Raw genomic sequence first — 56,630 nt, 5'->3', positions numbered from 1 at the left:
ACGAGACCGCGGTGCGCCGGCTGCGGGAGGTCGCCGAGCGGGTCGCCCGCAAGAGCGAGCACGCCGCCCGGCCGGTGCGCGACGTGGTCGACGGCTTCCTGGCGCTGTGCGCCGCCGAGGTGAGCCGCCTCGACGTCAGCGACCCGGAGCTGTGGGCCCGGTCGGTGGCGCAGTGGGACCGGCGCCACCACCCCTATCCGGCGGCCTACTCCCGGCTGCGCCAGGCCGAGGCGCTGCTGGCGCGGCGCAGCCGCAGCGCCACGGCGGGCAAGCTGCTGCGGCAGGCGTACCAGGTGGCGCAGGGGCTCGGCGCCGTGCCGTTGACCTCGGAGATCCGGACCCTCGCGGGCCGGGCGCGGGTGTCGCTGGAGGACCGGCCGGCCGCCGCCGCGCCGGCTGCCGGTCCCGAGGGGGACGAGCTGGCGGTGCTGACCGCCCGGGAGCGGGAGGTGCTCGCCGCCGTCGCCGAGGGTCTGACGAACCGGGAGATCGGCCAGCGGCTGTTCATCAGCGAGCGGACCATCGGCGTGCACGTCTCGCACATCTTCGACAAGCTCCAGGTCCGCACCCGGGTGCAGGCCAGCGCCATCTTCCTGCGTAACCGGCCCGGCTGAGGCGCGCGTACGGATACGTCGTTCTACTGATCCGGCCGCCCGCCGTCGGCTGGCAGAGTGTGCGGCGTCGCCGACGGCACGGGGTGCCCGGACCACTGTGGAGGAGAGATGACGGAACCGGTGTGGGGGCCCGTGCATCGGGACATCGTCGACCTGCTCGGCGACCACCCCGCCGACGTGCCGGCGGTCGTCGACCACCTCACCAAGCTCCAGGACCTGCTGGTCCGGCTGCCTCCGCTGGAGGCGAGCTGCCCGTTGGCCGACTTCAACAAGCTCTACCTGACGATCACCGAGAGCGTGCTGAACGGGCTCTACGACGACCGCTTCTCCGACCCGGTGTTCCTGTCGCGGCTCGACGTGGAGTTCGCCGCCCGCTACTTCGACGCGATGCGGCTGTGGACCGATTCCAGCCCGGGCACGCCGAAGGCGTGGGCGTGCCTGTTCGAGCGGATGCGGGGGCCGGACGCCCGCCCGCTGCCGTCGGCGGCCGCCGGGGTGAACGCGCACATCAACTTCGACCTGCCGTTCGCGCTGGTGACCACGTTCGACAGCCTGGAGTCGGAGCCGGTCGACGGCACCGACCAGCACCGCGACTACCTGGAGATCAACAACATCTTCGCCGACAAGATCCCCGGCCTGCGGCGCGGCTACCTGGAGCGCTGGCAGCTGCTCATCGACATGCTCAACGGCGACATCGACGACTGGTACCAGGGGGAACTGGTCGAGTACACGCGCGACGTCGCGTGGCGCAACGCGCAGAAGATCTGGCGGTGCCGGCACGACCCGGCCGCCCACGAGTGTGAGCGCGCGCGGCTGGACGACACCGCCGCGGCGCTCGGTCGGCTGCTGCTCTCGCCCCTCGGGGCGTTCCTGCAGTAGCCGGGACGGGGGGTCCCCGCGCTCCGCACCGGCAACCAGGCGGAGCGCGGGGACGCGTCCCGGGCCGCCGTCGCCGCGCGGACCCGCCGGCCCGGGGGTGTCGGCACGGCGGCCGGGCTCTGCCTCCGTCTCGCCGAGCCGCTGCTCGCCCTGCTGCCCGGCGGCCGGCTCCGGCACCCGGGTGCGACCGTGACCGTCGCCGACCCGGCGGCCCTGGCCGCGGCGCTGTCCCCGCCGGGGCTGTCGAGCTGAATCGTCTGCGACATCAGCCGCCGCGGCGGAAGGCTTTCCTGCCTGGTGGGTGGGGCACGGGGCACCGGGTTCGCCGTTCCGGCGGGCGGCCGGCGGGGGACCGCCTACGGTCGGGTCAGGGCCGCTAGGTGGTGGGGACGGGGCATGGCTGACGAGCACGGGGCGAGACCGCGGCGCACGCGCGGCCGCCGCCCGCCGCCCGCCGGCCCCGGGCGGGACCTGCGCGCCGCGCGCGACCCCACCCGTCCCGGCGGCCGCAACGGCCGCCCGGTCGCCGTCCCGGAGGTCGTGGCCAGCCCCAGCCGGCCGGCCGCCCCGCTCAGCCCGCTGCGCCGGTGGCTGTTCCTGCACCGGGTGCAGCCGGTGGGCCCGGAGGCGGCGGAGGGCCAGACCCGCTCGCACGCCTGGTGGCAGGTCATGTGCCTGACCGGCGTGGACTACTTCTCCACCCTGTCGTACCTGCCCGGGATCGCGGCGCTGGCGGCCGGGGCGCTCTCCCCGCTGGCCACCCTGCTGATCGTCGCGCTGACCCTGCTCGGGATGCTGCCGATGTACCGGCGGGTGGCCCGGGAGAGCCCGCACGGGCAGGGCTCGGTGGCGATGCTGGAGCGGCTGCTGCCGTTCTGGCGCGGCAAGGTCTTCGTGCTGGTCCTGCTCGGCTTCGTGGCCACCTCCTGGATCATCACGATCACCCTCTCCTCGGCCGACGCCACCGTGCACCTGCTGGAGAACCCGCTGGTGCCCGAGGGCGTCGGCGGCACCGGCGTCGCCGTCGGCGTCACCGTCGTGCTGCTGCTGGTCCTGGGCGGGGTCTTCCTGCTCGGCTTCCGCGAGGCGGTGGCGGTGGCCATCCCGCTCGTCGCCGTCTTCCTGGCGCTGAACGCGGTGATCGTCGCGGTCTCGGTGGCCGAGATCGCGGCGGAGCCGGGGACGCTGGCGGACTGGACCGCCGCGCTGACCGCGGGCGGCGACCCCGGCGACGTGGCGCTGACCGCCGTGCTGGCCTTTCCGCTGCTGGTGCTCGGGCTCTCCGGCTTCGAGACCGGGGTCAGCATGATGCCGCTGGTGGCCGGCAAGGGCGCCGACCGCGAGGCCCGGCTGGCGGCGCGGATCCGCAACACCCGCCGGATGCTGGCCACCGCCGCGCTGGTCATGTCGGTCTACCTGGTCTCGACCTCACTGGTCACCACGGTGCTGATCCCCGCCGGTGAGTTCGCGCCGGGCGGGGAAGCCAACGGCCGGGCGCTGGCGTACCTCGCCCACGAGCACGTCGGCGAGGCATTCGGCACCGTCTACGACGTCAGCAGCGCGCTGATCCTCTGGTTCGCCGGCGCCTCCGCGATGGCCGGCCTGATCAACATCGTGCCCCGCTACCTGCCCACCTACGGCATGGCGCCGGAGTGGGCGCGGGCGGTGCGGCCGGTCGTGATCGTCTACACCCTCGTCAGCGTCGCGATCACCGTGGTCTTCCGGGCCGACGTCAACGACCAGGCCGGCGCGTACGCCACCGGGATCCTCGCCATGATGGTCTCCGCCGCCGTGGCGGTCACCATCTCCGCGATCCGCCGCCGGGAGCGCGCCGCCGCCGTCGGCTTCGCCGTGCTCACCCTCGTCCTGCTGTACGCCCTGGCCGAGAACGTGATCGCCAAGCCGGACGGCATCACCATCTCGGCCCTGTTCATCCTCGGCATCATCGCCGTCTCGCTGATCTCGCGGGTGAGCCGGACCACCGAGCTGCGCGCGGAGCGGATCGAGTTCGACGAGCCGGCGCGGCGGTTCATCGCCGATTCGCTGGCGCACGACGGCCGGCTGCACCTCATCGCCCACAAGCGGGCCCGCGGCGCCGTGAAGGAGTACACGGTCAAGGAGCGGGCGCAGCGGGGGATGAACCCGGTCCCCGGCGAGGGCGACGTCCTCTTCCTGGAGATCGACGTGGTCGACCCGTCGAAGTTCAGTGAGGTGCTACGGGTGCACGGCGTGGAGGTCGGCGGCTTCCGGGTGCTGCGGGCCAGCAGCCCGGCGGCGCCGAACGCGATCGCGGCGATCCTGCTGGCGCTGCGCGACGCCACCGGCGTCCGCCCGCACGCCCACTTCGAGTGGTCCGAGGGGAATCCCCTCGCGCACCTGCTGCGCTACCTCATCCTCGGCCGGGGCGACACGCCGCCGGTGGTCCGGGAGATCCTGCGCAAGTCCGAGCCGGACCCGACCCGCCGGCCGGGCATCCACGTCGGCGGCTGACGCGGCGGCGCGTGCCGGTACGGGGCCGTTCGACCCGGTCTACGCCTTCCTCGAAGGTGAACACTACGTTTCTTCATCTTCGACTGACTTGCCCGAGTTTCGCTCGTATCGTGACCTTCGGAGGCCGACGGGATGTCCGCCACCCCGCGCCCGGATCGGGGCGGTCGTGTCGTGCACGCGAAAGGCAGGGGAAGCCTGATGTCGACGTATCGAGGGAGCCGGCGACCGGCACGAGCCAGGCGGCGGTCCCGGTGGTTCTTAGCCGGTGGGCTCGTCGCGGGCAGCCTGGTGGCCGGGATGGCCGGGACGGCGGGCGCCGCCGCGGTGGCCGCGGACCTGCCCGCCGCCTCGGACGCGCGGTCCCTGGTGCTGCGCGGCGACGACCCCGGCGCGGGGCACCGCGACGACCTCCGCGAGCAGCGCCGCGCCGACCTCGGCCCGTGGCACTCCGGCGACTTCGCCGGCGAGCACCGCGGCGGCGGGGAGGACGGCGACCGGCACCCGGACCGGGGGCCCCGGCCCGGGCACCGCGGGGAGGTCCCGGTGCCGTGCGACCCGGGGAAGCTGATCGCCGCGCTGGTCCGGGCCAACGCCGAGGGCGGCGCCGACCTGCGGCTCGCCCCGAAGTGCCGGTACGAGCTCACGCACGCGTTCCAGCAGCCCGACGACTACGACGGCGGGATCCGGGACGCCCGGGAGGCGGCCGACAGCGCGGAGAACCCGGGCGACGCCGAGGCGCCACCGCGCAACCCGCAGCACGACAAGGCCGGCCTGCCCGTCATCTACCACCCGATCACCATCCGGGGAGAGGGCGCCACCATCGTCCGGGACGCGCACGCCGAGGCGTTCCGGTTCTTCACCGTCCGCGACGGCGGGGAGCTGAACCTCTCCGACGTCGTGCTGCGCAACGGCCTCTCGGCCGCCGAGGGCGGCAGCATCCACGTCGTGCACGGCGCGTCCGCCGTGGTCGAGCGCATCACGGTCGTCGGCAGCACCTCCCTCTCGGCGGAGGGGGGCGGCGGCGGGATCTTCAACGACGGCAACATGGTGGTCGCCGACAGCACGTTCGTCGACAACCACGCCGCCGGCACCGCGGGCAAGGGCGGGGGCCTGCTCAACGGCGGTGTGCTGAGTCTGCGCACGTCGGAGTTCCGGGACAACAGCGCCGTCGCGTACGGCGGGGGCCTCGGGAACTACCGGGGCGCGGCCGAGGTGCACAAGAGCACCTTCGCGCACAACAACGCGGCGCAGGGCGGCGGCATCGCCAGCTTCTCGGCCCGGACCAGGGTGGCCGACACCAAGGTGCTCGGCAACACCGCCCAGACCGGTGGCGGCATCGCCAACTCGGACGCCCTGATCTTCCTGCGCGGCCTGCAGGTGCGCGACAACACCGCCACCGGCAACGGCGGCGGCATCTCCACCTTCCAGGGCCTGCTGCCGCTGGACGACAGCGTCGTGGCGGGCAACACCGCCCGGGGCTCGGGCGGCGGGATCCACGCCGTGAAGTCGAACCTGCTGGTGCGCCGCAGCGACGTCGACCGGAACCACGCGGTCGGCGCCGCGTCGAAGGGCGGCGGCGTGTTCGTGTCGCTGGGCCAGGTCTCGTTCTACGCCAGCCGCGTGGTCGACAACGCCGCCACGGTGAAGCCGGGCGGGCTCTTCGCCGACAAGGCGCGGGTCAAGATCGACGACGAGACCGACATCATCGACAACGAACCCACCAACTGCGAGGGCAGCCGGGTCCCGGTGACCCACTGCTTCCGCTGACGGCCGGTCGCCGGTGGTCGGTCGGGCGCTCGCTCGGCCGACCACCGCCCGTAGGGGGGAGCGCGGCACACCGTCGGCGAGGGGCGCATCCCGTCCCGCCTCCGACGATCCTCGTGATCGTCGCGGCGGGGCGGGGTGCGCCCCTCGACGCGTGCCCGCGTTCCGTCGTCGCCCCGGCGCCCCTTCACGCTCGCCCGACGGCGGCTCAGCCGAGGGCGCGCAGCCGGCCGGCGAGGTCACCGGCGAAGAAGTCGAGGAAGCCGTCCGGGTCGGGGCCGGCGTTCTGCAGCACGATGTGGTCGTAGCCCGCCTCGACGTAGGAGCGGACCTTCGCCACGTGCGCCTCCGGATCCGGGCCGACCGAGAAGAGTTCGCGGATGTGCCGCTCCTCGACGTACGCGCTGGCGGCGTCGAAGTTGACCGGGTTGGGCAGCTCGCTCATCACCTTCCACCCGGTGACCATCCAGCGGCTGGTCTCCAGCACCGCGCGTACCGCCTGCGCGTCGTCGGGGGCCCAGGCCATCGGCACCTCGGCGTAGCGGGGACCGCCGCCGCCCGCCTCGCGGTAGTGCGCGACGATCGACTCCTTCGGCTCGGTGACGAACAGGCCGTCGCCGAGTTCCGCGGCCATCGTCGCCGAGGCCCGCCCGCTGGCCGCCACCGCGATCACCGGCGGGGTGTCCGGCAGGTCGAAGACGCGGGCGTCCTCCAACTGCAGGTGCTTGCCCTCGTACGACTGGTAGCCGCCCTGCCAGAGCAGCCGGATGATCTCCAGCGCCTCGCGCAGCCGCTCGTGCCGGCCCCGCACGCTGGGGAAGCCCTGCCCGACCACGTGCTCGTTGAGTCGTTCGCCGGCTCCGACGCCGAGGGTGAAGCGACCGTCGGAGATCAGCGCCATGGTCGCCGCGGCCTGCGCGATGATCGCCGGGTGGTACCGGACGGTCGGGCAGGTGACCCCGGTGGCGAGGCCGAGGGTGTCGGTCCGCGCCGCGATCGCCGCCAGCACGCTCCAGGCGAACGACGAGTGCCCCTGCACGTCCAGCCACGGGTGGAAGTGGTCGCTCATCTCGACGAAGTCGAAGCCCGCCTGCTCGGCGCGGACCGCCTGGCGGATCATCTCCTGCGGTCCGTACCCCTCCGCGGCCAGCTTGTAGCCGATCTTCATCCCGGTGCTCCCGTCCCGTGCGGCGGTGGAGCAACGCCCGTTCCCGCCGCCCCCGCCGGCAAACGTCGCCCCTGGGCGACCCGCCGTGGCCGCCGGCGCGGCCAACAACCCCAGCCTCCTAGGATGCCCTACGCGTGGTGCGGGCCGTCACCCCCGCCACGCGCGGCGGCGCACGGGAGACCCCGCCGGCCGGGGCGTGCGGCCGGGACTCCGGCGGGAGAGGCCGACGTGCCGAGCGGCGTACGGACACGGATCGGCCCGCGCCGCAGTGGGCGCGGGCCGGGGGAAGCGCGGTCCTACTCGGACGGCTGGGGCAGCTCGCAGTCGACCTTGGGGTTGGCGCCGATGTAGTTCAGCGGCCCGGCGACGATGGTCACCAGGATCGTGCCGGCCTCGGCGCAGTTGGTGTCGTCACCGCTGTAGTAGCCGCGCTGGCCGGCGGCGACCGCGCCGATGATCAGCCAGATGACGACGAGGACTCCGAATATCGACGTGCCGCGCATCGCTGCCTCCGCAAAGGGTGTGGTGGTTCGAGGTGCAGGACGTTGTACCCAGTCGCGATGAACGGCTAACGACGCCGCCGATCGACCACCCCGGATCCGCCGTTCGACAGCCCCCGGAGGGCTGTGCGGGCCGCCCGCCCCTGCCGGTGCGCTATCGGATCGGCGACCGACGGCCCCGCACGGTGGCCCGGCGGGCGTAGAACTGCGTCAGGGCACGGCGCAGGAGGACACCATGGAGGCCCCGCACCTGTACATCGACCGCCTCGAGGACGTCGCCGTGGCGGCCCGCGCGCTGGCCGGGGGCGCGGTGGTCGCGGTGGCCTTCGGCAACTTCTACGCCGTCGTGGCCCGCCCGGACACGGCCACCGTGCGTCGGGTCAACGTCGCGAAGGGCCGCCCCGCCGACCAGATCGGCAGCATCACCACCGCCTTCCGGCGGATCCCGGCGATGTTCGACTGGTCGCGGGTGCCGCGCCGGCTGCCCGAGGGCCGGGTGCGGCAGCTGATGGGCGTCCTCTACGGCGCGGGCCCGTTCGGCTTCCGCGGCCCGGCCGTCGACCGGCTGCCCGCCCACCTCACCCGGCGCGACCGGGGCGTACGCACCACGCAGGTGATCGCGCCGGGGTTGGCCTGCCCGTCGAACGCGTTCTTCGAGCGGGTGGTCGCCGAGACCGGGGTGGACCACCTCTACATCACCTCGGCGAACCGTTCCCGGCACCGCACGGGGGCCGCGGAGGAGCCGGCGCACTGGAAGGCCGAGGGCGTCGCCGAGGACTTCGCCCACCTCGACGACCTGGTGGTGCTCGCGCACCGGGACGAGGCGGCGGCGCGGGCCGCGCACCCCGGGCACCTGCCGACCTCGGTGACGCTGCTGTCGTTCCACGCCCCGGCCGGCGAGCCGGAGGAGCCGCCGGTGCTCACCGTCGACCGGCACGGCTCGCTGCACGTCGACGACGTGCGTCGGGCCGCCGCGCCGCTCGGCCTCCAGGTGCGGCTCGGCCCCGCCGCCGGCCGGCGCCTGGAGGTCCGGACGTACGCGGGAGCGCTGGTGTGACCGGGTCCCGGAGCGGGCCCGTGGTGGCCGGCTCAAGACAGCACCAGTCGTGATCGACGTCCGGGCGACGTGCTCGCGTACGCCTGCCCGGCGGCGGTGAGGGCCGACGTGGCCGGGGCGCACGATCGGGCCGGGGCGCGCCGGCCGGGGGTGCGGCCCGGCGCGCGGGGTTGCGTCGGCTGAGCGGCCGGACGCCCGACGTCGCGGCATCCCGGGGAGCGGGACGCCGCGACGTCGGGGACATCGGGGTCATGTCATGTCATGTCGTGTCGTGGCGCCGTCCCCGGCTCGCGGGGGAGGGCCACCCGGCACCGCCGCCGGCAGGGCGGCGGCCCCTGGGTCAGGCGTCGTCGGCGCCCACGGCGGCCGGCAGGGCGGCGGCCGCCTCCTGCGGGGCGCCGGCGAGCACCTTCGCCTGCTGCGGCCAGGTCGCGAGGCTCGGCGCGGCCCGCAGCCCGGCCCCCCGGATCGTCTCCCGCAGGGCGGCCTCGTCCAGCTCCGCGAGCTGCCGGTACGTACGGATGCCGGCGGCCTGCAGCGCCGCCGCCATCTTCGGGCCGACGCCCTGGATCCGGCGGAAGTCGTCGGGGGTGTCCGCGTCGTCCGTGCTCGGCGCCGGCGGGGCGGCCACCGCGCTGCGCGCCGCGGGCACGACCACCGGCCCGGCGGGCACGTCGGTCGACGCCGGCGCCGACTCCGGCCCGGCCGGGGTGGCCGCGACGGGCTCCGGCTCGGCGGCGACGGGTTCGGGCTCGGCCGGGGTGGCGGCCGCCCGGACCGGCTCCGGCTCGGTGGCCGCGACGGGCTCCGGCTCGGTGGCGGCGACGGGCTGCGGCTCGGTGGCCGCGACGGGCTCCGGCTCGGTAGCCGCGACCGGCTCCGGCTCGGCGGCGGCGACCGGCTCCGCGGCGGTGGCGACCGGCTCCGCGGCGGTGGCCGGCTCCTCGGCCGGGTGGTGGTCGACGGGACCGGTCACGTGGGCCGCGGCCGGCAGCACGACCTCGGCGTCCGGCCGGCGGTCGGTGGCGGTGTCGAGCGGCGCGGCGGTGGTCACGGGGTCGGCGTCGGGCGCCGGCACCGGGTCGCCGGTGAGCGCCATGTCGGCCGGGTCGACCTCGTCGGCGCGCTCGGCGTCGGTCACGACGACGGTGACCGGGGCGGCGTCGGTGTCCGACGGGACGGTGTCGGCGGCGGGAACGGGGTCGGCGACGGCGTCGGGGGCCCGGTCGACGGTCACCTCCGGGCGCGCCTCGTCGGTGGTGGCGGTGGGCGGCGGGTCGACCACCACGGCGGTCATGCCGGCGACCGGGTCACCCTCCACCGTGGGCGCGCCGTGCTCGGCGGCCGCGTCCTGCCGGCCCCGCCAGAACCATCCGCCCGCCAGACCCACCAGCAGGGCCACGATCAGTATCAGCCAGTGCCCGAAAGACCACGCCACGGCAAACCTCCCTCTCGTTCACGTCGAAACTCCGAGAAAAACTCGCCGCAGCTTCGCACACGCTCCGTGCGGGCGACAGGCAGGACCGGTCGCTCGCGGTGTGGTGGGACGGGGGAGCACCGGGAGTTTCCGGCGGGCGACGGACCGTCGCCGCGCGGCGGTCCGGCGCGGCCGGATCGGGGGCGGGCACGCGGCGACCCCGGCGCCGGGCGGGCGCCGGGGTCCGGGTCGGACGGTCAGTCCTCCTCGCCCCGGTAGGTGTAGAAGTCGTTGACGAACTTGCGCGCCAGCCGGGGCACCCGGCTGGTGACGCCGAAGTATCCGCGCGCCCCCAGCAGCGCGAGCCGGCCGACGACCGGCTTGTACATCCGGTCGTCGCCGTTGGTGCCGCTGCGGTTGAGCGAGTCGGCGACGCGGGCGAAGCCGTACGGCACCATCGCGGCCTCGTAGTCGGCCACCGCCTGGAGCAGCGTCTTGTCGCCGGCCGCGGCCAGCCGGAGCTGCCGGCTGAGCAGGGCGGCGTCGCGCAGTGCGGTGTTGGCGCCCACCCCGCGTCCCGGTGTCATGGTGTGGATGGCGTCGCCGAGCAGGGTGACGGTGCTGCTCTTCCACGGCGGCACCGGTTCGCTGGTGGACACCTTGATGGGCAGGGCGCTGCCCGGGTCGCTGTGGGCGAGCAGTTCGCGCAGGTGGGGGTGCCAGTTGCGGGTGAGTCGCAGCGCGAGCATGACCAGGTCCTCGCCGCGCCGTTGCAGGACGTCGGGCGGGAACCGGCGGGCGGTGCTCCAGATGACGAGGTTGATGTTGTCGCGGGTGGGGTCGTGGCGGAGCCCGGGCCAGTCGCGCAGCAGTGCGGCGTCGGCGGGGTCGACGCCGGGTTTCAGCGCGCCGTCGGCGTCCCACTTGAACTCCATGACGTGCAGTACGCCCATCATCCCGCCGGTGCCGAAGATCAGGGAGATGCCCTGCTCGATGCGCGGGGGCAGCAGGCGGCGGGTGTGCGGGGTGAGCGGGATGCGGGTGGCGATGTTGACGGTGCCGGCGTCGCGGGTGACGGCGTGCGGCAGGTACTGGCGGCGTACCGCGGAGTGGGTGCCGTCGGCGGCGACGAGGAGGTCGCCGGTGGCGGTGCTGCCGTCGGCGAAGTGCGCGGTCACGGTGCCGTCGTCGCGTTGCTCGTACCGGGTGAAGGTCTTGTCGAAGTGGACCACGTCCTCCATGTCGGTGAGCAGGACCTGGCGCAGGGTCATCCGGGCCACGGACCGTTCGGTGTCGATTGGGTCGGTGTCGGGCCGCAGGGTGAACGAGGCCGTCTGGCGCATCCGTTGGGTGATGACGTTGAAGTAGCGGGGGGAGCGGGCGCAGGTGGCCAGGTAGGTGTCGAACAGCCGTGGGGGCAGGCATTCGCGCAGGGCGCGGCTGCCGGTGGGGCCGATGCCGACGCGGTAGCCGAGCAGTCCCTCGCCGCGGGTGCGGTAGCGCTCGTAGACGGCGACGCTGATCCCGGCCCGGCGCAGGCCGTGGGCCAGGCACAGGCCGCCGGTGCCGGCCCCGATGATCAGGACGTGGGGTGGTCTGGGTGACATGGCGACCGCCGTTCAGCCGGCCGCGTGCGACGACGGCGCGTCGGCGGCGTCCCAGCGGTAGAAGCAGCCGGCGATCGCGTCGCGTGGTGAGCGCCAGGTCGGCAGGTACGGGGTGGTGTGCGCGGACAGGCGCTCGTTGACCTGGCGGTAGAGCGGGTGGTTGCGGGCGCCGGCGAGGGCGTCCGGGTCCACGTCGGCGGTCTCCATCAGGTGTACGCACAGGTCGTGCAGGCAGTACAGGGACCGGTGCCGGACCCCGGTGAGGGCGGGCAGTTCGGTGGCGTCGGACTCGGCGAAGATCTGTGCCACCCGTCCCTCCGCGCCCGGGATGATCCTGCTGACGATCAGTAGACGGCTCATGGGACCCCTCTCGTCGGTGGTGCTCCGCGAGCACTGCGGAGGCCACGGACTGTTGTGCGGCCCACCCTGCCGGGGCGGCTGTCACCTGCCCGTCACGTGCGTGGTCGCGCCGGTGACGCCGTCCGGGCGGGGGTGGGTCCCGTCGACGTGTCCGTCGTCGGGACGCCTGGTGTCGGCGCATGACCCCCGGTCGTGGCAGGTGCCGTAGCCGGCCCTGCGCGCCAGGTCCGAGTGGCCGGCTCCTGCGCGGTTGGGGTGAGTGTCGACCAGCCGCGGCTGTCTCCAACGGGATGAGGTTCGCCGGGAACCTCGCGTGCGCCTGCGGGGAACAAGGGGCAGGGCGGCAGCTTTTGTCGCCCTGCCCCGCCGGCTGCGGTTTCCGCTGCCCCCGGCCGGGAGTCGTCCCCGACGCGAGGAGAGTTTTTGTGAGGAGACGTGCGCGACATGCCGCGGTGGTGAGAGGGCTCGCCGCCGTGGTCGCGGCGGTTGTCGCGGCTGGTGTCGTCGTCGGACAGTCCGACGCCGGATCGGGGGCGACGCCGGCGGCGGCTCAGGCCGCCGACCGGAGTCCGGGGAAGTGGGTGACCCTGATCACCGGCGACCGGGTCCTGGTGCGAGACGTCGGCGGCCAGACCAAGGTGCTGGTCGAGTCGGCGCCTCGGCCGGGTCTCGCCCAGTTCCAGGAGTTCACCCGGCGCGGCGACCGGTACGTCCTGCCCCATGACGCGGCCGGGCTGGTGCGCGACGGGGTGCTGGACCGGGAGTTGTTCAACGTCACCGGGTTGATCCGCCAGGGCTACGACGATGCAAGTGTGCCCGCCGTCCCGCTGCTGGTGCAGTACGCGGACACCGGGCGGGCCGTTCGACCCGCTCCGCCGGCCGGCGCCGTGGTGCGACGGTCGCTGCCGGGTACGGCGATGGCGGCGCTCGACGCGAGGAAGAGCACCGCGAGGCAGTTCTGGGGTCGGGTGCGTTCGACCGGGCGTGGGTTCGCCGGGGACATCCGGCGGGTGTGGCTCAACGGCAGGGTCCGGACGAACCTGGAGCAGAGTGTGCCGAAGATCGGCGCTCCGGTCGCCTGGGGTCGTGGCCACACGGGGACCGGGGTGACCGTGGCGGTGCTGGACAGCGGTATCGACCTGGAGCATCCGGACTTCGCCGGAAAGGTCGCCACGTCGAGGGACTTCTCCGGCAAGGGCACCGTCGAGGACGGTCACGGTCACGGCACCCACGTCGCATCGATCGTCGCCGGCTCGGGTGCCGCCGCCGACGGCAGGTACAGGGGGGTGGCGCCCGGCGCCACGCTCGCGGTGGGGAAGGTGCTCGACGACTCCGGGTCGGGGACGTTCGACGCCGTCCTCGCCGGAATGCAGTGGGCGGCGGTGGAGGCCCGCGCCCGGGTGGTGAACATGAGTCTGGGGAGCCTGCCCACGGATGGCTCCGATCCCATGTCCGTGGCGCTCAACGAGCTGACCCGCGAGCACGGCACCCTGTTCGTGGTCGCCGCCGGCAACCACGGCGCCGACGAGACGGTTTCCACCCCGGCGGCGGCGGACGCCGCGCTGGCGGTGGGCAGCGTGAGCGTCGGTGACGAGCTCAGCCGGTTCTCCAGCCGTGGTCCCCGCTACGGGGACGGGGCGGCGAAGCCGGATCTGGCCGCGCCCGGTGCGGACATCGTGGCGGCCCGGCCGGCGGACGTCGACCCGCTCGGGGACGCGGTGGGCGACGCGTACCAGCGGATGAGCGGGACGTCGATGGCCGCGCCCCACGTGGCGGGTTCGGCCGCGTTGCTGGCGCAGCAGCATCCCGACTGGAAGGCGACCGACCTGAAGGCGGCGTTGATGAGCACCGCGGCCGAGGTACCCGGCGCCGGCCCGTACGCTGTCGGCACGGGTCGGGTGGACGTGGCGCGGGCCACCGGCCAGCCGGTCACCGCGACTGGCACCACGTCGACGTTGCTGAGCTGGCCGAACCACGGTGTGTCCAAGCGGCAGCACATCACCTGGCGCAACCACGGGGACGCTTCGGTGACGCTGGCCCTGTCGGCGGCGTTGACCGGACGAGACGGGCAGCCGGCCCCGGCCGGGCTGGTCAGGTTCTCGGCGCAGACCGTGACCGTGCCGGCCGGCGGCGCCGTGACGGTGGAGGCCACGGTGACCGCGCAGGACGGCGCCGCGGGCCGTTACAGCGGCCTGCTCACCGGTCGCAGCGCGGACGGCACGGTGACCACGCGCACCGCGCTGTCGGTGTACCAGGAGGAGGAGCGGTACGACCTGAGGGTCAGCCTCGTGGCCCGCGACGGTGCCGCGGCCGTGCCGGTCGACTATCCCAACATTCTGATCATCGACCTGGACGACCCGTCGAACGCCTTCGAGCCGAAGCCCGGGGAGGCGGTGCGGCTACCGCGCGGCCGTTACTCGGTCCGCGGCACGATCGAAACCCACCAGGCGGGCGGGGAGCCGTCGTACACGATGATCACTCATCCCGAGTTGATCGTCGATCGGGACATGGTCCAGACCCTGGATGCCAGGGACGGCAAGCCGGTTTCGGTCACCACCGACTCCCCGACCGCCCGGGGCGGTACGCAGGCGTATGTCGCCATCAGCGCCGTCAGCGGCTGCGGCGGCTGCACGTGGAGCAGTCCCAGCCAGGTGGACCCGCGGTTCCACGAGCTGTACGCGGCGACGGTGCCGGGCACCAGTTCGCCCACCTTCAGCTCGGGGCTGGCTCGACAGGCGCATGAGCCCATCGTGGAACTGTGGGCTGACGGCGCCGTACCGTTCGAGGTTCCGGTCGACTGGCTCCCCGGCTCACCGCAGCCGCCGGCGCAGGCCGCGCTACCCACGGTGCACGGCGGAAGTGGCACGGCGGAGGACCTGGCGAAGATCGACGGTCGGGGCAAGCTGGTGCTGGTCGAGATTCCCGGCGGCACCACCATCGCGGAGGTCCTCCAGCGGACCGCCGCCATCAAGGCGGCCGGAGCGAAGGCGGCGCTGGTCGTGCTGATGGGCGCGCTGGCGGACGGCAAGCCGGGGGAGCCGGTGGCGGCGCTGCCGACGATGTACGGCATGGGCCCGACCACGCAGCGGTTCGCCGCGTTGGCGAAAGCCGGCGAGGTCACGGTGTCGTTCACGAGCCGCCCGTTCCCGAGGCAGCGCTACGAGCTGGCGTACCGGGTGCCGTACAAGCTGGACACGGCACAGCTGCGGCGGGCGCGGACCGCGGATCTGGTCGCGGTGCGCACCGCGTACCACGACAACGCGGTCGGGTCCGAGCACCGCGTCGCGGCGTACGAGAGTTCCGGCGCGAGCGTCGGGACCGGCCGCTTCCTGCCGGTGCGGCCCGGACAGGAACGCGTGGAGTACTTCACCCCCGGCACCTGGGAACTCTTCTGGTCCGCCCGCGACACGCGTGCGTCCGAGGTGCGGATCCTGACGGTCGGGAAGTCGGATCGGGTCGTCTGGAACAAGGCGGTCGCCGGGCCGACGTTCCGCAGCCCCGGCGGGCACGTGCCGCGGCCGTGGGCGTGGCGATCGGACGACACGTTCGACGTGACGCTGCCCATGCACGGCGATTCGGCCGGCCGACCGCGAATGCCCGAGCCGGGTGTCGACAGCGGCTCGGTCAGCCTGTACCGGGACGGGCAGCTGGTGGGCACCAGTCCGGAGCCGGGCTACGGGCGCTTCGACGTGCCCGAGTCGGCGGGCGCGTACCGGTTGACGGCCGAGGTCCACCGGGCAGCCGACTGGTGGCCGCTGTGGACGAAGGTGGCCGCGTCGTGGACGTTCGGGTCCTCGGCCGTCGACGACGGGAAGCCACTGCCGCTGCTCGCCGTGCGGCTCGACCCCGCCGTTGATCTGCGCAACCGTGCCCCGGGCGGACAGTTCAGCCTCCCGGTGTACGTGACCCGGCAGGGCGCCGACGAGGTGCGGATCAGTTCGCTCACCGTGGACGTGTCCTACGACGACGGGCGCACGTGGTCACCGGCCACCGTCACGGCGGCCGGCGACCACTGGAACGTCGGCGTCACGCATCCCACCAGCGGCTACGCCTCGCTGCGGGTCAGGGCGACCGACGCGGCCGGTAACGCCGTCGAGCAGAGTGTGGTGCGCGCGTACGCGATTGGCCGGGAAGTTCAGTAGGCCGTGCGGGAGACAGCGGGAATCAACCTGAAGCCAGAGAGGAAGGCTGCCCGGGTGACCGTGCCCCTGAGGGACAGTCCGGACGCGGATCTGATGACGGGTCCGCCAGAGCGGTTCGGCGAACTGTTCGAGCGGTACTCGGATCAGCTGTACGACTACTGCGCCCGCCGCGTCGGCCGGCAGCTGGCCGAGGATCTCGTTGCCGACACGTTCGCGGCGGCGTTCGCCCACCGCGACCGGTACGACGTCACCGCTCCGAACGCACGACCGTGGCTGTTCGGCATCCTCGCCAATCTGCTGCACAAACACCGTCGGGCTGAGGCCAGGGGCTGGCGGGCGCTGGCCCGCGCGGGCCGGGATCCGCTCGACGGCGCGCGGCCGCTCGACGAGTCGTTCGCCGATGAGGTCGGCGATCGGCTCGACGCGCGGGCGGCCACCCGGTCGCTGGCGAAGGCTCTGGCGGCCATGCCGCACGAACAGCGGGAGGTGCTCCTGCTGCATGTGTGGGCGTGCCTGGACTACCCGGATCTCGCCCTCGCGCTGGCCCTGCCGCCAGGCACGGTTCGGTCCAGGCTGCACCGGGCCAAGGCCAAGCTCCGGCAGGCGCTACCCAGCCACTACGCCCCATCCACCTGACCATCCGCCCGTTGTCTGAGGTTCGGGAGAACGAATTGCCATGGACGAACCAATGAACCGATATACGCCAGCTGATGCTGGCGACCCGGGGCTGCGGATGCTCGCCCGGCTCCGGGCGGACCTCACCGGGGCGCCCGCTGACGCGAAGGATCGCATGCGGCATGCCGTACTCAACAGGACGCTGCACGGTGGTGCCACCGGGCGGCCGGGCCCGGCCGCCCGATGGCACCGGCTCGCGGTGAGCGTTTCGGCGGCGCTGGCACTGGCCGGTCTTGTCGGCGGTGCCGCCGTAGCGACAGGTCTGCTCGATCAGGAAGACCCGCCTCCGGCGCAGACCTCGCCGGGCATCGGTCCGAACACCGAGCCAGCCACCGTGTTGGAACTCGTCGCGCAACGGGCCGCCCTCGCCCCGGCCCTTCCCATCCGTCCCGGGCAGTACGTCTACGTGCGGACCGAGTCGAGCGACATCGGGACGTACGACGGAGGTTCGTGGGGCCACGAGACGGTGCGGCTGCGGGTCGAGGGGTGGGACGAGCGGTGGCTGGATCCGCAGGGAATGTTCCCGGTGCGGACGCGGGGGGAGGACAGCCATATCCGACCACTCACCGCACGGGACCGGGCAATCGCCGAGCGGGCGGGACTGCTCAGGGCCCAGCCGGAGCGGTACGACCGGCGGAATGACAGCTACACCGCCCAGAAGGCGGAGCTGGCGGCGAAGGGGCCCGACCTCGCCGGGCGGCGATCGACTCCCGAGTCGCTCGCCGGTCTGCCGACCGAACCCGACGAGCTGCTGGTCGTGCTGCGCTCGGCAGCCGCCAAGCAGGCCGACCAGTACGCGGCCACCGAGCCCGGGGTGGACGCCTACACCTTCGCGCTGGTCGCCGACCTGTTCCAGGCGTACGACCCGATCATCTCGCCTGAACTCAGGGCCGCGCTCTACCGCGCCGTCGCCAAACTGCCCGGCGTCAAACTCGTGCAGGGCAGGGTGAAGCTCGGCGGGCACACCGGAATCGCCCTCACCTATCCCATGAGGGGCAAGGAGCGCAAGGAGATCGTTCTCGACCCCGCCACCTATCGGTTCATCGGCGTCCGATCCAACGCCGGGGGCGTCGACGAGTCCTGGACCGTCGTCACCGACACCCGCGTCGTCGATGTGGTCGGCCAGACGTGATCACCTGTCGGACCCGACAACGGTCGGGGTGGTCAGCTGCCGGCGGTCGCCCGCGCTGCCACTGACGATGCCCTCGCCGGTTCTCCGGCGAGGGCATCTCGTCGCTCCACCGCCCGTCCCGCCTCGCTGCGTCGACGCGGGGAAGGAACTCAGGAACGTCCTGGCCCTCCGGGTGCCGAAGCGTCACGGCGGGGGTGGGCCGACCGGTATCGAGGCGGCGACTGAGACTGCCGAGAGCCACCGGCGTGTGCCGGCGGCCCGGCCCGCTGGGGCGGCCCGCCGCCGCCATGGGGCGTCCGGGCGCGCCGTCTCAGCGGGCGCGGGGGGCGACCCGGGTGTGCGGGGTGCGGCGCGGCCGGGCGGGGGTGTCGCGGGTGGCGTCGCGGATCGGCGCGAGGGTGTCGTCGAGCAGCGCGGTCATCGCCGCGCTGGGTTCCAGCCGTAGTTCCCGCAGCAGCAGGTCGCGGTAGACGTAGAAGGCGTGCACGGCCTCGAAGGCGTTGCCCTCGGCGAGGTGGATGCGCACCACCAGCCGGTGCGGGGTCTCGCGCAGCGGCTCGGCGGCCATGGCCTCCAGCGCGGCCTCCAGGGCCTCTCCGTGCCGGCCCGCCGCGAGGTGCTGGCCGGCGAGCGCCTCCAGCATGTGCAGGCGCAGCTGGCGCAGCCGCTCCCGGTCGGCCAGGACCCAGTCGTCGTACCAGCCGGGGAGCAGGTCGTGCCGGCCGGCGGCGAGTGCGGCGGCGGCGCACGGGTCGTCGCCGTCGCGCACCCTGGCCGCCGTGCCGACGAGGGCGTCGACGTCGACCTGGACGACGGGGTTGAGGCGTACGGTGTCGCCGGTGGTGGTGAGCGGGCAGCAGGGGTCCTGGCGCAGTCGCCACAGCGCGGTCCGCAGGGACGACAGGGCGCGGTCCTCGGGCGCGTCGGGCCAGAGCAGCCCGGCGAGGTGGCTGCGGGTGGCGCCGGGGCGCAGCCCGATCAGGGCGATGACCCGTTGCAGGCCGCGCGGCACCACGACCGGGGTGTCGTCGTGCAGCAGCCGGAAGCCGCCGAGCAGGTGCAGCGAGATCTCCGTGCCGGGGCGGCGCCCGGTGGTGGGCATCGACGGATCAGCGGCCACGCGGCACCCCCTGCGGAACGCTCGTCCCGACTCCTCTGCTGTCCCCGGCGCGGCTGCCCTTGACCCCACTGTCGGGTCGCTCTGCCGCGGCACGGCGTCGCGCGCCGCGGCCGCCGGGCTGACCGTGACGAAGATTATCAATCGTGGTCACTCTCGGTCAATGTGTCGTTCGGGATGCGGCGCGTGGTCCCGTCTTCACGAAAACCCTTCCGAACTGCTGATAGTCCATTTCGGGCGATGAGGGCGGCGCGGTGGATGCACAGTTCGCGTCAACGCAGCGTCACAAGGTGGCGTCGCGGGTCGGCGGGCGGCGGTGACGCCGCCGTGACGGCCGTGGCCGCATCGTGTCGCCAGTCGTCCGGCTCGGCCGGCGCCGTCGTCACCGACGCCGGATGCCGTGGAGGGAGGCCCGTCCATGGACCGTTCGCTGATCGTCGCGAAGGTGGTGCCGAGCGCCGAGGCGCGCGTCGCCGAGATCTTCGCCGAGTCCGACGCGACCGAGCTGCCGCACCTGGTCGGGGTGCGGCACCGGTCGCTGTACCGGCTGGGTGACCTCTACGTGCACCTGCTGGAGACGGACGCGCCGGGCGGGGCGGCGGTCGAGGCGGCCCGGGGGCATCCCGAGTTCGCGCGGGTCAGCGCCCGGCTGCGGCCGTACGTGTCGCCGTACCTGCCGACGTGGCGGGAGCCGCGCGACGCGATGGCGCGCTGTTTCTACCGCTTCGACGCCGCGCCCGCCGGGCGGCCGTCGTGACCGCCACCGCGCCCCGCGAGGGGCAGCTCTGGTCCCGCTGCGGCGGTTGCGCCACCCTGCTGTACCGCAAGCGGCTGCGCCGCAACCTCGACGTCTGTCCCGAGTGCGGGACGCACGCCCGCCTGGACGCGCCCGAGCGGCTGCTCCAGCTCGTCGACGCGGGGTCGTTCGCCGCCCTGGCGGATCGGCCGGCGGAGGTCGACCCGATCGGTTTCGTGGACCTGCTGCCGTATCCGCACCGGCTCAGCGCCGCCCGGGCCGGCACCGGGCTGGCCGAGGCGGTGGTCTGCGGCACCGCCACCGTCGGCGGGCACCCGTGCGCGCTCGCGGTGATGGACTTCCGGTTCCTCGGCGGCAGCCTGGGCTGCGCCGTGGGGGAGCTGATCACCCGGGCCGCCGAGCGGGCGCTGGAGGACGGGATCGCGCTGGTCCTGGTCACCGCCTCGGGTGGGGCGCGGATGCAGGAGGGCGCCCTGTCGCTGATGCAGATGGCCACGGTGAGCCAGGCGATCGCCGCGCTGCGGGAGGCGGGGCTGCTCACGGTCAGCGTGCTCACCGACCCGACGTACGGGGGTGTGGCCGCCTCGTTCGCCACGAACACCGACGTGGTGCTCGCCGAGAAGGGCGCGCGGATGGGCTTCGCCGGTCCCCGGGTGATCCGTCAGGTCACCGGGCGGGCGCTGCCGGAGGGCTTCCAGACCGCCGACTTCCTGCTGCGGCACGGGCAGGTCGACATGGTGGTGCCCCGGCACGCCCTGCGGGGGCGGCTGGCGGCGCTGCTGGCCGCGGCGCGTGCGGGGGGCCGGCGGGCGGCGCGTGCGGGCGTACCGCGGCAGGAGCCGTCGCCGGTCGTGGCGCGGCCGGCCGGTGGGGCCGCCGCCGTGACGGGGCCGGGCGGCGACGCCTGGGAGACGGTGCGGCTGGCGAGGCACCCGGGTCGGCCGACCACCCTGGACTATCTGGAGACGGCGTTCGACGGCTTCGTCGAGCTGCACGGCGACCGCCTCGGCGCGGACTGTCCCGCCGTGGTCGGCGGGCTGGCCCGCCTCGACGGCCGGGCCGTGATGGTGATCGGGCACCAGAAGGGTCACACCACCGCCGAGCTGGTTTCGCGCAACTTCGGCATGGCCAGCCCGGCCGGGCACCGCAAGGCGTTGCGGCTGATGCGGCTCGCCGCCCGCCTCGGCCTGCCGGTGGTCACCCTGGTGGACACGCCCGGGGCGGATCCCGGCGTGAGCGCCGAGGAGCAGGGGCAGGCGGCGGCCATCGCGGAGAACATCCTCGCCCTGACCGTGCTGCCCACCCCCGTCGTCGCGGTGATCACCGGGGAGGGGGGTAGCGGCGGCGCGTTGGCCCTCGCCGTGGCCGACCGGGTGTTGATGCTCCAGCACGCCGTGTATTCGGTGATCAGCCCCGAGGGCTGCGCGGCCATCCTGTGGCCGGACCGGGGGGCGGCGCCCGAGGCGGCCCGCGCGTTGCGGCTGACCGCGCCCGATCTGTGCCGCCTGGGGGTGGTCGACGACGTCGTGCCCGAGCCGGCCCCGGCCGCGCACCAGGATCCGGAGGCGGCTGCGCGGGCGTTGCGGGCGGCGGTGCTGGCGCACCTGCTGCCGCTGCTCGACGTGCCGACCGCCACGCTGGTGCGGCGCCGGCGGCAGCGTTTCCGCCGCTTCGGCGCGGCCCGCCTCGGCGCGCGGGCGGGTGCCCGGTGAGCGCGGGCGGCGCCCCGGTCGACACCGTGCCGGCCGGCGTGGAGTCGGCGTCCGGGGTGGACGCGGTGCTGGCCGGGCTGCGGCGGCACGCCCGGGACCTCGTCGCCGAGCTGGCCGGCCCGGTCCGCCGGGTGCGGCTGCGCAGCGGTGACACGGTGCTGGAGGTGGAGTGGCACGGCGGCGCGCCGGTGGACGCCCCGCCGGAGGGCGGGCCGGTCGCGGCGCGGCCCGCGCCCCCGCCGGCCGGGGACGACCCGGGCCGGTACGCGGTGCGCTCGCCCATCGTCGGCACGTTCTACCGGGCGCCGGAGCCGGGCGCCGCGCCCTTCGTCGCCGTCGGCGACCTGGTGCGCCCCGGGCAGGTCATCGGCATCGTCGAGGCGATGAAGCTGATGAACGAGGTGACCGCCGAGCGGGGCGGCCGGGTCGCCGAGGTCATCGCCGCCGACGGCCAGCCGGTCGAGTACGACCAGCCGCTGCTCGCGCTGGATCCGGCCTGAGGTGGTGGGTGATGTTCGAGAAGGTGCTGATCGCCAACCGGGGTGAGATCGCCCTGCGGGTGCTGCGTGCCTGCCGCGAGCTGGGGGTGCGTACTGCGGTGGTCTACTCCACGGCCGACGCGGACTCCGCCGCGGTACGCCTGGCCGACCAGGCCGTGCGGATCGGGCCGCCGGCCAGCCGGCGCAGCTACCTCAACGCCGCCGCGATCGTGGAGGCGGCCCGGCAGGTGGGCGCGCAGGCGGTGCACCCCGGCTACGGGTTCCTCTCGGAGGACGCCGACTTCGCCGAGATCTGCGCCGAGAACGGGCTGGTCTTCATCGGTCCGCCGCCGCAGGTGATGTCCGCGTTGGCGGACAAGTCCTCGGCGCGGGCGTTGATGCGCCGGGCGGGGCTGCCGCTGCCGCCGGGCAGCGTCGCGCCGGTGCCCACCGCCGCGGCGGCGGCGGAGGTGGCCGCCGAGGTGGGCTATCCGGTGATCGTCAAGGCGGCGGCCGGCGGCGGGGGCCGGGGCATGACGGTGGTGGCCGGTCCGGCCGAGCTGCCCCGGGCGTACGCGCGGACCCGGGCCGCGGCGCAGGTCGCCTTCGGCGACGACCGGGTCTACGTGGAGCGGTACCTGACCGGTGCCCGGCACGTCGAGGTGCAGCTGCTGTGCGACTCGCACGGCAACGGCGTGCACCTGGGCACGCGGGACTGTTCGGTGCAGCGCCGGCACCAGAAGCTGGTGGAGGAGGCGCCCGCCCCGGCGTTGTCGGCCGGCACGCTGGAGGCCATCGCGGAGTGCGCCCTGCGCGGGGCGCTGTCCGCCGGCTTCACGGGGGCCGGCACGGTGGAGTTCCTTGTCGATCCGGACGAGCGGTTCCACTTCCTGGAGATCAACTGCCGGATCCAGGTCGAGCACCCCGTCACCGAGATGATCACGGGGATCGACCTGGTGCACGAGCAGCTGCACATCGCCGCCGGGGTGCCGCTGCGCCTGCGGCAGGAGGACGTCCGCCCGCACGGGGTGGCCATCGAGTGCCGGGTCAACGTGGAGGACCCGGACCGCGGTTTCGCCCCGACGCCCGGCCGGCTGGACCGTTTCGTGCCGCCCGGTGGCCCGTTCACCCGGGTCGACACGCACGGCCACGCCGGTTACGTGTTCGGCCCGCACTACGACTCCCTGCTGGCCAAGGTGGCGGTCTGGGCGCCCGACCGGGAGTTGGCGCTCAACCGGCTGGAACGGGCCCTCGACGAGTTCGACGTCGCCGGGTCCGGGGTCCGCACCACCATCCCGTTCGTCCGGCGGGTGCTCGACGACGCCGGGTTCCGCAAGGGCCGCTACTCCACCGGCCTGGTCGACCAGCTGCTCGCCGGTCCGTCCGACGCACACCACAGGAGGCTCTGTTGACCGTCACCCATGGCCGTCCGCTGACCGCCGAGATCACCGACATTCTGGTAACCAACTGCGGGTTGGACGCCGACGCGGCCGCCCGCGCCCCGGCCGCGTCCCTGGAGGAACTCGGCATGGACTCGCTGGCACTGCTCGAACTGTCCGCCGTGGTCGCCGACCGGTGGCAGGTGCAGATCCCCGAGCAGGCGGGGCAGCTCAGCATCGCCGGCGTGGCCGAGCTGGTCGCCTGCCGCGCCGACCCGCCCGGGCACACCGAGAACAGCGTGCTCATCGCCGCGCCGCTGCCGCTGGTCTGGGACGTCACCAACGACGTCGCCGGCTGGCCCGAGCTGTTCACCGAGTACGCCCGGGCGGAGATCCTGCACCGCGACGGCGACACCGTGCGGTTCCGGCTCACCATGCACCCCGACGAGAACGGGGTGGCGTGGAGCTGGGTCAGCGAGCGCACCGCCGACCCGGCCACCCGGGAGGTCCGCGCCCGGCGGGTGGAGACCGGGCCGTTCGAGTACATGCACATCCACTGGCGCTACGCGGAGGAGCCCGGCGGTACGCGGATGACGTGGGTGCAGGACTTCGCGATGAAGCCGACCGCGCCGGTGGACAACGCCGGCATGACCGAGCGGATCAACACCAACAGCGCCGTGCAGCTCGCCGTGATCAGGGACAGGATCGAAGGGCTCGCGCGGGCCGGCGCGGCCGCCCGGGGGCCCGCCGCCACGCCCGCTGCGGCGCCCGCCGACGAGGCGACGGGAGCCGGCGATGAGTGAGCAGGCCCTGCGGTGGGTCGCCGCCGCCGACGTGGCGCCGGACCGCCGCCGCGGCGGCGAGCTGCGGGTGCTGCTCGGCCCGAAGACCGTGGGCAGCACCTCCGGTTTCCTGGGGGTGGCGGCGCTGCTGCCGGGGGAGCGCATCGCCGAGCACTACCACCCCTACAGCGAGGAGTTCCTGTACGTGGCCCGGGGCGCGATCACCGTCGACCTCGACGACGAGCCGGTGCCGCTGGCGGCCGGGGAGGCGCTGTTCGTGCCGCGCTACGTGCGGCACCGGCTGCGCAACACCGGCGACGAGCCGGCCGAGGTGGTCTTCCACCTGGGGCCGCTGGCTCCCCGCCCGGAACTCGGCCACGTCGACACCGAGCTGGTCGAGCAGCGGGGCGCGTCGTGAGCGCGAGGAGTGAGCCGGGGTTGCGAGCCCCGCAGTCGCGAACTGAGGTCACGTCGTGACCGGGCGCCGCACGGTGGTGACCGGCGTCGGGGTGGTCGCCCCCGGCGGCGCCAGCCGGGACCGGTTCTGGAAGGCCATCACCGAGGGGCGGACGGCGACGCGGCGGATCACCTTCTTCGACCCGTCGGCGTTCCGGTCGCAGATCGCCGCCGAGTGCGACTTCGACCCGGTCGCCGCGGGCCTCAGCGAGGCCGAGCGGCGGCGCGCCGACCGGTACGTGCAGTTCGCGCTCGCCTGCTCGGCCGAGGCGGTCGCCGACGCCGGGCTGGAGCTCACCGACGCCGAGCGGGACCGCGCCGGGGTGGTGCTCGGCACCGCCGTCGGCGGCACCATGGCCCTGGAGCAGGAGTACGTGACGGTCAGCGACACGGGCCGGCGGTGGCTGGTCGACGCGGCGCGCGGCGGCCCGTACCTCTACCAGGCGCTGGTGCCCAGCAGCCTGGCCGCCGACGTGGCGTGCCGGTACGGGCTGCACGGCCCGGCCCAGGTGGTCTCCACCGGCTGCACCTCCGGCATCGACGCCATCGGGTACGCCCACCAGCTCATCGCCGACGGCGAGGCCGACGTCGTGCTGGCCGGGGCGGCCGACTCGCCGATCTCGCCGGTGACCGTCGCCTCCTTCGACGCGATCAAGGCGACCAGCCCGGACAACGACGACCCGGCGCACGCCTCGCGCCCCTTCGACGCCGACCGGCACGGCTTCGTCCTCGCCGAGGGCGCGGCGGTGCTGGTGCTGGAGGAGGCCGGGCACGCCCGGCGGCGCGGGGCCCACGTCTACTGCGAGGTCGCCGGCTACGCCAGCCGCAGCAACGGCTACCACATGACGGGGCTGCGCCCCGACGGGCTGGAGATGGGGCTGGCCATCTCGGCCGCGCTGAGGCAGGGCCGGATCGCCCCCGAGCAGGTCTCCTACATCAGCGCGCACGGCTCGGGCACCCGGCAGAACGACCGGCACGAGACGGCGGCGTTCAAGCGGGCCCTCGGGCAGGCCGCGTACCGGGTGCCGATCAGCTCGATCAAGTCGATGGTCGGGCACTCGCTGGGCGCGATCGGCGCGATCGAGATGGCCGCGTGCGCCCTGGCCGTCGAGTTCGGTGTGGTGCCGCCGACGGCCAACTGGGCCACCCGTGACCCGGAGTGCGACCTGGACTACGTGCCGAACGAGGCGCGGGAGCTGCCGGTGGACGTGGCGCTGTCGGTGGGCAGCGGGTTCGGCGGTTTCCAGTCGGCGATGGTGTTCCGCCGGCTGTCCGGGGCGGTGCTGCCGTGACCGCCCGGGCGGTGGTGACCGGCATCGGGGTGGTCGCGCCCAGCGGGATCGGCGCGGACGCGCACTGGCGGACGGTGCTGGCCGGCACCCGCCGCACCGGGCCGATCACGCTCTTCGACCCCGCCGGGTATCCGACGCGGCACGGCGGGGAGGTGCCCGGCTTCGACGCGGGCGCGTACGCGGACACCCGGCGGCTGGTGCAGACCGACCGGTGGACGCACCTCGGGTTCGCCGCGACCCGGTTGGCGCTGGCCGACGCCGGCCTGCCCGAGCGGGCCCCCGACCCGTACGGGTACGCGGTGGCGCTGGCCAGCTCGTCGGGCGGGAACCTGTTCGGGCAGCGGGAGCTGCAACGGCTGTGGGGCGGGCCGACCCGCACGGTCGGGGCGTACCAGTCGATCGCGTGGTTCTACGCGGCCAGCGTCGGGCAGCTCTCCATCCACCACCAGTTCAAGGGGCCCTGCGGCGTGCTGGTCGCCGAGGCGGCCGGCGGGCTGGACAGCCTGGCGCACGCGGCGCGGGCGGTGCGCCGGGGCACGCCGGTGGTGATCGCCGGGGCGACGGAGTGCCCGCTGAGCCCGTACGCCCTGGCCTGTCAGCTGCGTTCCGGGCTGCTCAGCGACGTGGCCGATCCGGAGCGGGCCTACCGGCCGTTCGACGTCGCCGCCAGCGGCTACCTGCCCGCCGAGGGCGGTGCGGTCTTCGTGGTGGAGGAGCTGGGCCACGCGCTTGCCCGGGGTGCCCGCGTGCACGGCGAGGTGACCGGCTGGGGCGCCACCCACGACGGCGCGCACACCACGGCGGACAGCGCCGGCGACCCCGTGCAGTACGCGCGGGCGATGCGGCTGGCCCTGGACCGGGCCGGCGTCGGGCCGGAGGCGGTCGACGTGGTGCTGCCCGACGCGCTCGGCGTGCCCCGTTACGACCGCAGCGAGGCCGAGGCGCTGCGCGCGGTCTTCGGTGACCGGCCGCCCCCGGTGACGACGCAGAAGCCGCTGACCGGCCGCGCGCACCAGGGTGGCTCGGCGCTGGACGTGGCCACCGCGCTGCTCGCCTTCGGGCACGACACGCTGCCCGCCTCCGCGGGCCCGGACGAGGTGGCCGACGGCTGCGAGCTGGACTTCCTGCGGGAGCACCGGCGGCCGCGCAGCCGGCTGGCCATGGTCTGCGCCCGGGGCTTCGACGGGTTCAACAGCGCGCTGGTGTTGCGGGGGGCCGCGCCGGCGAGGGGAGCGACGACGTGAGTGGGCGCAGCGAGGAGCCGACATGAACGGGCGCAGCGAGGAGGCGGCATGAGCGGGCAGCGGGCGCGGGTGGTCTTCCTGGTGCGGGTGCCGGCGCCGCGCACGGAGGCGTTCCTGGCCGCGTACGAGCAGATCCGGCACCTGGTCGCCGGTGGCGTGCCGGGGCACCTGGTCGACCAGGTCTGCCGCTCGTCGGCCGATCCGGAGCAGTGGCTGATCACCAGCGAGTGGGCGAGCCTGGCCGACTTCGAGGCGTGGGAGCGCAGCCCGGAGCACCGGGAGCTGGTCCGGCCGATGCGGGAGTGCTTCACCGACGCCCGGTCGTTGCGCTTCCTGATCCACGCCCAGACCCCCACGCCGGCCCCGGCCTGACCCGGGGGTGTCGCGCCGCCGGTGCCCGTCGGGCGCCGGCGGCGTCGCCGTGTCCACCCGCGGCGCGCGTGGCGCGTGGGTGCCGCGCACCGGCCCGACGGCCCGTTCCCGCCCGCCCGCGGCGTGCGCCACCCGGGCGGCCGGCCCGTGCGGGCGCGCGCCGGTGCCGCCCGGTCCGGTGTGGACGGGCGGCGGTGCGATGCCGCCCGAACCGCCGCATCCGTCGCTCCCGGCCGGGATTGTCACCCCGCATGCTCCGCTGTGGACGCGCCATCGGCCGTCCGGGGGACGATGCCGACCGTACGCACGAGGTGTCATCCGGCGGTTACCCAGAGCCGGCCTACCCGCCCGATCCTGCCCGCCGAAGCGGCTGCCGGCAATCCGGCCGGCCGCTCTTTCTGATCTAGCCATTTGCATCTGGTGATGAATCCGGATGGCGTCGTAAGGTTCCCCGCAGCACCCCGATGGACGCACTTTCTGGGCAGATTTGCCCTCTTTGATGCTGGGCGGTGAACGTCAGTGACGACAGGAAATCCTGCGGCGGAAGACCCAGGATGGGTTGACGAAGTTCTGCTCGCAGGCCGTCCGACCGACATTTGTCTCCGACTGCCCGAACCGGTCGACCGGGGCACCCTGCGCCGACTGGTGATCGACGCGCAGGCCCGGCTGCACGCCGCCGGACTGCGTCCCGCAGGCGCCGCGGCGCTGCGGATGCCGCCCTCGCTGGCGTACGTGGTGAACCTGCTGGCGACCTGGCGCAGCGGCGCGCAGGCCGTCCTGCTCGACCACCGGCTCACCGACCACGAGGTGGCGCGGGCCCTGCAGCGGCTCACCCCGCAGGTGGTGGTGGCGCCGGTGCGCACCGGCGGCGGGGCGCTGCGGATCTTCGTCGACGTCACCGAGGGCGTCACCGCGTACGCCGACCGCCCCGCGGTCAGCGGGCACGCCGTGATCCAGCTCAGCTCCGGCTCCACCGGCCCGTCCAAGGTGATCGGCCGCACCGCCGCCGACCTCGTCGCCGAGGTGCACCGCTACACCCGCATCGACGGGGTGGCGCTGCCCGGCGAGCGGATCATCCTGCTGCCCTCGATGGTGCACGTGCTCGGCCTGGTCGGCGGTCTGCTCTACGGCCTGCACGCCGGGGTGGAACTGGTGCCGCCGCAGCGGCTCAGCGGCGACGCCGTGCTGGCCGCGATCGCCGCCGGCGACTCACCGGCCACCGTCCTCGGCGTGCCGTTCCACATCGGACTGCTCGCCTCCACCCGGCCCGCCGGCCCACTGCCGCAGTTCAAGCGGATGACCACCGGCGGCGAGCTGGTCCCGGCCGCCGTGGCCCGCGCCTTCACCGACCGCCACGGCGTGCCGCTGGGCAACATGTACGGGATGACCGAGGTCGGCGTCATCGGCACCGACCTGCACGGGCGGCACCGCCCGGCGATCGCCCCCGCCCCCGGCATCGAGGTCCGCGAGGTCGACGGCGAGCTGCGAATCCGCTGCCCCGCCTCGCCGTACGTGGGACTCAGCGACCCGACCCGCTGGGCCGACGGCTGGCTGCACACCCGCGACGCCGGCACCGTCGACGCGGACACCGGGCTGGTCACCGTGCGCGGGCGGCTCGACTCGCAGGTCTCCGTCGGCGGCCTGAAGGTCGACCTCACCGAGGTGGAGACGACCGTCGCCGAACTGCCCGGCGTCGCCGCCGCCGTGGTCGTCTGGGACAGCGGCATCACCGCGTACGTGCAGCCGGACGGGCCGCTGTCGGAGGAGGTGCTGGACAAGCTGCTCGCCGAGCGGCTCGCCGGCTACAAGCGGCCGCGCACCCTGCACCTGCTGGATCAGCTGCCCCGCACCACGACCGGCAAGCTGGTCCGCTCGGTCGACGCGCTGCGGACGGCGGCCACGTGACCGGTCCGCTGCGCCGCCCCGACCTCCCCCTCGACCACGACCACCTCGACCGGCGGCGCGTCGGCGGCGAGCACCGCGACCGCCAGGACCAGGCCCCCGCCCACCGGCGGGTGCCCGACACGCAGGCCCCCGCCGCCGGGCACCGGCCGCAGCGGCCCGTCGCCGCCGGGCCCACCGGGCTCCGGCATCGGCCGGCGCAGGCCGCCGTCGCGCAACCCCACCCCGAGCGCCTTGCCCACGGCCTCCTTCGCGGTCCACAGCCGCAGGAAGTCCGCCGCCCGGCCGTCGGCGGGCCGCCCGGCCAGCCAGACCGCCTCGGCCGGGGCGTACCAGCGGCGGGCCAGCGCCACGGCGGGCAGCGGGCGCAACCACTCCACGTCGACCCCGACCGGGCCGGCCGGGCGGGCGGCGACGACGACCACCCCGTCGGCGCGGCTCACGCTGACCGGCAGCTCCCGCCGAGCCTCCACCCCGGACGCGGCGACGACGGGCCGCCCGTACGGGCCGTGCCCCACCACGATCTGCGCCTGCGCGCGGCCGAGCAGCGTGGCACCCGCCCGCCGCAGCAGCCACCCGGCCGGGGCCGGCCGACCGCCGCCCTCGCGGCCGAACCACACGTACACGGTGTCCCGACCGGGCACCGGTAACTGGCTCACGGAAAGAGGTTAACCATGCGAGCCGAGATCCGCGCCTTCGTCGTCGAGCAGCTCGAGGACATGAACTACGACGTCGAGGACATCGACGACGACACCACCCTCGGGCCGTCCGGGGTGGACCTGGAGTCGTTGGCCCTCGCCGACCTGGCCGTGCGGGTGGAGGACCGCTACGGCCTGAAGTTCGCCGACGACGAGTCGGAGAAGCTGGCCCTGATGACGGTCGGCGAGTTCACCACGATGGTCGCCGACCGGGTCGCCGGGGCGACGAGCGACAACTCCTGATGGCCGGTCAGCCCGACCTGGGGCGAGCTGACCTGGTGACGATGCTCGCCGAACTCACGCAGAAGCCGGCCGCCGAGGTCGGCGACCGGATCGGCTCGATCGAGCTGGCCTGGCTGGTCCACCTCGTGGAGCAGCGCTACGAGCGGCAGCTCGACCTCACCGACGACCAGCTCGCCGGGATCCGCACCGTCGACGACGCCCTGGCGGTCTTCCGGACCGCCCTGACCGCCGCCGCCGATGGCTGAGCCGGTGGCCGTCCAGCTCACCGGCGTCCACGCGACCAGCGCGCTCGGCAGGGGCGCCGACGCGCAGCTCGCCGGCGTGCTGGCCGGGACGCCCGCGTTCCGGCCGGTGGACCGCTTCGACACGGCGCCGCGCCGGGTCGACGCCGCCGCCACCCTGCCCGATGTCGGCGACCTGGCCGACGAGCTGGCCGAGGCCGTCGACGCCGCCTGCCGGGCCGCCGGGCTCGACGCCGGCCGCCGGGCGGGCACCGCTCTGCTGCTGGCCGTGCACGGCGGCGCCGGCGTGCCGGCGCTCACCACCGCCCTGGCCGCCCGGACCGGGCTGACCGGCCCGACCCGGGCGTACACCACCGCCTGCGTCTCGGCGAGCAGCGCGGTGGCCGACGCCGCCACGCTGATCCGCCGCGGCGACGTCGACCGGGCGGTGGTCGCCGCCGGCTACCTCGTCGAGCCCGACCAGTACGCGCTGTTCGACGCCGGCCGTGCCCTCGCCACCGACGGCGCGGTGCGCCCGTTCAGCGCCGGGCGCACCGGGCTGCTGCTCGGCGACGGGATCGCCGCGGTGGTGCTCGAATCCGCGGCCGTCGCCCGGACGCCGGTCGCCGACCTGCTCGGCTGGGGCCGCGCCGGGGACGCGTTCCACCCCTGCCAGCCCGAACCCGGCGGTCGCGGCCTGGCCCGCGCGGTCACCGCGGCGCTGCGCCGGGCCGGCCTCGCGCCGGAGGCGATCGGGTACGTCAACGCCAACGCCACCGGCACCGGCTACAGCGACGCCTCCGAGGCGGCGGCGCTGGGCGTCGCGCTCGGCGCGGCGGCGCGGCGGACCCCGATCAGCTCCACCAAGGCGCTGCACGGGCACGCCCTGGAGGCGTCCGGGCTGCTGGAACTGGTGGTCACCGTGCTCGCCCTGCGGCACGGGAAGCTGCCCGTCAACGCCGGCTGGCTCGGCCCCGACCCGGCCTGCCCGCTCGACGTCATCCGCGACGCGCCCCGGCCGGCCGCCACCGGGTACGCGCTGAGCCTCAACGCCGCCTTCGGCGGCGCGAACACCGCCCTGCTGGTGGGTGCGGCATGAGCGGGGTCGACGGCCCGCGCGCGGCCCGCGACGCGGTGGCGCCCGCCGCCGCTGGCCGCACCGTGCTGGCCGAGGCGGCCTGGCCCGAACCGGGCGACGCCGCGCCGCCGCCCGTGCCCGGATTCGTGCACTCCAGCTTCCCGCCGCTGGTCGCGGCGGTCGCCGAGCGCTGCCTGAGCCGGGCGTACGGCGAGCGGCCGGCGCCCGACGGGCAGCGCACCGCCGTCGTGCTGGTCAGCGCGGCCGGGGACCGGGCCAGCGCGGCGCACGTGCGGGCCACGGTCGCCGCCGGCGGCCGGCCCGGACCGCTGTTCTTCTTCCAGTCGGTGCCCAACAGCGTGGCCGGGCACGTGGCCGCCCGCTGGGGGCTGGGCGGGCCGGTGGTCTGCCTCGCGCCGACGGGCGACCCGCGCGACGAGGGGATCGCGGAGGTCGACCTGCTGCTGCACGACGGCGACGCCGACGAGGCGTTGCTGGTCCTGATCGAACAGGCGCCGGACGACGGCGGTGCGCGGGAGCCGGGCGCCGACGGCGCGACCGGCACCCGGGCCGTCGCGGTGCTGCTGGGGGGAGGAGACACACCATGAGGAGCAGGGGACTACGGGGGGTGCTGGCCGCCGACGAGCGGATCGGCGCCGGCAACGTGCTGGCCCGGGTGCTGGCGCACGGCGCCGACCCGGACGGGCCGGGGCTCACCTTCGACACCGCCGTGGACGGCCACCCGGCCGAGCGGCCGCTCACGCTGGGCCGGCTCGACGAGCGGGTCGCCGCCCGCGCGGCGTGGCTGCACGAGCGGGGCGTCAAGCCGCGCGACCCGGTCGCCGTCTGGGCCACCGCCGCCGCCGACATGGTGCTCAGCTTCCTCGCGCTGACCCGACTCGGCGCGGTCCCCGCGCTGATGAACGGCAAGCTGCGCCCGGAGATCGCCGCCGAGTACATCCGCCGGCTGCGCGGCGTCGGGGTGCTCGCCGACGACGCGCACACCGCGCTGCTGGCCGGGCACGACCTCGGCGTGCCGGTGATCGGCACCCCCGCCGAGGCGGGCACGGGCGACCCGGCCGCCGCGCCGGCGCACTACCGGCACCACGCCGACGACCCGGTCGTCATCACCCACACCTCCGGCACCACCGGCGTGCCCAAGGCGGTGCTGCACTCGCACGCGAGCCTCTTCGCCGCCACCCGGCACCTGCTCACCATGCCGCAGGCGCAGGGCACCCGCCGCATCCTCAACGCGCTGCCCGCCCCGCACACCGCCACCGTGCTCATGGTCAACCAGGCCCTCGGCAACTCCGCGGAGATGTTCCTGCTGTCCGAGCAGGGCGGCGAGCGGGTGCTGGACGCGATCCAGCGCTGGCGCCCCGACGGGGTGTTCGGCTTCTCCGTGACCTGGGCGGAGCTGGCCCGCTTCGACCTGTCCGCGTACGACCTGGACTCGGTGTCGCTGTGGTTCAACACCGGCGACTGCTCGCACGAGCCGCACGTGCGCCGGCTGGTCGCGGTCGGCTCCCGCGACACCGTCACCCGCGACGGCGTGGTGCGGGTGCCCGGCTCGGTCTTCATCGACGGGCTCGGCTCCAGCGAGATGGGGCACTCGATGTTCCACATCACCCACCGCGCCGACACCGACCGGTACGGCCGCTGCATCGGCCGCCCCTACCAGTTCGCCCGCGTCGCGGTGCTCGACGCCGAGGGCGAGCCGGTGCCGACCGGCGAGGTGGGCTGGCTGGGCGTCGACTCGCCGTCGCTGTTCCGGGGCTACTGGAACGACTCGGTCACCACCCACCGGTTCCGCCAGCGCGGCTGGTACCTCACCGGGGACCTGGTGTACGCCGACGCGCAGGGCCGCTACTACCACATGGACCGGGCCGTCGACTCCGTCGACGCGGGCGACGGCCGGCGGTTCTACACCGCCCTGTCGGAGGAGCGGATCCTCGCCTCCTGCCCGGACGTCACCGACTGCACCGTGGTGATCGTCGCCGAGGCCGGCCGGGTGGTCACCGACGTGCTGCTGGAACTCGCCGCCGGCGCCGACGACGCCGAGGACCGCACCGAGCGGGTCCGGGCGGCGCTCGGGGAGGACGTCGGTGCGACCCTGCGCCGGGTGGTGCCGGTCCGCCCCGCGGACATCCCGGTCACCGTCACCGGCAAGGTACGCAAGGTCGCCCTGCGGGAGCGCTATCTCACCGAGTCGCCGTCGTGACCGCCGTCATCACCGGGATGGGGCTGTTCACGCCCGTCGGGCGGGGCGTCGAGGCGACGTTCGACGCGCTCTGCGCGGGGCGGTCCGGGCTGAGCCGGCCACCGGCCGGGCACCCCGCCGCGCAGTCGCTGGAGGTCGCCGGCCTGCTCCCGGAGATCGACCCGCGCACCGTCGCCTCCGGGCCGGAGACCCGGGTGCTGGACCGGATCGTGGTGCTCGCCCTGCTCACCGCCGCCGACGCGCTCGCCGACGCCGGCATCGCGGTGGGCCGGGACGTCGACCCGGGCCGGATCGGGGTCATCGTCGGCGGGGTCGGCGGGATGGCCACCCTGGAGGCGCAGGTGCTGGCACGGGCCGAGCGGGGCCGCGCGGCGGTCAGCCCGTACCTGCTCACCGGCATCCTGCCGAACATGCCGGCGGCGCGGATCGCCATCCGGCACGGCATCCGCGGCTACACCTCCTCGGTCGGCACCGCCTGCGCCTCCGGGGCCCAGTCGGTGGCCGACGCGGTCCGGCTGATCCGGGCCGGGGAGGCCGACGTGGTGCTCTGCGGGGCCAGCGAGGCGCCGCTGTTCCCGACGTTCGCCGACACCTTCGGCAACGCCCGGGCGCTGGCGAGGGGCTGGGACGACCCGACGGCGGCGAGCCGGCCGTTCGACGCCCGCCGCAACGGGTTCGTCCTCGCCGAGGGCGCGGCCCTGCTGGTGCTGGAACGCGCCGAGCACGCCGCCGCCCGCGGCGTCACCGGCTACGCCGAGGTCGCCGGGTACGGGGCGACCACCGACGCGTACCACCCGACCGCCCCGCGCCCCGACGGCGCCGGCGCGGCGGAGTGCATGCGGCGCGCGCTGGCCAGCGGCGGCGTGCCCGCCGCCCGGGTCGGCTACGTCAACGCGCACGGCACCGGCACGAAGCTCGGCGACATCGCCGAGACCACCGCCCTGGCCGAGGTGTTCGGCGTCGGCGGCGTGCCGGTCAGCTCCACCAAGGCGCTCACCGGCCACCTGCTCGGCGCCTCCGGGGTGCTGGAGACGGCGGCCACCGCGCTGGCGCTCGGCCGGGGCCTGCTCCCGCCGACGCACAACCTCGACGACCCGGACCCGGCGTGCCCGGCGGACCACATCCGCAAGGAGCCGCGGGAGACACGGGCCGGATACGCAATGACCAACTCCTTCGGCTTCGGCGGCCAGAACGTGAGCCTGCTGCTCGCACGGGCAGCGCGGCCGAGGGCCTGAGACACGCTCCACCCCGGGCGGTGCGCGCCCGGGCGGCAGACCACGGGGGACCCGTGGAAAGGGCTGAGGACATGGACATCCGTGGAATAGACCACATCGAACTCTACGTGGGGGACGCCCGGCAGGCGGCCTTCTACTTCGGCCGGGCGGTCGGCTTCCACCTCTGCGGCCAGGGCGGGCCCGAGACCGGGCTGGCCGACCAGCGGTCGCTGCTGCTGCGCCACGCCGACATCCGGATGGTGCTGACCTCCGGGCTCACCGCCGAGCATCCCGCGTCCCGGTACGTGCAGCGGCACGGCGACGGCATCGCCGTGGTCGCGCTGGAGGTCGACGACGCCGCCGCCGCGTACGCCGAGCTGGTGCGCCGCGGGGCGGCGGGGGTGACGCCACCGACCACCCACACCGGCGCGGACGCCGAGGTGGTGACCGCCGAGGTGGGCGGCTTCGGCGACGTGCTGCACCGCCTGGTGTCCCGGCGCGGCGACCGGGGCGACTTCCTGCCCGGGGCGGTCGAGATGACGCCCCCGGCCGGCGGCAGCGACGACAAGCTGCTCGCCGAGATCGACCACCTGGCGGTCTGCGTGCCGCCGGGCCAGCTCGACGAGACCGTCCGGCACTACCGGGAGGTGTTCGGGTTCGCGGAGATCTTCGAGGAGCACATCGAGGTCGCCGGGCAGGCGATGAACTCGAAGGTGGTGCAGAGCCCCTCGGGGCGGGTCACCCTGGTGCTGCTGGAGCCGGACCGCAGCCGCCGGCCGGGGCAGATCGACGCCTTCCTCGACCAGCACGCCGGTGCCGGGGTGCAGCACCTCGGGCTGCGCACCGACGACATCGTCACCGCCGTCGGCGCGCTCGCCGAGCGGGGGGTGCGCTTCGCCGGCACCCCCCGCAGCTACTACGACGCCCTGGAGGCGCGGGTCGGCCGGGTGGACGCGCCGCTGGAGCGGCTGCGCGACCTCGGTGTGCTGGTCGACCGCGACCACGGCGGGCAACTGCTGCAGATCTTCACCGAGTCCATGCACGTGCGCCGCACGCTCTTCCTGGAGCTGATCGAGCGGCGCGGGGCGCGGACGTTCGGCAGCGGCAACATCAAGGCGCTCTACGAGGCCAAGGAACGGGAACTGGCCGCGGCGGGGGCGATCCCCGCCGTCGCGGCCGCGACACCGCAGGAGGTGCGGGCGTGACCACGACCGAGTTCGAGCCGACACTGACCGCCGAGGAGGAGGCGCTGCTCCCGTCCGACGAGGACGTCGCCTTCTACGCCGAGCACGGCTGGTACCTGTCGAAGAAACTGCTCACCGACGACGAGGTGGACGCCCTCACGGCGGCCGCCGACCGCTACTACGACGGCGAGCGGGACCGCCGCCTGCCGGTGCGCCCGCCGAAGCTCGCCTACTGGGAGCCGTCGAAGGGCGCGGTGCAACGGCACAACGACTACGTCCACCACGAGCACGACGGGCTGGGGGCGATCCTGCGCAAGCCGCTGATCGGCGCGGTCGCGGCCCGGCTCGCGCGGGCCACCGAGATCCGCGTCTTCCAGTCCACGTTGATCTACAAGCCGCCGATCTCCGGCGAACCGTCCAACATCGTGCCCTGGCACTTCGACAAGCACTACTGGGCGTCCTCGTCGTCGGAGAACATGCTCACCGCGTTCATCCCGTTCCACGACTGCGGCGAGGAGATGGGCACCATCACCATGGTCGACGGCTCGCACCGCTGGAAGGAGATCGGCGCCGACGACACGGTGGTGCGCCACTTCGCCGAGCGCGACCGCGACCAGTTGGAGGAGATGCTCGCCGAGAACGCGGCCCACAACGGCGCCCAGATCCGCAAGGTGCCGATGGTGATCCCCAAGGGGCACATGAGCTTCCACCACTGCCGCACCTACCACGGCAGCGGCGCCAACGTCAGCGGCCGCCCGCGCCGGGCGATCTCGCTGCACCTGCAGGACGGCGACAACGCCTGGCGGGAGTTCCCCCTCTCCGACGGCACGCTCGCCGCGTACAACCACGACGTGCTCGTGCGCCGCACCCCCGACGGGCGGCCGGACTACGCCGACCCCGAGTACTGCCCGGTCATCTGGCGCCACCGCGCCCCGCAGGGAGGCTGACATGTCACGCTACGACTGGGGTAGGACCCACCCGGGCATCGAGCGGCTGGAGCAGGCGGTGACCGACCGCCGCGACGTGGTGGTCCGGCACCCGCTCTACGCCAACCTCGACACCCACGAGGCGCTGGTCACCTTCATGGAGCACCACGTCTTCGCCGTCTGGGACTTCATGTCCCTGCTGAAGTCGTTGCAGCGGCAGCTCACCTGCGTCACCGTGCCGTGGATCCCGACCGGGCCGACCGGCAGCCGCCGCCTGATCAACGACATCGTGATGGTGGAGGAGAGCGACGAGCTGGGCGACGGCTACCTCAGCCACTTCGAGCTGTACGTGCGGGGCATGCGGGAGGCCGGCGCCGACACCACGGCCGTGGACAAGCTGGTCGACCTGCTGCGGGCGGGCCGGCCCGTGGCCGAGGCGCTGGTCGACGCGGGCGTGCCCGCGCCGTCCGCGGCGTTCGCCGCCACCACCTGGCGGATCATCGAAAGCACCCCGGTGCACTGCCAGGCCGCGGCCTTCGCCTTCGGCCGGGAGGACCTGATCCCGGACATGTTCACCCAGGTCGTCGCCGTCAACGAGCGCAGCCGCAAGCTGCACACGTTCGTCGACTACCTGGAGCGGCACATCGAGGTCGACGGCGAGCAGCACACCCCGATGGCGATGCAGATGCTCGCCGACCTGTGCGGCGACGACGACACCAAGTGGCAGGAGTGCGCGGACACCGTCAACGCCGCGCTCGCCGCCCGGGCGAAGCTCTGGGACGACATCCTCGCCGCCGTCAAGGAGGGACGCGACCGGTGACCGACGCCGACCCGGTCCGGCTCTACCGGACGGTACGGCTGATCCGCCGGTTCGAGGAGCGGGCCATCGAGCTGGTCCGCTCCGGGCACATCGTCGGCGGCATCCACCCGTACCTGGGACAGGAGGGGATCGCCGCCGGGGTGTGCGCCGCGCTGGGCGCCGGTGACGTGGTCGCCGGCACCCACCGGGGGCACGGGCACGTGCTCGCCAAGGGCGCCGACCCGGCGCGGATGCTCGCCGAGCTGTGCGGCCGGGTCACCGGCCTCAACGCCGGCCGGGGCGGCTCGATGCACGCCGCCGACTTCGGTGTCGGCGTGCTCGGCGCCAACGCCATCGTCGGCGCGTCCGGGGCGATCATCACCGGCGCGGTGTGGGCGCGCCGCCGCCGCGGCGACGACGTCGTGGGGGTGAGCTTCTTCGGCGACGGCGCGGTCAACGAGGGGATGCTGCTGGAGGCGTTCAACCTGGCCGCGCTGTGGCGGGTGCCGGTGCTGTTCGTCTGCGAGAACAACGGCTACGCCACCACCATGCCCGTCGCGGGCGCGGTCGCCGGCAGCATCCCCGGCCGCGCCGCCGCGTTCGGCATCCCGGCCGCCGTCGTCGACGGCCAGGACCCGGAGGCGGTACGCGCCGCCGCGGCGGCCGCCGTCGACCGGATGCGCGCCGGCGGCGGCCCCGAGCTGATCGAGGCCCGCACCTACCGGTTCGACGCCCACCACACCTTCGAGCACGCGGTACGCCTCGACTACCGCCCGCCCGACGAGGTGGCCCGGGGCCGGGCCCGGGACCCGGTCGACATCCAGGGCGGGCGGCTCTCCCCCGACCAGCGGGCGGAGGTCGACGCCGAGGTCGAAGCCACCCTGGCGGCGGCCGTCGAGTTCGCCCTCGCCGGCGCCGAGCCGGATCCGGCCGACGCCCTGGCGCACCTGTACGCCAGCGGCCTGACCGCCCGCACCGGAGGTGGGTAGATGCCCAGACTGTCCTACCGCAAGGCGCTCACCCGGGCCCTCGCCGACGAACTGGCCCGCGACGAGTCGGTGTTCCTGCTCGGCGAGGACATCCGGGTGGCCGCCTCGAACGTCACGGCCGGGCTGTTCAAGCGGTTCGGCCCGGAGCGGGTGCTCGACACCCCGCTGTCGGAGCAGGCGTTCACCAGCTTCGCCACGGGGGCCGCCCTCGCCGGGATGCGGCCCGTGGTCGAGTTCCAGATCCCGTCGCTGCTGTTCCTGGTCTTCGAGCAGATCGTCAACCACGCGCACAAGTTCCCGCTGATGACCGGCGGGCAGTGCGCGGCGCCCGTCACCTACCTGGTGCCGGGCTCCGGCTCCCGGACGGGCTGGGCGGGGCAGCACTCCGACCACCCGTACAGCCTCTTCGCCCACGTCGGGGTGACCACGGTGGTGCCGGCCACCCCCGCCGACGCCTACGGGCTGCTGGTGTCGGCGGTGCGCTGCGACGACCCGGTGGTGGTCTTCGCCCCGGCCGGGGCGCTGGACGTCCGCGACGACGTCGACTTCGCCGCGCTCGCGCCGGTGCCGCTGGGCCGGGGCCGGGTGCACCGCTTCGGCGACGACGTGACCGTGGTGGCGGTCGGGCACCTGGTGCACGACGCCCTCGCCGTCGCCGAGGAGGTGGCCGACCAGGTGTCGGTGGAGGTGTTCGACCCGCGCACGCTGTACCCGTTCGACTGGGACGGGCTCGCCGAGTCCGTGGCGCGCACCGGTCGGCTGGTGGTGGTGGACGACTCCAACCGCTCCTGCGGTATCGCCGGGGAGATCATCGCGACCATGGTCGAGCGGGTGCGGCTGGTCGCGCCGCCGCGCCGGGTCACCCGCCCCGACGGCGCGGTGCTGCCGTTCGCCCCGGCGCTGGACCGGGCCGTGCAGCCGAGCCGCGAGCAACTCCTGGCCGCCATCCAACACGTCATGAAGGACGGTTGAAGTGATCGACGCCGACTACCGCTGGCCCTCCGCCGCGCAGGCGTGGCTCGACCTGCCCGCGCCGGTGCGCGCCGAGATGGTGGCCGCCGGGGCCGAGTCCTGGCGGGACATCTTCGACGGGCGCGCCACGTACAACAAGCAGTGGCGGCTGGCCCGGCCGCCGGTGATGGACGAGACCTCGCTCGGCGTGCTCAACGCCGTCTCCGACCGCCTCGCCCAGCTCATCTTCGAGGCGTGCCGGCGGCGGGCCGGCACGGCGGGCGAGCTGCGCCGGCTGCTGAACGTGCCCGACGGCGAGACCCGGCTGCTGGACGACGCCGAGCCGCTGACCGAGGCGCTGCTGGACGCGTTCCGCCCGGACGTGCTGCTCTCCGACGGGGTGCCCCGGTTCGTGGAGTACAACATCGACAGCAGCCTCGGCGGGGCGTTCGACGCGGACACCACGGTGCGCCGCTTCGTCGACGTCTACCGGCGGCGCGGCCTCACCGACCGGATCCGCCTGTCGGCGGCCCCGTCGGCCGTGGACCAGCGGTTCGCCGCGATCCGTGCCGGGCTCGGCCTGCCCGACGGGGCCCGGGTCGCCATGCTGATCGACTTCGACGCCGAGTACCCCGGCCTGGACGACCCGCAGCGCTTCTTCCGGCTGCTGTCGCCGGTGGTCGAGCGGGCCGCCGCGTCCGGCCTGGAGCTGGTCATCGCGCCGGTCTCCCAGGTGACGCTGGACGACCGGCAGCGGCTGGTCGCCGGTGGCGCCCCGGTCGACGGGGTGTTCCGCCTCTTCGTGCCCAACCGGGTCACCCCGAGCGCCGGGGTGGACGCCCTGGAGGCGGGGCTGGCGGCGGGGACGGTGCCGATGTGGGTGTCGGCGGCGGCGTGGCTGATCGCCAACAAGCGGGCCTTCGCCTGGCTCTGGGAGGACGCCGACGCGCTGGCGCCGCCGGACCGGGACCTCATCCAGCGGTACGTGCCGCGGACGTGGTCGCTGACGGCGGATCTGCTCGACCGGGCGGTGGCCGACCGGCGCGACCTGGTGGCCAAGCCGGCCGACGGCTCCGCCGGGGTGGACGTGCTGATCGGCCGGGAGACCGACGCCGACGCGTGGCGCGACGGGCTGACCCGGGCCGTCGAGCGGGGCGGGTTCATCCTCCAGGAGTACGTGCGGGCCGACGACGTTCCGCTGGACTTCGTGCACATCGAGACCGGCGAGACGGTCAGCGCCGAGGTGCCGTACAGCATCGCCCCGTACCTGTTCGGCCGCCGGCCGGCGGGTGCCTGCATCCGCACCGGCTTCCCCGGCTGCGACGCGGTGCTCAACCTGGCCCGCGGCGTCCTCCTCTCCGGCCTCCTGGTGGTCGACTGACGCGGCGTGCGGGTGCTGGCGGGGCGGCGGTTCGGCCGCCCCGCCGGTGACCGGGCGAGGGGTGCGGGCGGATCCCGCACGCCTCGCCGGTAGGACGTTTGCAAGAGTCGATGCGAACGGTTTGGATGGGATCCTCGACCACTGAAGGAGTCCGCCATGAGTCTTGGTCGTCGGTGGCTGTCGCGAACGGGCGCGGTGCTGCTCGTCCTCGCCGGGCTGGCCGTCCCCGCCGGTCCCGCTCCGGCGGCGGGTGCGGATCCGAGGTTCACGTTCGACCTGACCGGTACGACGATGCCGTTGGGGGTCACGAAGAAGCGGGTCCACCTCAGACTCACCAACCTGACCGACAGGACGCCGAGTCAGGTGATCTTCTACGTCCGCCCCGGCGAGGCGGACTGGCCGGACAGGATCTCCCTGATGTGGCCGGAGGGCGGTGGCTCCGGCGAGTGCGACGGCGACGCCTGGGGTTGGTACTGCCGGATCGAGTCGAGCGTCCTTCCGGAGTTGCTGCCGGCAGCCGGCGAGACGGTGGACCTTCCCATCGACATCCACGTCCAGGGAGACCAGCCCTACGAAGGCAGGTTCTCCGTCGAGGCCGGCATGGCCTGGGGCGACGAACCGATGGAGACCAGCGCCCGCAGATGGTTCACGCTCAGGGTGGTCGACGACCCCGTGGCGGACCTGTCGGTGGTGGCGCCGGACGTGAAGCAGTCGGTGCGGGTCGGCGCGGGCGGCCGGCTCGAACCCACCGGGACGTTGCAGCCGGGTGAGACGGGCGCGCTGCGGTACCGGATCGTCAACCAGGGCCGGAAGGCGGTCGGCGGCGTCAAGGTCACGCTGCGCCTGCCCGAGGCGGTGGAGTTCACCCGACCGCCGAAGGAGTGCGCGGTCGCCGACGACGGGCGGTCGGCGGTCTGCACCTACGACACGCTCGCGCTCGTACCGGTCGGCCAGGACACCGACCCGACCGACGGCAGCCACTCCGCCGTCGAGCTGCACGACCTGGTGACGGTGGCGGCCTCCAGCAAGGCACCCGTCACGTTGGCGGGCGGGACGGTGCAGGTCGAGGGCCTGGCCGAGCGGACGGATGCCCGCTCCGGCCTGAAGCGCACCGAGCTGCCGGCGAACGCCGTCGCCGTGCCGGCGGCCGACGTGGACGACAGCGACAACCGGGACGGGTTCGCGGTCCTGGTGGCCGCGCGCGGCAGTGCCGGCGGCGACGACGGCGGTGGTGGCGGCGGCGGGGGCGAGCTGCCGATCACCGGGCCGCGGGCCGGACTGGTCGCGGGAACCGGTCTCGCCCTGGTGGCGGGCGGCGCAATCGTGCTGCTCCTCGCCCGGCGCCGCCGCGTGGTCGCACCGCGCGGCGGGACGCCTGCTGCCTGATTCGTTCCCCACCGCTGCGGGGGGCACGCCGGGCGTCACGACCGCGTGATCGACGCCGGGCCGGGCATCACCCGCCGCACGGAGAAGGGCCTCGACCGGCTGACCCTCCACGAGGCTGCACCGCTGTCGCGCGCGGGTCGGGGCGCGACGATCGCGCCTCCGCCGGGTCAGGCGTCGTTGAGGTAGGTGAGGACGGCGAGGACGCGCCGGTTGTCGTCGGCGGACGGGGGGAGGCGCAGCTTGTCGAAGATGCTCGCGGTGTGCTTGCCCACGGCGCTCTCGCTGAGGAACAGCCGCTGCGAGATGGCGGCGTTGGACCGGCCCTGGGCCATGAGTTCCAGCACGTCGCGTTCGCGCGGCGTGAGGCGGGCCAGGGGTGAGGCCGTGCCGCCGGCCGTCAGCAGCTTGGCGATCACCTCGGGGTCCATCGCGGTGCCGCCCGACGCGACCCGGCGGACGGCGTCGATGAACTGGTCGGCGTTGAGGACACGGTCCTTGAGCAGGTAGCCGACCGCGCCGGCCCCGTCGGCCAACAGTTCCCGGGCGTAGAGCTGCTCGACGTGCTGGGACAGCACCAGCACCGGGAGACCGGGGATCTCGCGCCGGGCGGCCAGCGCCGCCTGCAGGCCCTCGTCGGTGAAGGTCGGCGGCAGCCGTACGTCGACGACGGCCACGTCGGGGCGGTGCCTGGTCAGGGCGGCGCGCAGTGCCGGCCCGTCGCCGACTGCCTCGGCGAGGGTGAAGCCGTGGCTCTCCAGGAGCAGGACCAGTCCATCCCTCAGGATGTGGAGGTCCTCGGCGAGGACGACGCGCACGGGATCTCCATGGTGACGACGGTGGGTCCGCCGGGCGGACTGTGCAGGCTCATGGCCCCGTCGAATGTAGCGAGCCGCCGTTGGATGCCGCGCAGCCCGGTGCCCCTGGCCGGGTCGGCCCCACCGGGACCGTCGTCGGTCACGACCATCCGGAGCACCCCGTCGCGGTGCGACACCGACACCGAGATGTGGGCGGCGCAGCGGGCCGCGTTGGTGAGGGCCTCGCAGGTGACGAAGTAGGCGGCCGACTCGACCGGCGCCTCGAACCGGCCCGGCAGGTCGACGTCCACGTCCACCGGCAGCGGGGTGTCGAGCGCGATCGCCCGGATCGCGTCGCCGAGTCCGCGTTCGGCCAGCACCGGCGGATGGATGCCGCGGACGAGGTCGCGCAGCTCGGCCAGCGCGGCGGCGGACGTCTCCTGCGCCTGTTCCAGCAGCCGTCGCGCCCGCGCCGGGTCGGTCTCCATGAGCTGTGCGACGGCGGCCAGGCTGAGCCCGACGGCGATGAGCCGGGCCTGGGCGCCGTCGTGCAGGTCACGTTCGATGCGGCGCAGCTCGGCCGCCTGCACGCCGACGGCGTCGGCCCGGGTCGTGGCGAGGTGCGCGACCCGCGAGGCGAGCACGGTGGCCGCCGTGGGGGTGAGCAGGAGCTGGTCCCACCACAGCCGCAGCCTCATCACTGGGCCGGCCAGGCCGAGCCCGAGCAACGTCATGACCAGCCCGACGGGCATGCTCGCCCAGTCCGGGAACCACGGCGCGACGAGGCCGACATGCTCGATGCCGAACCACAGGTAGAACGGGGTGACCCAGTGTCCGGTGGACAGGCCGATCGGCACCGCCCAGCCCGCCCACGTCAGGGGCTGGCAGAACAGGGCGTAGAACCCGAAGCCGACCAGGACCCCCGGGACGAACGAGAGCGGGGCCAGGACGACCGCGCCCAGCGACCACAGCTGGTCCCGCCAGGTGGCCGGGTCGCCGAGCAGCCACCGGGGCCGCTGACCCTGGACGGCCGCCACGACATCGGTGTACAGGACCCGCCCGACCCGGTAGTTGCCGTCCTCGCCCGGACTGGGCGGCGGCGGATACGGCCGGTACGGTGCGGGCAGGTCGGAGCCCGTCCACCGGCTGACGCGGCGCCGGTAGAGCGCCACCAGTGACCGCGTGACCGGCAGGGTGTACGGCAGCAGCCCGCCCCACGACACGGCGGCGGCGAGCAGGTTGAGCAGCAGGCCGCCGAACGCGGCGAGGGACAGCCCGGCCAGGCCGGCTCCCCGCCAGGTCGTCGCCGAGGCGCGGCTGATCCACCGGCGGAACGCCGACCGCGGCCGTTCACCGGTCCCGAGCACCGCACCGGCCCACGATCCGTACGCCCGCAGCGCGCCCGGCGCGAGCAGGAACGCGGCCACGACGGCGCCGACGGCCGCCGGCACCGACCACGCGGGAGTCCACGGGGGCGAGGCGAGCAGGAACGCGCCGGACGCGACCAGTGCGGGCGGCACCAGGAGCGGGACCGCGCCGAGGACCGGGGTGAGGATCAGCCACAGCCACTCCCGCACCATCGTCGGGTCCTTCGCGTAGTGGTCCAGCTTCAGCAGGAACGCCGGCACCCGTGGCGAGCGGTACAGCGTGTCGTCGTGGGCGTACCAGCCGTCCGCGCGCCGGTGCGGCGCGGGCGGCGGAGACCGGACGGGGTCGGGCAGGTCGACCCCACCCCATGCCCGGGCGAGTCGGCGGCCCAGCGTGGTCAACCGGAACTGCCCGGCGACGGCGAGCGGGTAGGGAACCACCAGGGTGGCGGCGAGCACGAGGAGCTGCCCGTAGGCGAACCCGGCGACGGACAGGACCACCAGGGCGGCGCAACGTGGCAGGGCGAGCGCGAAGCGGGTCACGGCCCGAGTCTTCGCTTCACCGACCGCCGCCGCACTGGGGGAGGGTACCGACCAGGGGTGGGGCTGGGTACACCCCCACCGGGTGGCTGGACCCATTCTCGGCGACCGGTGGAATTCCTAGCGTTCTCGGCATGTCAGTCATCGAGGTGAGGAACCTCCGCAAGCACTACGCCGATCAGGTGGCCGTCGCCGACGTGTCGTTGAGCGTGGACGAGGGCGAGATCTTCGGGCTCGTCGGCCCAAACGGCGCCGGCAAGACCACCACCGTGGAGTGCATCGAGGGGCTCCGGGCCCCGGACGCCGGGACGGTGCGGGTGCTGGGGCTGGACCCGCGCCGGGACCGCGCGGCGGTGCGCCGGAAGGTGGGCGTCCAACTCCAGGAGAGCCGGCTGCCGGATCGGATCAGGGTGTGGGAGGCGCTGGACCTGTACAGCTCGTTCTATCCGCACCCGGCCGACTGGCGGGAGCTGATGGACGAGCTGGGGCTGACCCCCAAGCGGAACACGGTGTTCGCGAAGCTCTCCGGCGGCCAGAAGCAGCGGCTGTCGATCGCGCTCGCGCTGGTCGGCAACCCGTCGGTGGCGATCCTCGACGAGCTGACCACGGGGCTCGACCCGCAGGCCCGGCGGGACACGTGGGAGCTGGTCCGGCAGGTCCGGGACCGTGGCGTCACGGTCGTGCTGGTGACCCACTTCATGGACGAGGCGGAGCGGCTCTGCGACCGGCTGGCGGTCATCGCGGCCGGCCGGGTCGTCACCGTCGACACTCCCCGCAACCTGATCGCCGGTGCGCGGGTGCCCGGCGTGGAACGGCCCACCCTCGAGGACGCGGTCCTCGCCCTCACCTCTGCCAGGAGCCTCTGATGGTCACCCTTTCCAAGATCATCCGCGTCGAGGCGAAACTGTTCCTCCGGGATCCGGTCGGCGCCTTCTTCGCCGTCGCGTTCCCGGCCCTGCTGATCCTGGTGCTCGGCCTGGCCATGCCGGGGTTCCGGGAGCCGGCCGACGAGCTGGACGGCCGCCTTCCCCTGGAGGCATACCTGCCCATCACCATGATGCTGGCCATCGCGACGGTCACGATGATGACGCTGTTGAACGTGGTGGGCAGCTACCGCGAGCGGGGCATCCTGCGCCGGCTGTCGACCACCCCGGTCTCGCCGACGGCGGTGCTCGTCGCGCAGGTGGCCGTGAACGTCGCCGCGCTGCTGGTCGCGTGCGGCCTGGCCTGGCTGGTGGCGGCGACCGTCTTCGACGTCCCGCCGCCCGGCAACGCGGCCGGCTTCGTGCTGGCGTTCACGCTCGGGGCGGGCGCGATGTGCGCCCTCGCGCTGCTCGTGGCGGCGGTCACGCCGAGCGCCCGGGCCTCGATGGGGATCGGTCAGCTGATCTACTTCCCGATGATGTTCTTCGCCGGGGTGTGGACGCCGGGGCCGTTGATGCCCGATCTCGTACGCCGGATCGCCGACTTCACCCCGCTGGGGGCCGCGTCCCTGGCCGTGCAGGACGCCTGGGCGGGCTCCTGGCCCACGGTGACGCACCTGGCCGTGCTGGTGGCGTTCATTGTGGTGCTGGGCGGGTTCGCCGCCCGCTGCTTCCGCTGGGAGTGATCGTGGCGGAGTGCCGCGCCGGGGGAGGGGCGGACGTCATCCCGGCGCGCCACCGCGCCGCGCGCGGCTCAGGAGCGGCACGGGAAGTTGGCCTTCGTGCAGGTCGTCCCGGAGTTGTAGGCGTCGTTGAAGTGCGTGTAGTAGGCGTCGTAGAGCGGGCGGGTGGCCCCGCTCTCCGGCGCCATCTTGACGAAGATCTCGTCGTTCTCGTTGAGGGCGTCCTGGGTCCAGTTCTGCGAGCCGGTGTAGACCCGGTACTGGTAGGCGCTGCCGTACCTGCCGTGGGCCAGGAAGAACTTGTCGTGGACCTTGGCCCGGCTGCGCAGGGAGACGCCGGCGTCGAGCAGGGCGTCGTAGACGGACCGGCTCATCGCGATGCTGCCGTCGGTGTTCGTACCGATCACCATCCAGACCCTGCACCCGGCGGCCCGGAACCGGGTGACGAGGTCGACCAGTTGCGGCCGGCCGGTGGTCACCGCCGCCATGCCCACGCGCAGCCGGCAGTCGGCGTCGGGGGTCAGGTCGTTGAGGCGGGTGACGATGGTGTCGGTCTGTCCGACGCCCTCCGGGGACGCGTACGCGTCGGCCGCGGCGGCCTGGTAGTAGCCCCGGCCGGAGGCGGAGTCGTAGTAGTCGTTGCCGCTGTAGTGCCGGCGGTTCCACATGTCGGCGAAGTTGGTGCCGAGGCCGGCGGCGAGCGCCGCGTCGCCGTAGACGGTGATGGTGTTGTTGAACGCGTCCGGGCCGGTGGCGTAGGTGAGGTTGCTGGACCCGAACCAGACGACGTTGCCGTGGGCGACGCCGTTCGGGTCGGTGGTGCGGGTGAAGGTGAACAGTTTGGTGTGCATGTCGCCGGCGGCGCTGGTGCTGATGCAGCCCCGGCCGCCGCTGCTGTTCTGGCAGAACTGGTGGTATCGCAGTTTCCTGATCGTCGCGACGGCCGGATCGGTCGAGGTCGCGTTCTTGCCGTCGACGACCACCATCACGGTGACGCCGCGGTTCTGGGCGCGCAGCAGGGCGTCGGCGACGGAGTCCACGCTGATGGAGTGCATCGCGCCCCGGATGGTGGAGCCGGCGGGCGCGGCGTCGATCAACCGCTCCAACTCGGCCAGGATGGTGTAGTCGCGGCCGGCCGTCGGATTGCTGAAGTGTGCCCACACCGGATGGCCGGCCAGGGTCGCCGTCGCGGCGGAGACGCGGCTGGTGGCTGCCGACGCCGGCGCCGTCCCCACCGCGAGCAGGACGGCGCCCGTCAGCACGCACGCCAGCGCACGGCGGACCCTGAGGCTCAACCGATCAAGCATCATGGATCGCATACTTCGGCAAGAAGTTCCATGCGTCAATGCGACGAGGGTGAGAAGTTGCAATCGCCCGTGGCGTGCGCCGGGTCCAGGCGGACGATCTCACCCGGTAGCACGTCAGGGGTGGGCGTCACCCCCGCTGGCGGGCCTGTCGACCGGTCAGGTGGGCGCCGAGGCGGCGGACGGTCTCGGCGGCGGCGACGGCGTCGCTGCGGGCGCTGCCGTGCCGGCCGTCGCTGCTGTAGATCGACGGGTCGGCGGTGAGCGGGTGGTCGGTGAGCCGCACGTGCAGGGTGCCGAGCCGCTCCGCGAGCGCCCCGGTGTGCGCGGAGAGCCGCCGCATCCGCTCGGCCAGACCGGCCCGGTGCCGCTCGGGCACCGCCGGGCTGTGCGAGACGTCGAACATGCCGACGGTGATCACGTCCGCGCCGGCGGCCCGCAACGCCCCGATCATCGCGGTCAGCTCCGCGTCGACCGCGTCGGCGTCGTACGCCGGGTGGAAGGCGTCGTTGCCGCCGCACACCACCAGCGCCAGGTCGGGCCGGAACGCCAGCGCCGGGGCGAGCTGGCGGGCGCGCACCTCGTGCGCCCGCAGCCCGCGCAGCCCCAGGTTCAGGTACGCCAGCTCGGGCCGCACGGCGCGCAGCTCGGCGGCGATCCGGTCCGCCCACTGCACGTCGGGGTAGCCGTCGACGGGCTCGCAGAGCCCCTCGGCCACGCTGTCGCCCAGGACCGCGAAGCGCCGCCACGGATGGTCGCGCAGCAGCGCCGCGCTCTCCCCGTCGCGCAGGCAGAACGGGTCCGTCGCTTCGGTCGGCGTCAATGGCATGAGCGCACGCTAGTCGACCGGGTCGTCCCCGGCCAGCGGCCCGTCGGGCAGGGCGACCTCCGCCAGGTAGACGCTCGTGCGCTCCTCGTGCGAGGAGTAGTAGCTGACCCACAGCGTCCCGTCGTGCCAGATGAGGCCGGGGTAGCCGCAGTCGCCGCCCGACGGCAGCGGGACGAGTTCGGTCAGGCGTCCCCGCCGCGGGTCGACGGCGCAGATCGCGGTCCGCACCGCGCCGTCGTGCAGGCGTACGCCCGCGACCAGGCGGCCGTCGGGGAGCCGGCGCAGGGCCGGCCCGCCCACCCGCACCCCCAGGTCGGTCCAGGCCCAGTCGCGGTACGGCGGCCGGGCCCGGCCGAGCTGCGCCGTGGCGGTCTCCCGGTCGCGCCGCAGCAGGCAGGTGGCGGTGCCGTCGGGGTCGAAGACCAGCCCGGACTCGTTCGGGTAGCCGCCGAGGAAGAGCGTCTCCAGCACCGGGTGCAGGTCGACGCCGTCGCCGCTGCGGTAGAGCCGGACGAAGCGGGGCTCCCGGGTGGCGTAGCCGACCCCGTACATCGCCCCGGCGTGCCAGGCCGCCTGCCAGACCCAGACGCCCGGCTCGCCGACCGGGGTGGGCTCGCCCCAGCGGCGGCCGTCCGCGGAGAGCCAGCTCAGGGTCCGGAACTCCTTCGGTCCCGCGCCGGTGACCGCGGCGGCGAGCAGTTGCAGCCGGCCGTCCGGCCGGACGACGAAGCGCGGGTCGCGCAGGTCCGACCCGGGGCGGGCGAGCACCGCCGCCGGGCCCCAGGAGCGGCCGTCGGGGGAGGCGAGCAGCCGGATCACCCCGTCGGCGGACAGGTGCGACGCGCCCTCCCGGAACGCGCAGAGCCAGCCGCCCGCGTGCCGGACCAGGTCGGTGAACGCGCTGTGCGGCGCGGAGTCGCCGATGCGTCGTACGGCGGTCACCTCGGCGGCCGCCGGGCGGGCGGTCGGGGACGTCGTCATGCGGGTCGACGCTAGGCGGCGCGGCCGACGCCCCGGCGGCCCACGAACGAACGGCCGGCGAACAAACGCCCCGCCCGGCACCCTTTACGTGCGCGTTGACCAGTGTGAATATGTCTACATCGATCGGCAGACAGCCGGTCCAGCCCTCCCCGGGAGGTACGCGTGAGGCTCACTCGACGTGGTGTGATGTCCGCCGTCACCGTCGCTCTCCTCGGCGCCACCGTGGCCGTGTCACCGGCCCACGCCGCGCCCGCCGTCCTGACCGCCGACCGGGCCGCCAGCCTCGCGGCGGGCCTCGGTCCCGACCGCACCGCCGGCTCCTACCTGGACGCCGCGTCGGGCCGTACCGTCGTGGCCGTCACCGACGAGCGGGCCGCCGCCACGGTCCGCGCCGCCGGCGGCGTCGCCCGCCTCGTCACCCACAGCGCCCGCGCCCTGGAGGCCGCCCAGTCCCGGGTGGACCTGGGCGTCACGGGCACCGCCCTCTGGGTGGACCCGGTCGGCAACCAGGTGGTCGTCGGCGTGGACAGCACGGTCGGCGCCGCCCAGGTGGCGCGCATCCGCGCCGCGGTGGCCGCGGCCGGCGGCACGGCCCGGATCACCCCGCTCGCCGGCACGCTGAGCATGCGGATCTCCGGCGGCGACGCCATCTACGGCGGTGGCTACCGCTGCTCGCTCGGCTTCAACGTGCGCAGCGGCAGCACCTACTACTTCCTCACCGCCGGGCACTGCACCGACGTGGTCTCCGCCTGGTACGCCAACTCGGCGCAGAGCACCAAGCTCGGCGACCGCACCGGCACCAGCTTCCCGGGCAACGACTACGGCATCGTCCGCTACACCAACACCTCGATCGCCATCGACGGCTCGGTGGGCTCGCAGGACATCACCGCCGCCGGGAACGCGTCCGTCGGCCAGCAGGTGACCCGGCGCGGGAGCACCACCGGCACCCGCAGCGGCACCGTGACCGGCCTCAACGCCACCGTCCGCTACGCCGAGGGCACCGTCCGGGGCATGATCGCCACGAACGTCTGCGCCGAGCCCGGCGACAGCGGCGGCCCGCTCTACTCGGGCAGCACCGCGCTCGGGCTGACCTCCGGCGGCAGCGGCAACTGCCGCACCGGCGGCACGACCTTCTTCCAGCCGGTCACCGAGGCGCTCAGCCGCTACGGCGTCTCCGTCTTCTGACCCGACCACCTCGTGGGTCCCCGGCGGCATCCGCCGGGGAGCCACGTCGCGTCGGGCATCATGGCGGCATGGTGCAGGTGGCGGTGTGCGGGCCGGCGACCGCGTCGCAGGCCGAGCTGGCGCACGCCCGCAGGGTGGGCGAGCTGCTTGCCGAGCGCGGCGCGACGGTGCTCTGCGGAGGTGGCGGCGGGGTGATGTCCGCCGTCGCCGCCGGCGCCCGCGCCCGCGCCGGCCTGGTCATCGGCGTACGCCCCGACGACGGCACGGCCCCCGGCCCCGCGGCGGAGGTGTCGGCCACGGTCGTCACCAACATGGGTCAGGCGCGCAACGCGATCCTGGTGTGGAGCGCCGACGCGGTGATCGCGGTCGGCGGCTCGTGGGGAACGCTCTCCGAGGTGGCCCTGGGCCTGCGGCGCGGCGGCATCCCGGTGGTGGTGCTCGACGGGTGGCGGATCGTCGGCGCCGACGGCGCGCCCGTCGCCGGCCCGCTGTACGTGTCCACCCCGGAGGAGGCGGTCTCGGCGGCGCTGCCGGGTTGACGCCGCCCGGCGAGCCGACAGCACGTCAGGCGCGATCCGCCTGCCCGGCCCGGTACGCCGCCGCGAGCCGCTTCGGCGCCCGGTCCTGCCACGCCTCGACGACCAGCTCGGCCAGCTCGTCGGCGTCGATCCGGTCCAGCCGGACGAGGACCGCCGGGTAGCCGTCGAAGTGCGGGGTGGTGAAGTAGACGGCGGGGTCGTCGGCGAGCAGCGCCTCCTTCACGCCCAGGTCCGGCACCCGCACGCCGAGGACGGGGCCGTCGGGCGCCGCCGCCCCGAGGGCGTCGAGGTCGGCGCGGCGCAGTGGACGCTCCCAGACGAACGCCCGGTCGCGGACCTTCCACGCCGGCGCCCCCTGATAGGAGGGGTGCTCGCTCGTCTCCGGCAAAGCCAGCGCGACCCGGCGTACGTCCTCCCACGTGGCCATGCCCCGACCCTACGCCTGACCCACGACGCGCGGTTGCCGCTCGGCCGGCGCGGCGGCGGGCCGGGGGCGCAGGCCGGGCAGCAGCGGCAGCAGGGTGACCACCAGGCAGAACGCGGTCATCGCCAGCAGGGCGGGGACGAGGCCGAGCGCGGTCACCGACCAGCCGCCCAGCAGCGCGCCCAGCGGCAGGCCCGCGAACGCCAGCGACCCCGCCAGCCCGATCACCCGCGTCTGCAGCTCGGCCGGCACCCGTTCGTAGATCGCGACCCCCAGCAGCGGGTTGACCGCCGCGATGCCGATGCCGGAGGCGAACGTCACCGCCAGCACCACCGCCAGCTCCTCGCTGAGCGCGAGCACCAGCAGCCGCGGCGCGCCGCTGACCGCCGCCCCGACCACGAAGGCCAGGTAGCGGGGCAGCCGGGGGCCGAACGCGGTGAACAGCAGGTTCCCCAGCAGCGCGCCCGCCGAGAACGCGCCCAGCACCAGGCCCAACCCGGCCGGGCTGCGCAGCACCTCGGCCACCCAGAGCGGGATGTAGACGGCGACGCTCGCGTTGACCACCATGTTCAGCGCCGAGATCACCAGCAGCATGGTCAGCAGCATCCGGTCGTGCCCGAGGTAGCGGAAGCCACCCGCCAGCGCGCGCAGGTAGCCCTCCGGTCGCGCCGGCGCCGCCGGGGGCGCCGGCGGCCGGACGAGGAGCCCGACCAGCAGCGCGCAGACGGCGAAGCTGGCGGCGTCGACGAGGATCGCCTGGGTCACGCCGAACCACCAGATGAGCAGCCCGCCCAGCCCCGCGCCGAGCAGGGTGACCATCCGGCCGAGCCCGTCGTAGACGGAGGTCAGCCGGATCAGCCGCACCCCGGCGGCCTCCGCGGCCGGGCGGAACATGACGTGCTTGACCCGGTCGCCGACGCCCCGCAGCGTGCCCACCACGGCGACCAGCGCCACCAGCGCGCCGAAGCCCAGCCACGGGGTGAGGGCCACCGCGACCATCAGCCCCGCGCTGCCCACGTCGGCCAGGATCGAGGTGCGCCGCAGCCCGATCCGGTCCGCCCAGGGCGTGCCGAGCGCGCCGGAGAGCAGGTAGGGCAGCGTCTCGGCGGCGGCCACCACGCCCATCTTCGCGGGGCTGCCGGTGGTCTCCAGCACCAGCCACGGGATCGCCACCACCGAGACCCGGCTGCCCAGGTTCGAGATCAGGTCGGCGGCGACCAGGACGGTCAGTTCCCGCCGGGGGGTCACGCCAGCGTGCCGATCGACGCCTCCGGGTGCTCCACCGCGCTGGGGTGGGCCTCGGCGTACCGGGCGCGCAGCGCGCGCTTGTCCACCTTGGCGGAGCGGTTGAGCGGCAGCCGGTCGACGAACTCCACCCCGCCCGGCGCCCAGGTGTCGCTGAGCGCGGTGGTGACCAGGTCGATCAGCTCCCGCGCGGTCACCGTCGCGTCGGGCGCCGGCACCACGTACGCGTACGGCAGCTCGCCGGCGACCTCGTCCGGCACGCCGATCACCGCGGCCGCGCGGACCTGCGGGTGCCCGGCCAGGACGTCCTCGATCGGGCGGGAGTAGATCGGCCAACTGCGCCGTCGGGTGAGGATCCGGTCCTGCAACCGGTCGACGAGGTAGAGGTAGCCGTCGGCGTCGACGTGCCCGATGTCGCGGGTGCGGACCCAGCCGTCGACCAGCGTCTCGGCGGTCAGCTCGGGCTGGCCGTGGTAGCCGGCGAAGCGCAGGTCGGTGTGCACCCACACCTCGCCGTTCTCGCCGGGCGGCAGCACGGTGCCGTCCTCGGCGCGGATCTCGACGCGCACGTCGCCGTACGGCCGGCCGCAGGAGCGCAGCCGCTCCGGGTGCTCCGGGTCGTCGGTCAACCCCGGCAGGGCGGTGATCACGACGGCCTCGCTGAGGCCGTACACGATGCGCAGCACCGGGCCGAAGCGGGCGATCGCCTGGCGCAGCCGGGCGGGGGCGGCGGGCCCGGCACCCACGTTGAACATGAACATGGCGGAGAAGTCCGCGCCGTCCAGCGCCGGGTGGTCGAGCACCTCGTAGAGCATCGGTGGGGTGACGAAGGTGGAGTTGATCCGTTCCCGCGAGACGGTGTCGATGAACCGGGCCGGGTCCCAGCCGTCGCGGGGGAAGAGCACGCCGCCGGTGAAGAGGTTGAACAGCGTGGTGATCTGGCCGCTGGCCAGCCACATCGGCGAGTGCGACAGGTGCCGCAGCAGGGGGTACCCGGCGGCGCGGAAGTCGGCGGCCAGGGCGAGGATCTGCGCGTAGAAGCTCTCCCGGTGGTGCACCAGCTTCGGGGTGCCGGTGGTGCCGCTGGTCTGCAGGAAGGACTCCGGCACCGGCGTCTCCGCCGGCAGGTCGTCCCCGTCCGCGCGGCCCGCGCCGGCGGTGAGGTCCGGGCCCGCGCCGCCCGGCCCGAGGCAGAAGACCGGCACGCCGGGCAGCCCGGCGGCCAGCTCCGGACCCAGGCTCGCCGGGTCGCGGGCGTCGTAGACGAAGGCGTCGGGGCGGGCCAGCCGGACGAACTCGGCCACCTCGCGCCGGGAGGTGACCGGCGCGATCCACATCGTCCGGCAGCCCAGCAGGTGCAGGGCGAGCTGCACCAGCGGCCCCTCCACCGGGTTGCCGAGCGCGACCAGCACCGCGGCCCCCGGCCGTACGCCGTGCCCGTGCAGCGTCGCGGCCAGCCGGCGCACCTCGGCGGCGACGTCGGCGTAGCTGAGCCGGCGCCCGCCGCCGACCAGCGCCTCCCGGTCGCCGAAGCCGGCGAACAGCTCCAGCGCCCGGTGCACGTAGCCGGCCCGTCGCTCCGGTCCGTCAGTCATCCGGCGGCCCCCCATCGGCGGAGAAATCGGCGTCCTCCGGGCATCCCCCGGGGACGGCGCGGCAGGTGGGCGCGCGCCTGCGCGACCGCACCGCCGCCGTCCGTGAGCGTAGGCACCACCGGCCGTCACGGGACAGAGCCCGAACGGCGTTCCGGCCGGACCGGAGGGCATTTGATCACGTCGATCAGGTTGATTGACGCCTGTAAAACGGGGCGGCTAGGTTTCTGGACCATCGTCCAGGCGGTGCCGTCAGTGGACGGCCCTGGGCTGCCAACGATGGAGGTTCAATGTCGACCCCGAAGAGATGGCATGTCATCGCGTCCGCGGCCACGTTGCTGGTCGCGGGCACCCCGGCGGTGGTGGCCAGCGCCGGCCCGTCGGACGCCGAGGCGGCCCGCCACCAGCGGGCGGTCTGGGCGGGCAGCTGGGCGGCCGCGGTCACCCGGGGCAACGCGACCGGCCTGACCAACAACGGCCTGAACAACCAGAGCGTCCGGATGGTCGTGCACACCAGCGTGGGCGGGCCGCAGTTCCGGGTGCGACTGAGCAACATGTACGGCGAGCAGGCCGTCCGGGTCGGCCGCGCCACCGTGGCGAAGCCGAACACCGCGACCCCCGACGACCTGTCCGACATCGACACCTCGACCCTACGGGAGCTGACCTTCGGCGGGGCCACCGCGGCCACCATGAACCGCGGCGGCGAGCTGCTCAGCGACCCCGTCGCCCTGCCCGTCGGCGACCAGCAGGACCTGGTGCTCACCGTGCACTTCCCGACCCCGACCGGGCCGGTGACCTTCCACGGCCAGTCCCGGCAGACCAACTTCATCGGCGCCAGCGACCTCACCTCCGCCGCCGACGGCGCCGGGTTCACCATCCGGCCGAACTGCTGCTGGTTCTTCCTGTCCGGCATCGACGTGCAGCGCAAGCACAGCCCCGGCTCGGTGGTGGTCTTCGGCGACTCGATCGCCGACGGCAACGGCAGCACCGTCAACGCCAACAGGCGCTGGCCGGACCTGCTCGCCGACCGGCTCATCGACGCCCGTCCCGACGTGCGCACCCCGGGCGTGCTCAACCTCAGCCTGGCCGGCAACCGGCTCAACCACGAGGGCACCGAGGCCGGCGCGGGCGGCTTCCCCGGCTACCACGAGCTCGGCCCCAACGCCCTGGCCCGCCTCGACGAGGACGTCTTCGCGCAGACCGACGCCCGGACCGTGATCACCCACCTGGGCATCAACGACATCTGGATGTCGGGCGACTCCGCCGAGAGCGTCATCGCCTCGCTGCGGCAGGTCAACCAGCAGGTGAAGGCGCGCGGCCTGCGCAGCCTCGTGTCGACGCTGACCCCGTACGAGGGGCACGGCAACCCGGGGGTGTGGACGCCCGAGAAGGAGGCCACCCGGCAGGCGGTGAACGCGTGGCTGCGCGGCAGCGACGAGTTCGACGGTCTGCTCGACTTCGACCGGGTGCTGCGCGACCCGGCCCAGCCGAGCCGGCTGCTGCCCGCGTACGACTCGGGTGACCACATCCACCCGAACGACGCCGGCAACCAGGCGATGGCCGACGCCGTACCGCTACGGCTGCTCGGCCTGTGACATCCGGCGCGGGCGGCTTCCCCGGCTACCACGAGCTCGGC

The 56,630-nt window shown here is 74.6% G+C and carries 50 protein-coding genes and 1 pseudogene (1 of these 51 running past the window's edge); 36 read left to right on the top strand and 15 right to left on the bottom strand.

Translation table 11 applies throughout. From position 1 onward, the window contains the following. The 4 genes from ACSNOB_RS12675 to ACSNOB_RS12660 all read left to right on the top strand — a co-directional run. Positions 1–614, top strand: partial view of a helix-turn-helix transcriptional regulator gene (locus ACSNOB_RS12675; RefSeq protein WP_436686841.1) — the 3' portion only. It extends 2,275 nt beyond the left edge of the window; only the last 614 of its 2,889 coding nucleotides appear in the window; the start codon falls outside the window, past its left edge; the stop codon is at positions 612–614. 108 nt (positions 615–722) lie between these two features. Next, a complete protein-coding gene (locus ACSNOB_RS12670) occupies positions 723–1,493 on the top strand; it encodes a DUF5995 family protein (protein WP_436686840.1) in 771 nt (256 codons plus the stop codon). A gap of 396 nt (positions 1,494–1,889) precedes the next feature. Beyond that, positions 1,890–3,983, top strand: a complete 2,094-nt coding sequence (locus ACSNOB_RS12665) for an amino acid transporter (protein ID WP_436686839.1) — start codon at positions 1,890–1,892, stop codon at positions 3,981–3,983. 198 nt (positions 3,984–4,181) lie between these two features. Next, the gene (locus ACSNOB_RS12660; RefSeq protein ID WP_436686838.1) at positions 4,182–5,750 is read left to right on the top strand and encodes a hypothetical protein; all 1,569 of its coding nucleotides are present in this window, start codon (positions 4,182–4,184) and stop codon (positions 5,748–5,750) included. Between the two features lie 205 nt (positions 5,751–5,955). Here the strand turns inward: ACSNOB_RS12660 and ACSNOB_RS12655 are convergent, their stop codons facing one another. Together ACSNOB_RS12655 and ACSNOB_RS12650 are read right to left on the bottom strand one after the other, a co-directional pair. Beyond that, positions 5,956–6,915 carry a TIGR03557 family F420-dependent LLM class oxidoreductase gene (locus ACSNOB_RS12655; protein WP_436686837.1) on the bottom strand — a complete coding sequence of 320 codons (960 nt, stop codon included), beginning with the start codon at positions 6,913–6,915 and terminating at the stop codon, positions 5,956–5,958. 296 nt (positions 6,916–7,211) lie between these two features. Further along, positions 7,212–7,418: a hypothetical protein gene (locus ACSNOB_RS12650; protein ID WP_091095227.1), complete on the bottom strand. Its 207-nt coding sequence runs from the start codon at positions 7,416–7,418 to the stop codon at positions 7,212–7,214. 232 nt (positions 7,419–7,650) lie between these two features. Here ACSNOB_RS12650 and ACSNOB_RS12645 point away from each other — a divergent pair, with 232 nt between their 5' ends. Continuing rightward, a complete protein-coding gene (locus ACSNOB_RS12645; protein WP_436686836.1) occupies positions 7,651–8,472 on the top strand; it encodes a hypothetical protein in 822 nt (273 codons plus the stop codon). 340 nt (positions 8,473–8,812) lie between these two features. Here ACSNOB_RS12645 and ACSNOB_RS12640 read toward each other — a convergent pair whose 3' ends face one another. The 3 genes from ACSNOB_RS12640 to ACSNOB_RS12630 all read right to left on the bottom strand — a co-directional run bounded on the left by ACSNOB_RS12640 (position 8,813) and on the right by ACSNOB_RS12630 (position 11,856). Then, on the bottom strand, positions 8,813–9,910 hold the full coding sequence (locus ACSNOB_RS12640) for a helix-hairpin-helix domain-containing protein (RefSeq protein WP_436686835.1): 1,098 nt from the start codon (positions 9,908–9,910) through the stop codon (positions 8,813–8,815). Between the two features lie 236 nt (positions 9,911–10,146). Then, positions 10,147–11,496, bottom strand: coding sequence for an FAD-dependent oxidoreductase (locus tag ACSNOB_RS12635; protein ID WP_436686834.1), 1,350 nt, complete (start codon positions 11,494–11,496; stop codon positions 10,147–10,149). A gap of 12 nt (positions 11,497–11,508) precedes the next feature. Beyond that, positions 11,509–11,856, bottom strand: coding sequence for a TcmI family type II polyketide cyclase (locus tag ACSNOB_RS12630; RefSeq protein WP_436686833.1), 348 nt, complete (start codon positions 11,854–11,856; stop codon positions 11,509–11,511). A gap of 581 nt (positions 11,857–12,437) precedes the next feature. Here ACSNOB_RS12630 and ACSNOB_RS12625 point away from each other — a divergent pair. The 3 genes from ACSNOB_RS12625 to ACSNOB_RS12615 are packed head-to-tail and all read left to right on the top strand — an operon-like array spanning position 12,438 to position 17,805. Continuing rightward, the gene (locus ACSNOB_RS12625) at positions 12,438–15,998 is read left to right on the top strand and encodes a S8 family serine peptidase (protein WP_436686832.1); all 3,561 of its coding nucleotides are present in this window, start codon (positions 12,438–12,440) and stop codon (positions 15,996–15,998) included. A 54-nt stretch (positions 15,999–16,052) separates the two neighbouring features. Then, complete coding sequence (locus tag ACSNOB_RS12620) at positions 16,053–16,634, top strand: RNA polymerase sigma factor (protein WP_436686831.1); 582 nt, start codon at positions 16,053–16,055, stop codon at positions 16,632–16,634. Positions 16,635–16,674: 40 nt separating this feature from the next. Further along, positions 16,675–17,805: a CU044_5270 family protein gene (locus ACSNOB_RS12615; protein ID WP_436686830.1), complete on the top strand. Its 1,131-nt coding sequence runs from the start codon at positions 16,675–16,677 to the stop codon at positions 17,803–17,805. A gap of 310 nt (positions 17,806–18,115) precedes the next feature. Here the strand turns inward: ACSNOB_RS12615 and ACSNOB_RS12610 are convergent, their stop codons facing one another. After that, positions 18,116–18,925 carry an AfsR/SARP family transcriptional regulator gene (locus tag ACSNOB_RS12610; protein WP_436686829.1) on the bottom strand — a complete coding sequence of 270 codons (810 nt, stop codon included), beginning with the start codon at positions 18,923–18,925 and terminating at the stop codon, positions 18,116–18,118. Between the two features lie 415 nt (positions 18,926–19,340). On the opposite strand from ACSNOB_RS12610, the gene ACSNOB_RS12605 reads away from it, so the two are divergent. The 10 genes from ACSNOB_RS12605 to ACSNOB_RS12560 all read left to right on the top strand — a co-directional run bounded on the left by ACSNOB_RS12605 (position 19,341) and on the right by ACSNOB_RS12560 (position 29,300). Beyond that, entirely contained in the window at positions 19,341–19,679 is a 339-nt protein-coding gene (locus ACSNOB_RS12605) for a TcmI family type II polyketide cyclase (protein WP_393108967.1), read from the top strand. Next, positions 19,676–21,391: an acetyl-CoA carboxylase carboxyltransferase subunit alpha gene (locus ACSNOB_RS12600; RefSeq protein WP_436686828.1), complete on the top strand. Its 1,716-nt coding sequence runs from the start codon at positions 19,676–19,678 to the stop codon at positions 21,389–21,391. Before ACSNOB_RS12605 ends, ACSNOB_RS12600 begins: the two co-directional genes overlap by 4 nt. Continuing rightward, positions 21,388–21,891, top strand: a complete 504-nt coding sequence (locus ACSNOB_RS12595) for an acetyl-CoA carboxylase biotin carboxyl carrier protein (protein ID WP_436686827.1) — start codon at positions 21,388–21,390, stop codon at positions 21,889–21,891. Before ACSNOB_RS12600 ends, ACSNOB_RS12595 begins: the two co-directional genes overlap by 4 nt. A gap of 11 nt (positions 21,892–21,902) precedes the next feature. Beyond that, entirely contained in the window at positions 21,903–23,282 is a 1,380-nt protein-coding gene (locus ACSNOB_RS12590) for an acetyl-CoA carboxylase biotin carboxylase subunit (protein WP_436686826.1), read from the top strand. Next, complete coding sequence (locus ACSNOB_RS12585) at positions 23,279–24,052, top strand: SRPBCC family protein (protein ID WP_436686825.1); 774 nt, start codon at positions 23,279–23,281, stop codon at positions 24,050–24,052. The genes ACSNOB_RS12590 and ACSNOB_RS12585 overlap by 4 nt, the downstream gene beginning before the upstream one ends. Then, positions 24,045–24,449: a cupin domain-containing protein gene (locus ACSNOB_RS12580; RefSeq protein ID WP_436686824.1), complete on the top strand. Its 405-nt coding sequence runs from the start codon at positions 24,045–24,047 to the stop codon at positions 24,447–24,449. Before ACSNOB_RS12585 ends, ACSNOB_RS12580 begins: the two co-directional genes overlap by 8 nt. Before the next feature lie 55 nt (positions 24,450–24,504). After that, positions 24,505–25,779, top strand: a complete 1,275-nt coding sequence (locus ACSNOB_RS12575; protein WP_436686823.1) for a beta-ketoacyl-[acyl-carrier-protein] synthase family protein — start codon at positions 24,505–24,507, stop codon at positions 25,777–25,779. Then, a complete protein-coding gene (locus tag ACSNOB_RS12570) occupies positions 25,776–27,023 on the top strand; it encodes a beta-ketoacyl synthase N-terminal-like domain-containing protein (protein WP_436686822.1) in 1,248 nt (415 codons plus the stop codon). The genes ACSNOB_RS12575 and ACSNOB_RS12570 overlap by 4 nt, the downstream gene beginning before the upstream one ends. 48 nt (positions 27,024–27,071) lie before the next feature. Further along, positions 27,072–27,395: an antibiotic biosynthesis monooxygenase family protein gene (locus tag ACSNOB_RS12565; protein WP_393108983.1), complete on the top strand. Its 324-nt coding sequence runs from the start codon at positions 27,072–27,074 to the stop codon at positions 27,393–27,395. A 519-nt stretch (positions 27,396–27,914) separates the two neighbouring features. Continuing rightward, complete coding sequence (locus ACSNOB_RS12560; RefSeq protein ID WP_436686821.1) at positions 27,915–29,300, top strand: class I adenylate-forming enzyme family protein; 1,386 nt, start codon at positions 27,915–27,917, stop codon at positions 29,298–29,300. On the opposite strand, the gene ACSNOB_RS12555 is transcribed toward ACSNOB_RS12560, so the two are convergent. After that, positions 29,231–29,956, bottom strand: coding sequence for a 4'-phosphopantetheinyl transferase family protein (locus ACSNOB_RS12555; protein WP_436686820.1), 726 nt, complete (start codon positions 29,954–29,956; stop codon positions 29,231–29,233). The genes ACSNOB_RS12560 and ACSNOB_RS12555 overlap by 70 nt on opposite strands. 15 nt (positions 29,957–29,971) lie before the next feature. Here ACSNOB_RS12555 and ACSNOB_RS12550 point away from each other — a divergent pair, with 15 nt between their 5' ends. The 13 genes from ACSNOB_RS12550 to ACSNOB_RS12490 all read left to right on the top strand — a co-directional run bounded on the left by ACSNOB_RS12550 (position 29,972) and on the right by ACSNOB_RS12490 (position 42,588). After that, positions 29,972–30,238, top strand: coding sequence for an acyl carrier protein (locus ACSNOB_RS12550; protein WP_436686819.1), 267 nt, complete (start codon positions 29,972–29,974; stop codon positions 30,236–30,238). Beyond that, a complete protein-coding gene (locus ACSNOB_RS12545) occupies positions 30,238–30,483 on the top strand; it encodes an acyl carrier protein (protein WP_436686818.1) in 246 nt (81 codons plus the stop codon). Before ACSNOB_RS12550 ends, ACSNOB_RS12545 begins: the two co-directional genes overlap by 1 nt. Beyond that, on the top strand, positions 30,476–31,558 hold the full coding sequence (locus tag ACSNOB_RS12540; protein ID WP_436686817.1) for a beta-ketoacyl-[acyl-carrier-protein] synthase family protein: 1,083 nt from the start codon (positions 30,476–30,478) through the stop codon (positions 31,556–31,558). Before ACSNOB_RS12545 ends, ACSNOB_RS12540 begins: the two co-directional genes overlap by 8 nt. Then, entirely contained in the window at positions 31,555–32,145 is a 591-nt protein-coding gene (locus ACSNOB_RS12535; protein WP_436686816.1) for a beta-ketoacyl synthase chain length factor, read from the top strand. The genes ACSNOB_RS12540 and ACSNOB_RS12535 overlap by 4 nt, the downstream gene beginning before the upstream one ends. Beyond that, positions 32,142–33,758 (top strand): class I adenylate-forming enzyme family protein, encoded by a 1,617-nt coding sequence (locus tag ACSNOB_RS12530; RefSeq protein WP_436686815.1) that lies wholly within the window; start codon positions 32,142–32,144, stop codon positions 33,756–33,758. The genes ACSNOB_RS12535 and ACSNOB_RS12530 overlap by 4 nt, the downstream gene beginning before the upstream one ends. Next, positions 33,755–34,993, top strand: a complete 1,239-nt coding sequence (locus tag ACSNOB_RS12525) for a beta-ketoacyl-[acyl-carrier-protein] synthase family protein (protein ID WP_436686814.1) — start codon at positions 33,755–33,757, stop codon at positions 34,991–34,993. Before ACSNOB_RS12530 ends, ACSNOB_RS12525 begins: the two co-directional genes overlap by 4 nt. Positions 34,994–35,064: 71 nt before the next feature. Then, positions 35,065–36,177, top strand: coding sequence for a 4-hydroxyphenylpyruvate dioxygenase (hppD, locus tag ACSNOB_RS12520; protein ID WP_436686813.1), 1,113 nt, complete (start codon positions 35,065–35,067; stop codon positions 36,175–36,177). Next, entirely contained in the window at positions 36,174–37,103 is a 930-nt protein-coding gene (locus tag ACSNOB_RS12515) for a phytanoyl-CoA dioxygenase family protein (protein ID WP_436686812.1), read from the top strand. The genes hppD and ACSNOB_RS12515 overlap by 4 nt, the downstream gene beginning before the upstream one ends. Before the next feature lies 1 nt (position 37,104). Next, a complete protein-coding gene (locus ACSNOB_RS12510; protein ID WP_436686811.1) occupies positions 37,105–37,902 on the top strand; it encodes a DUF3050 domain-containing protein in 798 nt (265 codons plus the stop codon). Further along, positions 37,899–38,870, top strand: coding sequence for a thiamine pyrophosphate-dependent dehydrogenase E1 component subunit alpha (locus ACSNOB_RS12505; protein WP_436686810.1), 972 nt, complete (start codon positions 37,899–37,901; stop codon positions 38,868–38,870). The genes ACSNOB_RS12510 and ACSNOB_RS12505 overlap by 4 nt, the downstream gene beginning before the upstream one ends. Then, positions 38,871–39,842: an alpha-ketoacid dehydrogenase subunit beta gene (locus ACSNOB_RS12500; RefSeq protein ID WP_436686809.1), complete on the top strand. Its 972-nt coding sequence runs from the start codon at positions 38,871–38,873 to the stop codon at positions 39,840–39,842. Between the two features lies 1 nt (position 39,843). Next, positions 39,844–41,202: a hypothetical protein gene (locus tag ACSNOB_RS12495; protein WP_436686808.1), complete on the top strand. Its 1,359-nt coding sequence runs from the start codon at positions 39,844–39,846 to the stop codon at positions 41,200–41,202. Between the two features lie 156 nt (positions 41,203–41,358). Next, entirely contained in the window at positions 41,359–42,588 is a 1,230-nt protein-coding gene (locus ACSNOB_RS12490) for a hypothetical protein (protein WP_436686807.1), read from the top strand. 167 nt (positions 42,589–42,755) lie between these two features. Here the strand turns inward: ACSNOB_RS12490 and ACSNOB_RS12485 are convergent, their stop codons facing one another. Further along, positions 42,756–43,403, bottom strand: a complete 648-nt coding sequence (locus tag ACSNOB_RS12485; RefSeq protein WP_436686806.1) for a LuxR C-terminal-related transcriptional regulator — start codon at positions 43,401–43,403, stop codon at positions 42,756–42,758. Beyond that, entirely contained in the window at positions 43,367–45,292 is a 1,926-nt protein-coding gene (locus tag ACSNOB_RS12480) for a sensor histidine kinase (protein WP_436686805.1), read from the bottom strand. Before ACSNOB_RS12480 ends, ACSNOB_RS12485 begins: the two co-directional genes overlap by 37 nt. A gap of 131 nt (positions 45,293–45,423) precedes the next feature. Between ACSNOB_RS12480 and ACSNOB_RS12475 the strand changes: the two are divergent. Beyond that, a pseudogene (locus ACSNOB_RS12475) lies at positions 45,424–46,080 on the top strand (ABC transporter ATP-binding protein); the annotation flags it as partial. Positions 46,081–46,154: 74 nt separating this feature from the next. Next, a complete protein-coding gene (locus ACSNOB_RS12470; RefSeq protein WP_436686804.1) occupies positions 46,155–46,898 on the top strand; it encodes an ABC transporter permease in 744 nt (247 codons plus the stop codon). 68 nt (positions 46,899–46,966) lie between these two features. Here the strand turns inward: ACSNOB_RS12470 and ACSNOB_RS12465 are convergent, their stop codons facing one another. The 3 genes from ACSNOB_RS12465 to ACSNOB_RS12455 all read right to left on the bottom strand — a co-directional run bounded on the left by ACSNOB_RS12465 (position 46,967) and on the right by ACSNOB_RS12455 (position 50,009). Then, positions 46,967–48,190, bottom strand: coding sequence for a phospholipase D-like domain-containing protein (locus ACSNOB_RS12465; RefSeq protein ID WP_436686803.1), 1,224 nt, complete (start codon positions 48,188–48,190; stop codon positions 46,967–46,969). A 139-nt stretch (positions 48,191–48,329) separates the two neighbouring features. Then, positions 48,330–49,028, bottom strand: coding sequence for an SGNH/GDSL hydrolase family protein (locus ACSNOB_RS12460; protein WP_436686802.1), 699 nt, complete (start codon positions 49,026–49,028; stop codon positions 48,330–48,332). 9 nt (positions 49,029–49,037) lie between these two features. Further along, complete coding sequence (locus tag ACSNOB_RS12455) at positions 49,038–50,009, bottom strand: exo-alpha-sialidase (protein WP_436686801.1); 972 nt, start codon at positions 50,007–50,009, stop codon at positions 49,038–49,040. A gap of 186 nt (positions 50,010–50,195) precedes the next feature. On the opposite strand from ACSNOB_RS12455, the gene ACSNOB_RS12450 reads away from it, so the two are divergent. Continuing rightward, on the top strand, positions 50,196–51,194 hold the full coding sequence (locus tag ACSNOB_RS12450) for a trypsin-like serine protease (protein ID WP_436686800.1): 999 nt from the start codon (positions 50,196–50,198) through the stop codon (positions 51,192–51,194). A gap of 68 nt (positions 51,195–51,262) precedes the next feature. Next, on the top strand, positions 51,263–51,733 hold the full coding sequence (locus ACSNOB_RS12445) for a dethiobiotin synthetase (protein WP_436686799.1): 471 nt from the start codon (positions 51,263–51,265) through the stop codon (positions 51,731–51,733). A 25-nt stretch (positions 51,734–51,758) separates the two neighbouring features. Here the strand turns inward: ACSNOB_RS12445 and ACSNOB_RS12440 are convergent, their stop codons facing one another. From ACSNOB_RS12440 to ACSNOB_RS12430, 3 genes are read right to left on the bottom strand one after another with little or no spacing between them, the layout of a single operon-like run. After that, positions 51,759–52,160, bottom strand: a complete 402-nt coding sequence (locus ACSNOB_RS12440; protein WP_436686798.1) for an MmcQ/YjbR family DNA-binding protein — start codon at positions 52,158–52,160, stop codon at positions 51,759–51,761. A gap of 9 nt (positions 52,161–52,169) precedes the next feature. Further along, entirely contained in the window at positions 52,170–53,405 is a 1,236-nt protein-coding gene (locus tag ACSNOB_RS12435) for an MFS transporter (protein WP_436686797.1), read from the bottom strand. Further along, positions 53,402–54,997: a class I adenylate-forming enzyme family protein gene (locus tag ACSNOB_RS12430; protein ID WP_436686796.1), complete on the bottom strand. Its 1,596-nt coding sequence runs from the start codon at positions 54,995–54,997 to the stop codon at positions 53,402–53,404. Before ACSNOB_RS12430 ends, ACSNOB_RS12435 begins: the two co-directional genes overlap by 4 nt. Positions 54,998–55,311: 314 nt before the next feature. Between ACSNOB_RS12430 and ACSNOB_RS12425 the strand changes: the two genes are divergently transcribed. Continuing rightward, complete coding sequence (locus tag ACSNOB_RS12425; RefSeq protein ID WP_436686843.1) at positions 55,312–56,589, top strand: SGNH/GDSL hydrolase family protein; 1,278 nt, start codon at positions 55,312–55,314, stop codon at positions 56,587–56,589. Positions 56,590–56,630: the final 41 nt, after the last annotated feature.

It is taken from the genome of Micromonospora sp. URMC 106 (assembly GCF_051386395.1).
Classification (GTDB): domain Bacteria; phylum Actinomycetota; class Actinomycetes; order Mycobacteriales; family Micromonosporaceae; genus Micromonospora.
This window is presented reverse-complemented; position numbering and strand designations above follow the sequence as displayed.

What these genes read in the sequence shown, in the direction of transcription:
- ACSNOB_RS12565 (WP_393108983.1), top strand. Translation starts at nt 27,072, where the DNA reads ATGAGCGGGCAGCGGGCGCGGGTGGTCTTCCTGGTGCGGGTGCCGGCG.
- ACSNOB_RS12540 (WP_436686817.1), top strand. Translation starts at nt 30,476, where the DNA reads ATGGCTGAGCCGGTGGCCGTCCAGCTCACCGGCGTCCACGCGACCAGC.
- ACSNOB_RS12450 (WP_436686800.1), top strand. Translation starts at nt 50,196, where the DNA reads ATGTCCGCCGTCACCGTCGCTCTCCTCGGCGCCACCGTGGCCGTGTCA.
- ACSNOB_RS12550 (WP_436686819.1), top strand. Translation starts at nt 29,972, where the DNA reads ATGCGAGCCGAGATCCGCGCCTTCGTCGTCGAGCAGCTCGAGGACATG.
- ACSNOB_RS12605 (WP_393108967.1), top strand. Translation starts at nt 19,341, where the DNA reads ATGGACCGTTCGCTGATCGTCGCGAAGGTGGTGCCGAGCGCCGAGGCG.
- ACSNOB_RS12440 (WP_436686798.1), bottom strand. Translation starts at nt 52,160, where the DNA reads ATGGCCACGTGGGAGGACGTACGCCGGGTCGCGCTGGCTTTGCCGGAG.
- ACSNOB_RS12470 (WP_436686804.1), top strand. Translation starts at nt 46,155, where the DNA reads ATGGTCACCCTTTCCAAGATCATCCGCGTCGAGGCGAAACTGTTCCTC.
- ACSNOB_RS12635 (WP_436686834.1), bottom strand. Translation starts at nt 11,496, where the DNA reads ATGTCACCCAGACCACCCCACGTCCTGATCATCGGGGCCGGCACCGGC.
- ACSNOB_RS12430 (WP_436686796.1), bottom strand. Translation starts at nt 54,997, where the DNA reads ATGACTGACGGACCGGAGCGACGGGCCGGCTACGTGCACCGGGCGCTG.
- ACSNOB_RS12545 (WP_436686818.1), top strand. Translation starts at nt 30,238, where the DNA reads ATGGCCGGTCAGCCCGACCTGGGGCGAGCTGACCTGGTGACGATGCTC.
- ACSNOB_RS12580 (WP_436686824.1), top strand. Translation starts at nt 24,045, where the DNA reads ATGAGTGAGCAGGCCCTGCGGTGGGTCGCCGCCGCCGACGTGGCGCCG.
- ACSNOB_RS12590 (WP_436686826.1), top strand. Translation starts at nt 21,903, where the DNA reads ATGTTCGAGAAGGTGCTGATCGCCAACCGGGGTGAGATCGCCCTGCGG.
- ACSNOB_RS12645 (WP_436686836.1), top strand. Translation starts at nt 7,651, where the DNA reads ATGGAGGCCCCGCACCTGTACATCGACCGCCTCGAGGACGTCGCCGTG.
- ACSNOB_RS12535 (WP_436686816.1), top strand. Translation starts at nt 31,555, where the DNA reads ATGAGCGGGGTCGACGGCCCGCGCGCGGCCCGCGACGCGGTGGCGCCC.
- ACSNOB_RS12615 (WP_436686830.1), top strand. Translation starts at nt 16,675, where the DNA reads ATGGACGAACCAATGAACCGATATACGCCAGCTGATGCTGGCGACCCG.
- ACSNOB_RS12530 (WP_436686815.1), top strand. Translation starts at nt 32,142, where the DNA reads ATGAGGAGCAGGGGACTACGGGGGGTGCTGGCCGCCGACGAGCGGATC.
- ACSNOB_RS12670 (WP_436686840.1), top strand. Translation starts at nt 723, where the DNA reads ATGACGGAACCGGTGTGGGGGCCCGTGCATCGGGACATCGTCGACCTG.
- ACSNOB_RS12490 (WP_436686807.1), top strand. Translation starts at nt 41,359, where the DNA reads ATGAGTCTTGGTCGTCGGTGGCTGTCGCGAACGGGCGCGGTGCTGCTC.
- ACSNOB_RS12455 (WP_436686801.1), bottom strand. Translation starts at nt 50,009, where the DNA reads ATGACGACGTCCCCGACCGCCCGCCCGGCGGCCGCCGAGGTGACCGCC.
- ACSNOB_RS12650 (WP_091095227.1), bottom strand. Translation starts at nt 7,418, where the DNA reads ATGCGCGGCACGTCGATATTCGGAGTCCTCGTCGTCATCTGGCTGATC.
- ACSNOB_RS12445 (WP_436686799.1), top strand. Translation starts at nt 51,263, where the DNA reads ATGGTGCAGGTGGCGGTGTGCGGGCCGGCGACCGCGTCGCAGGCCGAG.
- ACSNOB_RS12655 (WP_436686837.1), bottom strand. Translation starts at nt 6,915, where the DNA reads ATGAAGATCGGCTACAAGCTGGCCGCGGAGGGGTACGGACCGCAGGAG.
- ACSNOB_RS12500 (WP_436686809.1), top strand. Translation starts at nt 38,871, where the DNA reads ATGCCCAGACTGTCCTACCGCAAGGCGCTCACCCGGGCCCTCGCCGAC.
- hppD (WP_436686813.1), top strand. Translation starts at nt 35,065, where the DNA reads ATGGACATCCGTGGAATAGACCACATCGAACTCTACGTGGGGGACGCC.
- ACSNOB_RS12665 (WP_436686839.1), top strand. Translation starts at nt 1,890, where the DNA reads ATGGCTGACGAGCACGGGGCGAGACCGCGGCGCACGCGCGGCCGCCGC.
- ACSNOB_RS12460 (WP_436686802.1), bottom strand. Translation starts at nt 49,028, where the DNA reads ATGCCATTGACGCCGACCGAAGCGACGGACCCGTTCTGCCTGCGCGAC.
- ACSNOB_RS12660 (WP_436686838.1), top strand. Translation starts at nt 4,182, where the DNA reads ATGTCGACGTATCGAGGGAGCCGGCGACCGGCACGAGCCAGGCGGCGG.
- ACSNOB_RS12630 (WP_436686833.1), bottom strand. Translation starts at nt 11,856, where the DNA reads ATGAGCCGTCTACTGATCGTCAGCAGGATCATCCCGGGCGCGGAGGGA.
- ACSNOB_RS12510 (WP_436686811.1), top strand. Translation starts at nt 37,105, where the DNA reads ATGTCACGCTACGACTGGGGTAGGACCCACCCGGGCATCGAGCGGCTG.